52 protein-coding genes (2 of these 52 cut by a window edge) are annotated in these 57,671 nt (G+C 74.5%); 18 read left to right on the top strand and 34 right to left on the bottom strand.

The annotated features are described in order from the left end of the window. Both ACWIX3_RS00500 and ACWIX3_RS00505 read right to left on the bottom strand, forming a co-directional pair. Positions 1-1,094 carry the 5' portion of a glutamate--cysteine ligase gene (locus tag ACWIX3_RS00500; protein ID WP_448610149.1) on the bottom strand. It extends 112 nt beyond the left edge of the window, so 1,094 of the gene's 1,206 nt are visible here — the first part of the coding sequence; its start codon is at positions 1,092-1,094; its stop codon lies beyond the left edge, outside the window. 10 nt (positions 1,095-1,104) lie between these two features. After that, the gene (locus ACWIX3_RS00505; protein WP_448610150.1) at positions 1,105-2,625 is read right to left on the bottom strand and encodes a hypothetical protein; all 1,521 of its coding nucleotides are present in this window, start codon (positions 2,623-2,625) and stop codon (positions 1,105-1,107) included. Positions 2,626-2,736: 111 nt separating this feature from the next. Here ACWIX3_RS00505 and ACWIX3_RS00510 point away from each other — a divergent pair, with 111 nt between their 5' ends. The 6 genes from ACWIX3_RS00510 to ACWIX3_RS00535 all read left to right on the top strand — a co-directional run bounded on the left by ACWIX3_RS00510 (position 2,737) and on the right by ACWIX3_RS00535 (position 8,461). Further along, positions 2,737-3,546 carry a purine-nucleoside phosphorylase gene (locus tag ACWIX3_RS00510; protein ID WP_448610151.1) on the top strand — a complete coding sequence of 270 codons (810 nt, stop codon included), beginning with the start codon at positions 2,737-2,739 and terminating at the stop codon, positions 3,544-3,546. 106 nt (positions 3,547-3,652) lie between these two features. Then, positions 3,653-4,477, top strand: a complete 825-nt coding sequence (locus tag ACWIX3_RS00515) for an NAD-dependent epimerase/dehydratase family protein (protein WP_448610152.1) — start codon at positions 3,653-3,655, stop codon at positions 4,475-4,477. Then, positions 4,474-6,108 (top strand): phospho-sugar mutase, encoded by a 1,635-nt coding sequence (locus ACWIX3_RS00520; RefSeq protein ID WP_448610153.1) that lies wholly within the window; start codon positions 4,474-4,476, stop codon positions 6,106-6,108. The genes ACWIX3_RS00515 and ACWIX3_RS00520 overlap by 4 nt, the downstream gene beginning before the upstream one ends. Continuing rightward, positions 6,108-6,800, top strand: a complete 693-nt coding sequence (locus tag ACWIX3_RS00525; protein ID WP_448610154.1) for a haloacid dehalogenase type II — start codon at positions 6,108-6,110, stop codon at positions 6,798-6,800. The genes ACWIX3_RS00520 and ACWIX3_RS00525 overlap by 1 nt, the downstream gene beginning before the upstream one ends. A 156-nt stretch (positions 6,801-6,956) precedes the next feature. Further along, positions 6,957-7,547: a DUF6318 family protein gene (locus ACWIX3_RS00530; RefSeq protein ID WP_448610155.1), complete on the top strand. Its 591-nt coding sequence runs from the start codon at positions 6,957-6,959 to the stop codon at positions 7,545-7,547. Positions 7,548-7,870: 323 nt separating this feature from the next. Next, entirely contained in the window at positions 7,871-8,461 is a 591-nt protein-coding gene (locus tag ACWIX3_RS00535) for a hypothetical protein (protein WP_448610156.1), read from the top strand. Positions 8,462-8,617: 156 nt separating this feature from the next. Here the strand turns inward: ACWIX3_RS00535 and ACWIX3_RS00540 are convergent, their stop codons facing one another. From ACWIX3_RS00540 to upp, 3 genes are all read right to left on the bottom strand, one after another. Further along, the gene (locus tag ACWIX3_RS00540) at positions 8,618-9,022 is read right to left on the bottom strand and encodes a DUF805 domain-containing protein (RefSeq protein WP_448610157.1); all 405 of its coding nucleotides are present in this window, start codon (positions 9,020-9,022) and stop codon (positions 8,618-8,620) included. Positions 9,023-9,127: 105 nt separating this feature from the next. Then, complete coding sequence (locus ACWIX3_RS00545; RefSeq protein ID WP_448610158.1) at positions 9,128-10,018, bottom strand: Gfo/Idh/MocA family protein; 891 nt, start codon at positions 10,016-10,018, stop codon at positions 9,128-9,130. A 2-nt stretch (positions 10,019-10,020) separates the two neighbouring features. After that, positions 10,021-10,644, bottom strand: a complete 624-nt coding sequence (gene upp, locus ACWIX3_RS00550; RefSeq protein ID WP_448610159.1) for a uracil phosphoribosyltransferase — start codon at positions 10,642-10,644, stop codon at positions 10,021-10,023. Between the two features lie 169 nt (positions 10,645-10,813). On the opposite strand from upp, the gene ACWIX3_RS00555 reads away from it, so the two are divergent. The 5 genes from ACWIX3_RS00555 to ACWIX3_RS00575 all read left to right on the top strand — a co-directional run bounded on the left by ACWIX3_RS00555 (position 10,814) and on the right by ACWIX3_RS00575 (position 16,841). Further along, the gene (locus ACWIX3_RS00555) at positions 10,814-11,119 is read left to right on the top strand and encodes a hypothetical protein (RefSeq protein ID WP_448610160.1); all 306 of its coding nucleotides are present in this window, start codon (positions 10,814-10,816) and stop codon (positions 11,117-11,119) included. Continuing rightward, complete coding sequence (deoC, locus tag ACWIX3_RS00560; RefSeq protein ID WP_448610161.1) at positions 11,116-12,861, top strand: deoxyribose-phosphate aldolase; 1,746 nt, start codon at positions 11,116-11,118, stop codon at positions 12,859-12,861. The genes ACWIX3_RS00555 and deoC overlap by 4 nt, the downstream gene beginning before the upstream one ends. Before the next feature lie 67 nt (positions 12,862-12,928). After that, the gene (locus ACWIX3_RS00565; protein ID WP_448610162.1) at positions 12,929-14,377 is read left to right on the top strand and encodes an aldehyde dehydrogenase family protein; all 1,449 of its coding nucleotides are present in this window, start codon (positions 12,929-12,931) and stop codon (positions 14,375-14,377) included. Positions 14,378-14,453: 76 nt separating this feature from the next. Next, the gene (locus tag ACWIX3_RS00570; RefSeq protein WP_448610163.1) at positions 14,454-15,320 is read left to right on the top strand and encodes an aldehyde dehydrogenase family protein; all 867 of its coding nucleotides are present in this window, start codon (positions 14,454-14,456) and stop codon (positions 15,318-15,320) included. A gap of 69 nt (positions 15,321-15,389) precedes the next feature. Further along, positions 15,390-16,841, top strand: coding sequence for a hypothetical protein (locus tag ACWIX3_RS00575; RefSeq protein WP_448610164.1), 1,452 nt, complete (start codon positions 15,390-15,392; stop codon positions 16,839-16,841). Between the two features lie 363 nt (positions 16,842-17,204). Here ACWIX3_RS00575 and ACWIX3_RS00580 read toward each other — a convergent pair whose 3' ends face one another. The 10 genes from ACWIX3_RS00580 to ACWIX3_RS00625 all read right to left on the bottom strand — a co-directional run bounded on the left by ACWIX3_RS00580 (position 17,205) and on the right by ACWIX3_RS00625 (position 29,185). Further along, the gene (locus ACWIX3_RS00580) at positions 17,205-18,722 is read right to left on the bottom strand and encodes a DEAD/DEAH box helicase (RefSeq protein ID WP_448610165.1); all 1,518 of its coding nucleotides are present in this window, start codon (positions 18,720-18,722) and stop codon (positions 17,205-17,207) included. A gap of 212 nt (positions 18,723-18,934) precedes the next feature. Continuing rightward, positions 18,935-20,011 carry an adenosine deaminase gene (locus tag ACWIX3_RS00585; protein ID WP_448610166.1) on the bottom strand — a complete coding sequence of 359 codons (1,077 nt, stop codon included), beginning with the start codon at positions 20,009-20,011 and terminating at the stop codon, positions 18,935-18,937. Positions 20,012-20,055: 44 nt separating this feature from the next. Further along, a complete protein-coding gene (locus ACWIX3_RS00590) occupies positions 20,056-20,874 on the bottom strand; it encodes an ABC transporter permease (protein WP_448610167.1) in 819 nt (272 codons plus the stop codon). 59 nt (positions 20,875-20,933) lie between these two features. Beyond that, positions 20,934-21,785, bottom strand: coding sequence for an ABC transporter ATP-binding protein (locus ACWIX3_RS00595; RefSeq protein WP_448610168.1), 852 nt, complete (start codon positions 21,783-21,785; stop codon positions 20,934-20,936). 269 nt (positions 21,786-22,054) lie between these two features. Next, positions 22,055-23,335 carry a thymidine phosphorylase gene (locus tag ACWIX3_RS00600; RefSeq protein ID WP_448610169.1) on the bottom strand — a complete coding sequence of 427 codons (1,281 nt, stop codon included), beginning with the start codon at positions 23,333-23,335 and terminating at the stop codon, positions 22,055-22,057. After that, positions 23,332-23,754, bottom strand: coding sequence for a cytidine deaminase (locus ACWIX3_RS00605; protein ID WP_448610170.1), 423 nt, complete (start codon positions 23,752-23,754; stop codon positions 23,332-23,334). Before ACWIX3_RS00605 ends, ACWIX3_RS00600 begins: the two co-directional genes overlap by 4 nt. Beyond that, a complete protein-coding gene (locus tag ACWIX3_RS00610) occupies positions 23,754-25,031 on the bottom strand; it encodes an ABC transporter permease (RefSeq protein WP_448610171.1) in 1,278 nt (425 codons plus the stop codon). Before ACWIX3_RS00610 ends, ACWIX3_RS00605 begins: the two co-directional genes overlap by 1 nt. Positions 25,032-25,086: 55 nt before the next feature. Then, positions 25,087-26,298, bottom strand: coding sequence for an ABC transporter permease (locus tag ACWIX3_RS00615; RefSeq protein ID WP_448610172.1), 1,212 nt, complete (start codon positions 26,296-26,298; stop codon positions 25,087-25,089). After that, the gene (locus ACWIX3_RS00620) at positions 26,295-27,866 is read right to left on the bottom strand and encodes an ABC transporter ATP-binding protein (RefSeq protein WP_448610173.1); all 1,572 of its coding nucleotides are present in this window, start codon (positions 27,864-27,866) and stop codon (positions 26,295-26,297) included. Before ACWIX3_RS00620 ends, ACWIX3_RS00615 begins: the two co-directional genes overlap by 4 nt. 236 nt (positions 27,867-28,102) lie before the next feature. Then, a complete protein-coding gene (locus ACWIX3_RS00625; protein WP_448610174.1) occupies positions 28,103-29,185 on the bottom strand; it encodes a BMP family lipoprotein in 1,083 nt (360 codons plus the stop codon). Between the two features lie 240 nt (positions 29,186-29,425). Between ACWIX3_RS00625 and ACWIX3_RS00630 the strand changes: the two genes are divergently transcribed. Beyond that, positions 29,426-30,748 (top strand): D-alanyl-D-alanine carboxypeptidase family protein, encoded by a 1,323-nt coding sequence (locus ACWIX3_RS00630; protein WP_448610175.1) that lies wholly within the window; start codon positions 29,426-29,428, stop codon positions 30,746-30,748. Here the strand turns inward: ACWIX3_RS00630 and ACWIX3_RS00635 are convergent. The 4 genes from ACWIX3_RS00635 to hisC form a co-directional block, all read right to left on the bottom strand. Beyond that, positions 30,630-31,655, bottom strand: a complete 1,026-nt coding sequence (locus ACWIX3_RS00635; RefSeq protein WP_448610176.1) for a YihY/virulence factor BrkB family protein — start codon at positions 31,653-31,655, stop codon at positions 30,630-30,632. The genes ACWIX3_RS00630 and ACWIX3_RS00635 overlap by 119 nt on opposite strands. Positions 31,656-31,806: 151 nt before the next feature. Beyond that, positions 31,807-32,373 carry a 2'-5' RNA ligase family protein gene (locus tag ACWIX3_RS00640; RefSeq protein ID WP_448610177.1) on the bottom strand — a complete coding sequence of 189 codons (567 nt, stop codon included), beginning with the start codon at positions 32,371-32,373 and terminating at the stop codon, positions 31,807-31,809. Continuing rightward, positions 32,370-33,392 carry a tryptophan--tRNA ligase gene (gene trpS, locus ACWIX3_RS00645; RefSeq protein WP_448610178.1) on the bottom strand — a complete coding sequence of 341 codons (1,023 nt, stop codon included), beginning with the start codon at positions 33,390-33,392 and terminating at the stop codon, positions 32,370-32,372. Before trpS ends, ACWIX3_RS00640 begins: the two co-directional genes overlap by 4 nt. Positions 33,393-33,455: 63 nt before the next feature. Then, on the bottom strand, positions 33,456-34,568 hold the full coding sequence (hisC, locus tag ACWIX3_RS00650) for a histidinol-phosphate transaminase (protein ID WP_448610179.1): 1,113 nt from the start codon (positions 34,566-34,568) through the stop codon (positions 33,456-33,458). Between the two features lie 69 nt (positions 34,569-34,637). Between hisC and galE the strand changes: the two genes are divergently transcribed. Beyond that, entirely contained in the window at positions 34,638-35,594 is a 957-nt protein-coding gene (gene galE / locus ACWIX3_RS00655) for a UDP-glucose 4-epimerase GalE (RefSeq protein ID WP_448610180.1), read from the top strand. Positions 35,595-35,673: 79 nt separating this feature from the next. Here the strand turns inward: galE and ACWIX3_RS00660 are convergent, their stop codons facing one another. Next, the gene (locus ACWIX3_RS00660; protein ID WP_448610181.1) at positions 35,674-37,011 is read right to left on the bottom strand and encodes a hemolysin family protein; all 1,338 of its coding nucleotides are present in this window, start codon (positions 37,009-37,011) and stop codon (positions 35,674-35,676) included. 203 nt (positions 37,012-37,214) lie between these two features. Between ACWIX3_RS00660 and ACWIX3_RS00665 the strand changes: the two genes are divergently transcribed. Continuing rightward, positions 37,215-38,159, top strand: a complete 945-nt coding sequence (locus tag ACWIX3_RS00665; protein ID WP_448610182.1) for a CAP domain-containing protein — start codon at positions 37,215-37,217, stop codon at positions 38,157-38,159. 588 nt (positions 38,160-38,747) lie between these two features. On the opposite strand, the gene ACWIX3_RS00670 is transcribed toward ACWIX3_RS00665, so the two are convergent. The 4 genes from ACWIX3_RS00670 to ACWIX3_RS00685 form a co-directional block, all read right to left on the bottom strand. After that, positions 38,748-39,962, bottom strand: a complete 1,215-nt coding sequence (locus ACWIX3_RS00670; protein WP_448610183.1) for an NADP-dependent isocitrate dehydrogenase — start codon at positions 39,960-39,962, stop codon at positions 38,748-38,750. Positions 39,963-40,000: 38 nt separating this feature from the next. Further along, the gene (mdh, locus tag ACWIX3_RS00675) at positions 40,001-40,954 is read right to left on the bottom strand and encodes a malate dehydrogenase (RefSeq protein ID WP_448610184.1); all 954 of its coding nucleotides are present in this window, start codon (positions 40,952-40,954) and stop codon (positions 40,001-40,003) included. Between the two features lie 55 nt (positions 40,955-41,009). Continuing rightward, positions 41,010-41,309, bottom strand: a complete 300-nt coding sequence (locus tag ACWIX3_RS00680) for a DUF3017 domain-containing protein (protein ID WP_448610185.1) — start codon at positions 41,307-41,309, stop codon at positions 41,010-41,012. 73 nt (positions 41,310-41,382) lie between these two features. Continuing rightward, positions 41,383-42,255, bottom strand: a complete 873-nt coding sequence (locus ACWIX3_RS00685) for a bifunctional methylenetetrahydrofolate dehydrogenase/methenyltetrahydrofolate cyclohydrolase (RefSeq protein ID WP_448610186.1) — start codon at positions 42,253-42,255, stop codon at positions 41,383-41,385. Positions 42,256-42,353: 98 nt separating this feature from the next. On the opposite strand from ACWIX3_RS00685, the gene ACWIX3_RS00690 reads away from it, so the two are divergent. Next, on the top strand, positions 42,354-42,992 hold the full coding sequence (locus ACWIX3_RS00690) for a hypothetical protein (protein ID WP_448610187.1): 639 nt from the start codon (positions 42,354-42,356) through the stop codon (positions 42,990-42,992). A gap of 114 nt (positions 42,993-43,106) precedes the next feature. Here the strand turns inward: ACWIX3_RS00690 and ACWIX3_RS00695 are convergent, their stop codons facing one another. The 9 genes from ACWIX3_RS00695 to ACWIX3_RS00735 form a co-directional block, all read right to left on the bottom strand. Further along, positions 43,107-43,739: a pentapeptide repeat-containing protein gene (locus tag ACWIX3_RS00695; RefSeq protein WP_448610188.1), complete on the bottom strand. Its 633-nt coding sequence runs from the start codon at positions 43,737-43,739 to the stop codon at positions 43,107-43,109. 73 nt (positions 43,740-43,812) lie between these two features. Beyond that, positions 43,813-45,375 (bottom strand): bifunctional phosphoribosylaminoimidazolecarboxamide formyltransferase/IMP cyclohydrolase, encoded by a 1,563-nt coding sequence (gene purH, locus ACWIX3_RS00700; RefSeq protein WP_448610189.1) that lies wholly within the window; start codon positions 45,373-45,375, stop codon positions 43,813-43,815. Beyond that, the gene (purN, locus tag ACWIX3_RS00705; protein WP_448610190.1) at positions 45,372-45,989 is read right to left on the bottom strand and encodes a phosphoribosylglycinamide formyltransferase; all 618 of its coding nucleotides are present in this window, start codon (positions 45,987-45,989) and stop codon (positions 45,372-45,374) included. Before purN ends, purH begins: the two co-directional genes overlap by 4 nt. A gap of 128 nt (positions 45,990-46,117) precedes the next feature. Continuing rightward, a complete protein-coding gene (locus ACWIX3_RS00710) occupies positions 46,118-47,314 on the bottom strand; it encodes a cell division protein PerM (RefSeq protein ID WP_448610191.1) in 1,197 nt (398 codons plus the stop codon). A gap of 75 nt (positions 47,315-47,389) precedes the next feature. Continuing rightward, positions 47,390-48,568, bottom strand: coding sequence for a hypothetical protein (locus ACWIX3_RS00715; protein WP_448610192.1), 1,179 nt, complete (start codon positions 48,566-48,568; stop codon positions 47,390-47,392). Positions 48,569-48,779: 211 nt separating this feature from the next. Further along, on the bottom strand, positions 48,780-49,658 hold the full coding sequence (sucD, locus tag ACWIX3_RS00720) for a succinate--CoA ligase subunit alpha (protein WP_448610193.1): 879 nt from the start codon (positions 49,656-49,658) through the stop codon (positions 48,780-48,782). Positions 49,659-49,747: 89 nt separating this feature from the next. Beyond that, a complete protein-coding gene (gene sucC, locus ACWIX3_RS00725; protein WP_448610194.1) occupies positions 49,748-50,911 on the bottom strand; it encodes an ADP-forming succinate--CoA ligase subunit beta in 1,164 nt (387 codons plus the stop codon). A 188-nt stretch (positions 50,912-51,099) separates the two neighbouring features. Beyond that, the gene (locus tag ACWIX3_RS00730) at positions 51,100-51,486 is read right to left on the bottom strand and encodes a cobalamin-dependent protein (protein ID WP_448610195.1); all 387 of its coding nucleotides are present in this window, start codon (positions 51,484-51,486) and stop codon (positions 51,100-51,102) included. Next, positions 51,483-52,526, bottom strand: coding sequence for a hypothetical protein (locus ACWIX3_RS00735; protein ID WP_448610196.1), 1,044 nt, complete (start codon positions 52,524-52,526; stop codon positions 51,483-51,485). The genes ACWIX3_RS00730 and ACWIX3_RS00735 overlap by 4 nt, the downstream gene beginning before the upstream one ends. Before the next feature lie 236 nt (positions 52,527-52,762). On the opposite strand from ACWIX3_RS00735, the gene ACWIX3_RS00740 reads away from it, so the two are divergent. Both ACWIX3_RS00740 and ACWIX3_RS00745 read left to right on the top strand, forming a co-directional pair. Further along, the gene (locus ACWIX3_RS00740) at positions 52,763-53,581 is read left to right on the top strand and encodes an esterase/lipase family protein (protein ID WP_448610197.1); all 819 of its coding nucleotides are present in this window, start codon (positions 52,763-52,765) and stop codon (positions 53,579-53,581) included. Positions 53,582-53,912: 331 nt separating this feature from the next. Continuing rightward, positions 53,913-54,743, top strand: coding sequence for a M23 family metallopeptidase (locus ACWIX3_RS00745; RefSeq protein ID WP_448610198.1), 831 nt, complete (start codon positions 53,913-53,915; stop codon positions 54,741-54,743). Positions 54,744-54,902: 159 nt separating this feature from the next. On the opposite strand, the gene pcrA is transcribed toward ACWIX3_RS00745, so the two are convergent. Continuing rightward, positions 54,903-57,209, bottom strand: a complete 2,307-nt coding sequence (gene pcrA, locus ACWIX3_RS00750) for a DNA helicase PcrA (RefSeq protein WP_448610199.1) — start codon at positions 57,207-57,209, stop codon at positions 54,903-54,905. Between the two features lie 325 nt (positions 57,210-57,534). On the opposite strand from pcrA, the gene ACWIX3_RS00755 reads away from it, so the two are divergent. After that, on the top strand, positions 57,535-57,671 hold the 5' portion of the coding sequence (locus ACWIX3_RS00755; RefSeq protein ID WP_448610200.1) for a chorismate mutase. 136 nt of this gene lie beyond the right edge of the window; the window shows 137 of its 273 coding nt (coding positions 1-137); it begins with the start codon at positions 57,535-57,537; its stop codon lies beyond the right edge, outside the window.

Genomic DNA, 57,671 nt, shown 5'->3' on the forward strand with positions numbered 1-57,671 from the left:
ACGACGGCGGTGAGGTCGCCGTCGTGCGCCGCGGCGACCGCGCGCTGCCGCTGGTAGGAGGCGCCGACGGCCAGCACGCGCTCGACGTCGGCCAGCTCGGCCTCGCAGCCCAGCCGGCGCGCGGTGGGCTCGAGCTCCTCGACCAGGTCGGTGATCGCCTGGCGCACCGGCCGCACGGTGCCCTTGTCGTCGACGACGATGTCGGCGTCCAGGCCGTAGCGGGCCGCCCGCCACTTGTTCTCCCGCAGCACCCACGAGGCCGGCACCGGCAGGGTGTAGCCGCGGTCGAGCTGGGTGTCGAACTGCTCGACCAGGCACTGGGAGAGCGCGGCGACCGCGCCGATCTCGTCGAGGGTGGGCAGCCCGTCGCAGATGCGCAGCTCGACGGTGCCGAAGTCCGGGTGCGGGCGGATGTCCCACCACACCTCGCGGACGCTCTCGATGGCGTGCGTGGAGATCAGCGTCTCCATGTACTCCTCGAAGCGGTCCCAGCCCGACAGCTGGTAGGGCAGGCCGGCGGTCGGCATCCCCTCGAAGACCTTGGAACGAGCCGAGGCCAGCCCGGTGTCGCAGCCTACCCAGAACGGGGAGGACGCCGAGATCGCCAGGAAGTGCGGCACGTACTGGGTGAGCGCGTTGACGATCGGGATCGCCTTCTCCGGCGCCCGGACGCCGACGTGCACGTGGACGCCGAAGATCTGCAGCCGGCGGGCCAGCCACTGCATCTTCTCGACCAGCTGCAGGTAGCGCTCCTTGGGCGAGATCTGCTGCGTCTGCCAGTCGGTGATCGGGTGGGTGCCGGCGCACATCAGGCCCAGGCCGCGGCGCTCGGCGGCGGCCCGCACCTCGGCGAGGGTGCCGGCCAGGTCGGCCTTGGCCTCGGCGACGGTGCCGCAGATGCCGGTGATGATCTCCACGGTCGACTGCAGCAGCTCGTGCTTGGCCTTGGGGTGCTCCTGGGCGCCCTCGGGCCGGATCTCCTCGAGGATCTCGACGGCGCCCGCGGTCAGCTGCCGCGTCTGCAGGTCCACGAGCTGCAGCTCCCACTCGACGCCGAGGCTGGCTCGCTCGGAGGACCGGAACGGGATCTGCACGCTGGGGAGTCTAGGGACGAGCCGCCGTCCCGGCTGCCGGGGAAGCCGCTCCGACCAGGTCGTCCCCCGGGATGGCCGGACGCGGCAGCCACCGGGTGGCGGGGACCCGGGCCTGGACGGCCGCGACCGCCCGCCGTCCGAACCGGTCCTCGTCCACGACGGTGCTGCACAGGTTGCGCCCGACGACGAAGACCGCCCGGCCGTCCTGGGTGGGCAGCGCGGCCTCGACCAGCTCCCAGGGGATGCTGTGGACGTCGCCGTCGCTGTCGCGGTGGGCCAGCTCCCGCTCACCGACGACGAGGGCGACCCGGCTCTCCCGGGAGAACAGCCGGGCCAGCGCCGAGGGCCGGAAGGTCTCCCCCACCGGCAGCCGGTCCTGCAGGTTGCAGACGTAGCGACGCTCGACCGGCCCGCCCGGGCCCGCGTAGTCGACCTGCTCGGGCACGTACAGGATCGCCGTCGGCCGGGTGCCGCGCAGCGCCGTCGCGACCCGCTCGGCCGTCGTCGTCCGCCAGGCGTCGAGCACGTCCTGCACCGGGCGGAACGGCAGCCCGCTCACCGCGCAGTAGGCCGCGTCGGCGAGCTCGGACTCGACGACGGCGCGTTCGTCGGCGTCCAGCTCCTCCTCGAAGCCGGCCACCGCGTGCGCGAGCTCGGCGGCGGTCGGGCCGGAGTCGTGCAGCTCCGTGTAGGCCTGCCAGAGCAGGCCGGCCACCGCGGCCTCCTGCCCCGCCCGCGCGTCGACGACGACGGCGATCTCCCGCCGGTCGGCCGTGACGTCCAGGGTCCTGGAGTCGACCGAGTAGCTCAGGCCGCGGGCGAGGCGGGCGGTGTCGCGCAGGCGTTCCTTGAGCACCTCGACGCCGACGGTCAGCGCGGGGTCGCCCGCGCTGCCGGCGGACAGCAGCAGGCCGACGCCGGCGCCGTGCCCCTTGGTCCACACCGGCCCGGTCTGCGGCCGCGGGGCGGGGGCGGGCCGCTCGGGTCGGGGGCCGGCCGGCAGCGGCAGCCGCAGTCCGGTCGGCAGCGGCCCGGCGCACCACAGCGCGGCGTTGTCGCGGACGAACCAGCGGCGGGCGTGCGCCCGCACGGTCTCCTCCGTGAGGTACTCCGGACCCGGCCCGTCGGCGACGGCCAGGCCGGGACCGGTCAGGCCGAACCGGGCGGCCCAGAGCGCCGCGAGGGTGGAGTGGGCCGTGGAGCAGTTCTCCGCCTGGAGGACCCCGACCTCGACGTCCATCCGCTCGGTCGGCAGGTGCGCCAGCGCCCGGCAGATGCCCTCGAGGAACGCACCCACGGCCTCCGGCCGGCCGGTGGCGTGGAAGGTCGTCGTGTCGACGTCGGTCACCGCGTTGCACCGCAGGTGCGACTTGGGCAGCGCGCCCATCGCGAGGTGCTCCACGAGGTGGGTGACCTCGATGGTCGCGAACGTCTCGTCGCGGAGCCCGACCCCGAAGACGAGGGCGGCGGTGGTCCGTGCCGGGCCGTCGGCGGTGAAGACGGGGACGCCGTCGATGTCGATGCGCTGCACCCCGACACACTCGGCCTCCCGCTCCCCCGCCTCCAGCGGACACGCCCGCAGCGGGACAGCTGGGGCACGTGTGCCCCGTCACGCACGCGGGCGCTGGGTTAGCGTCCGAGCGTGAGTGCACCCCCCGCCACCGACCCCGCCGCCCTGGCCGCCCGCGCGGCCGACGACCTGACCAGCGCGCTCGGCAGCGGCCACGAGGTGGCCGTCGTCATGGGGTCGGGGTGGGCGCCGGCCGCCGACGCCTTCGGCGCCGCCGAGGGCAGCGTCGCCATCGGGGAGCTGCCCGGCTTCGCCGCCCCGACCGCGGTGGGCCACGGTGGTGAGGTCCGCTCGGTGCGGGTGGGCGACCGCAGGGTGCTGCTCTTCCTCGGCCGCACCCACCTGTACGAGGGCCGTGGTGTGGAGCCGGTCGTGCACGGCGTCCGGACGGCCGCCGCCGCGGGCGTGCGCACCGTCGTCCTCACCAACGCCGCCGGCGGGCTGGCCCCGGAGCAGCGGGTGGGCCAGGCGGTGCTGATCAGCGACCACCTCAACCTCACCGCCCGCTCGCCGCTGGTCGGCGCCACGTTCGTCGACCTCACCGACCTGTACTCCGCCCGGCTGCGGTCGCTGGCCCGCCAGCTGGACCCGTCGCTGACCGAGGGCGTCTACGCGGCGCTGCCGGGGCCGCACTACGAGACGCCGGCCGAGATCAGGATGCTGCGCACGCTCGGCGCGGACCTGGTGGGCATGTCGACGGCGCTCGAGGCGATCGCGGCCCGCGCCGCGGGGCTGGAGGTGCTGGGCCTGTCGATGGTCACCAACGCCGCGGCCGGCATCACCGGCGAGAAGCTCGACCACGAGGAGGTGCTCGCCGCGGGCAGGGCGGCGGCCGGCCGGCTGGGCGAGTTGCTGGTGCGGTTCATCGGCCGGCTGCCGTGAGCGGGCAGGGGCGGGAGCCCGTCAGCGAGGAGCGGAGCGCCCCGCGTGAGCGAACAGGTGCCGTCGTGACGGCGGTCTCCGCGGAGACGGCCGCGGGGAGGTCCCGGTGACCGGTCCTGTGCTGCTCACCGGCGCGGCCGGCCGGATCGGCACGGTGCTGCGAGGTGGGCTCCCCGAGCGCGGCTGGGCGCTGCGCTCGCTGGACGTCGTCCCGATCGCCGATCCCCGCCCGGGCGAGGAGCACGTGGTCGCCGACGTCACCGACCGGGCCGCGATGGCCGAGGCCGTGGAGGGTGCGAGCGCCGTCGTCCACCTGGGCGGCGTCTCCGGCGAGTCGACGTGGGCGGCGGTCTCGCACGCCAACATCGACGGCACCCAGTGCGTGCTGGAGGCGGCCCGGCGGGCCGGCGTCCCCCGGGTGGTGCTGGCGTCGAGCAACCACGCCACCGGCTTCACCCCGCGCCCGGCCGAGGGCCTGCTGCGCGAGACCGACGGCCTCCCGCGACCGGACACCTTCTACGGGGTGTCCAAGGTGGCGATGGAGGCGCTCGGCTCGCTCTACGCCGACCGGTACGGCCTGGACGTCGTGTGCCTGCGCATCGGCACCGCCGCCCCCGAGCCGACGACGACCCGTCACCTGTCGACGTGGCTCTCCCCCGCCGACCAGGTGTCGCTGGTCGACGCCGCGCTGCGGGCGCCCTCCCCCGGGTTCGCCGTGGTGTGGGGCGTCTCGGCCAACTCCCGCGGCTGGTGGGACCTCACGGCCGCCCGATCGCTGGGCTACGAGCCGGTCGACGACGCCGAGCCGTACGCGGCGGCACTCGTCGCAGTGCACGGCGAGCCCGATCTCGCGGACCCGGTGCACGGCCGCGTCGGCGGTGAGTTCACGACGGCGGACTTCGACGCCGAGCACTTCGAGGAGCGCGCATGAGCCTGCTCGAGGCCGCCCGCGCCTGGGCCGACGCCGATCCGCACGACGGCGACCGCCGGGAGATCGAGGCGCTCATCGAGGCTGCGCCCACCGATCCCGGGGCCCACACGGAGCTGGAGCGCCGCTTCGCCGGGCCGCTGACCTTCGGCACCGCCGGGCTGCGCGGCCCGCTGCGCGCCGGGCCGGCCGGGATGAACGCCGCCGTGGTCACCCGCGCGGCCGCCGGCCTGGGCCGCTGGCTGGCCGACGCCGGGCACGCGGGCGGAGGCGTGGTGATCGGGTTCGACGCCCGCCGGCGCTCCGACGAGTTCGCCCGGGCGTCCGCCGCGGTGCTGGCCGGCGCGGGGTTCGCCGTCCAGGTGCTGCCGCGGCCGCTGCCGACGCCGGTGCTCTCCTTCGCCGTCCGGCACCTCGGGTGCGTGGCCGGGGTGATGGTGACCGCCAGCCACAACCCGCCCGACGACAACGGCTACAAGGTCTACCTGGGCGACGGCGCGCAGCTGGTGCCGCCGGTCGACCGGGAGATCGAGGCGGTGATCGCCGCGGTCGGCGCGGCGCGCGAGGTGCCGACGTCCGACGACTGGCTGACCCTCGGCGACGACGTCCAGGCCGACTACGTGGCGGCGGTGGTGCGCGCGCTGGAGCCGTCGCGCGTCCCCGACCGCGACCGCCTCGTCGTCGCCTACACGGCGATGCACGGGGTCGGCGCGGAGACGACCCGGGTGGCGTTCGCCGCTGCCGGGTTCGCCCCGCCGGTGAGCGTGCCCGAGCAGGACGAGCCCGACCCGGCGTTCCCGACCGTGGCCTTCCCCAACCCGGAGGAGCCGGGCGCGGTCGACCTGCTGACCGCCCTGGCCGCCCGGGTGGACGCCGACGTGGCGATCGCCGAGGACCCCGACGCCGACCGCTGCTCGGTGGTCTGCGGCGGCCGGCAGCTGACCGGCGACGAGGTGGGCGGGTTGCTCGCCGACTGGCTGCTGCGCCGCGGGGTGCGCGGCACGTACGCGGCGTCGCTGGTGAGCGGCTCGCTGCTGCACGCGCTGGCCGCCGCGCACGGCGTCCGGTTCGCCGAGACGCCGACCGGCTTCAAGTGGATCGTCCGCGCCGGGTCGGCCGACGAGCCGCTGGTGTTCGGGTACGAGGAGGCGCTGGGCTACGCGGTGGCGCCGTCCGTCGTGAAGGACAAGGACGGCATCTCGGCCGCGCTGGCCGTCGCGCTGCTGGCGGCCGAACTGAAGGCGACCGGCCGCACGCTGACCGACCGGCTCGACGAGCTGGCCCTCGAGCACGGGCTGTTCGCGACCGGGCAGCTGTCGGTGCGGGTCGAGGACCTCTCGCGGATCGGCGCGATGATGGCGCGGCTGCGGTCGGCGCCGCCCCGGCAGTTGCTCGGGCGCGCGGTGACCGCCTCCGACCTGCTCGACGAGACGCCTGCGGTGGACGCCGTCCGGCTGCTGGGCGACGGTGTGCGGGTGATCGTGCGGCCCAGCGGCACCGAGCCCAAGCTCAAGGCGTACCTGGAGACGGTCGTCCCGGTGCACGAGGACGCCGGGATCATCGCCGCGCGCGGCCGGGGCGCCGACGAGCTCGACCGGTTGCGCGCCGAGATGTCGGCGGCCCTGGGGCTGTAGTGGACATCCGCGCGCTGGTCTTCGACGTCTTCGGCACCGTCGTGGACTGGCGCGGTGGCGTCGCCCGCGAGGCGTCCCGGCTGCTGGGCCCGGCGGTGCACGCCGTCGCGCTGGCCGACGACTGGCGTGAGCGGTACGTGCCGTCGATGGAGCGGGTGCGCTCCGGTGAGCTGCCGTGGACGCCGCTCGACGCGCTGCACCGGTCCTCGCTGGACGACGTCCTGGCCGACGCCGGGCTGGGGTCCGTGCCGGCCGAGGTCCGCGACGAGCTGGTGCTGGCCTGGCACCGGCTGGACCCGTGGCCGGACGTGCTCCCCGGTCTCCGCCGGCTGGCCCGCTCGTTCGTGCTGGCGCCGCTGTCCAACGGCAACGTGGCGCTGCAGGTGGACCTCGCGCGGCGGCCCGGCCTGCCGTGGGACTGCGTGCTGGGGGCCGAGATCGTGCGGCACTACAAGCCCGACCCGGAGGTCTACGACTCCGTGCCGGAGCTGCTCGCGGTGCCGCCGTCCTCGGTGGTCATGGTCGCGGCGCACCTCGACGACCTGGCCGCGGCGCGGGCGCGAGGGCTGCGGACGGCGTACGTGCACCGGCCCGACGAGTTCGGCGGGCGCGAGGTGCCACCAGCTTCGGACCCGGAGGCCGACTGGTCGCTGGCCTCGTTCGAGGAGCTGGCCGAGGCCCTGGGCGCCTGAGGGCGGCCATTGCCGGCGTTCCCCGCGGCTTGCCGGTGCGGCAGCGCCGGCAACCCGCGAGAACCCCGGCAATGCGTTCGGGTGGTTGTCCACAGCAGTGCATGCCTGGCACGGCGGCACTCCGTAGTCTCCCGGCGACCGGTGATCAACACGGGGGTGGACGACGTGACACGGCGCTGGACCCTGCGACTGGTGGCGGGCCTCGCGGCCAGCACGGTGGCGCTGAGCGGCTGCTCGGAGCGGCAGGCGGCCAACGACACCCTGCCCGAGGGGGATCCCTCGCCCGGCGCATCCGAGGCCGAGCTGCCACCCCTGGGCCCGCCCGACCTGCCCATGCCCGCCGAGGCCCGCACCCAGGACGCCGCAGGTGCCGAGGCCTTCGTCCGCTACTACATCGACCTCATCAACCGGACGTCGACCGTCATGGACGCCGCTCCCCTGCGCGAGTTCAGCGACGGTTGCGCTGAGTGCGATCGAATCGCAACCGACACCGAGAACGATGCCGCCGCGGGCTACCACTATGAGGGTGGCGAGATCACTGTTGATTGGATCGAAGCGCTAGAACCGCAAGCTGAAGCCAAGATAGCCTTCTTTGTCGACCAGGCCGCCCTCAGGGTTGTGGACGCATCGGGATCCATAGTCCAAGACTTGGCATTTCCCGCGCTTTCAGATATGTCTTCAGGCGCGCTGGCTCGTTGGAACACCGAGAGGGCCTCGTGGATCCTCACGAGCTTCACTCTCGGATGACTCGACGCCGAGTGCAGCGCGCTCTACTGGTGTTGGCGTGCGCAGCGACTTTAGTGACCCTGGGGTCTCAACCGAGCCTTGCCGACAACTGTCGGCGCGGCTGCGATCGTCCAGAGGTTGGCACTGGAGAAGGTGCCCTCACCGCCGCGTACGCCGAGCGAACCGAGGGCAACATCTGGGTCACAACAAATCAAGCAACCGCGAACGCACCGTATACGTACCGCCTTCTAACTCCCTGCCAGATTGATACTGCCGCTGGCAGCGTCTGTCGCCCTGACGATGACGCACTCTGCCCAGCTCCACCAGACAGGGTTGTGCAGCTAATGGTGCTTCAGCAAAGACAACTCGTCTTGCTCGACGGCACGACTGCTGGCGGCTTTACGCCACCACTCGGCAGTGCACCTGGAACGCCGGTCGGCGGCTGGGAGCCCCTGGCACGGGCCTGCGTCGACATCACGGCGCTGAACCCGCCACCGTCGCCGGCAGAGGTCTTCCGCTACTTCCAGACCCTGCCGCTGCCCGACCTGCCCACTCAGCAGCAGCCGCCGGGCAACGCGCTCGCTGGCCTGCCGGTCGTCTTCTACACCGACGGGCCGACCACCCAGACCTTCACCGTCGACATCCGCGGCTTCACCGTCGACATCGTCGCCACCGCCACCGGTTTCACCTGGGACACCGGCGACGGCACCGTCCTGCGGACCACCGACCCCGGCGCCCCCTACCCCGACCACACGATCAGCCACGACTACCGCAGCGGCACCTACACCGCCGCCCTCACCACCACCTGGAGCGGCACCTTCAGCGTCGACGGTGGCGCGACGGCCGACGTCCCCGGCACCACGACCACCGACGGCCCGCCGGCCACCCTCACCGTCCTGCAGGCCAGCCCCGTCCTGACGAACCCCTTCGACTAACCGCTGTGGCGCTGTCCATCCGCTCCCGCGTCGTTGCAGCAGCGCGGAGGCGTCGGGAACAGCGCGAGGGTGCGGCCGTTGCCGGGGATCCCGGTGCAGGGCCGGTGCGGCAGCGCCGGCAATGCGCGAGGAACGCCGGTGATGCGCCGCCCGAGCTCACCAGGGCTGCGGCATCGGCGGCTGGCCCGGCGGCAGCCCGTAGCGGTTGGGTACCGGCTGACCGGCCAGGAAGCCGTTCTGGATCAGCAGCACGAGCCACCCGACGAGGGGCAGGAGCGACCAGAGCAGCCACCACGCCGGGTGCCCGCGGTCGTGCAGCCGCGTCACCGTGGAGCTGATCGACGGCACGATCGTCAGCAGCGAGACCACCGTGGTCAACGGCCCACCGAGGACGCCCCAGGCGCTGCTGGTGTCGACCGTCGTGGAGAAGACCGGGTAGCCCAGCGACGCGTCCGCGACGTTGGCCAGAAGGCCGAGCCCGGCGATCGGCAGCGTGTAGTGCAGCCACCAGGTCGTCCGGTCGATCCGTCCCCGCCGCACGTACCACTCGCCCAGACCCACGTCCGTCCCCGTCTCCCCGCCCCACCGTGGGGCGCCGCGAGCAGGGTGCCGTCCCGGCGGCCGCCCACCCTGCACCCGCGGCCGCGCCCTCACCCGGACGAGGGGTCAGGACGGGACGTGCTCCCGGCAGCCGGACTCCAGCGCGCGGTCCGCGGTCGCCAGCACCGCGACGACGTCGCGCGCGAAGCCGACGTCGCACGGGTGCGTCCCGCCGGCCACCGCGGCCGCCGCCAGCTCGTCGACCGCCACGGAGAACGACTCGACCGGGCTCTCGGTGTCCGGGAGCAGCACCAGCCGGCCGGCGTCCCCGTGCACGAAGAACTCGATGCCCGTCGACATCGGCGCGACGGTGTGCGACAGCGTCACCGTCGAGGAGACGCCGGGGGTGGCGTGCTGCAGCACCAGGTGCACGGTGTCGCCGGCGCCGGCCCCAGCCTGCACGGAGACCACCGGGCCGAGCGTCGGCACCAGCAGCGAGAGCGCGTGCGGACCGATGTCCCACAGCGCGCCGTGCTCGCGCCGCCAGGCCGAGTCGAAGGGGCTGCCGGCCAGCGCGCTCAGCCACGAGCCGGCGCCTCCGGCCAGCCGGGTCCGGGCGGCCTGGGTCATCCAGGTCGACGTCCCGGCCTGGAAGCGGAAGGTGAAGAACACGACCGAGGCGACCCTCGCCGAGCGGACCGCGGTCACGACCCGGTCGGCCTCGGCGAGCGAGAGCCCGATGGGCTTCTCCAGCAGCAGGTGCTTCCCGACGGCCGCGGCCTGCTCGGCCAGCCCGGCCTGCACCGACGGAGGGACGGCGATCGCCACGGCGTCGACCTGGTCGAGCAGCGCGGCCAGGTCCGAGAACCCGGGGACGTCGAACTCCGCGCCGACCGCCTTCGCCTTGGACAGGTCGCGACCCCACACGCCGACCAGCTCGGCGGTCGGGTGCTCGGCAAGGGCGGCCGCGTGGACCGTCCGCGCCCAGTGGCCGGTGCCCAGCACCCCGAAGCGCACGGTCAGACCGCCCCGAACTGACGGTCGCCGGCGTCCCCGAGCCCCGGGACGATGTAGGCCTTGTCGTTGAGCCCCTCGTCGACCGAGGCGGTGAACACCCGCAGCGGCAGCCCGCTCTCCTCCAGCCGGCGGACCCCCTCCGGCGCGGCCAGGGCGCAGAGCACGGTGATCGAGGTGGCGCCGCGCTCGGTCAGGAGCCCGCAGCAGTGCACCAGCGACCCGCCCGTGGCCAGCATCGGGTCGAGGACGAACACCTCGCGGCCGACCAGGGACGCCGGCAGAGAGGCCATGTACGCCTCGGGCTGGAAGGTCACCTCGTTGCGGGCCAGGCCGACGAAGCCCATCTGCGACTCCGGCAGCATCCCGTGCGCGGTGTCGGCCATCCCGAGCCCGGCCCGCAGCACCGGCACGATGAGCGGCGGCGCGGCCAGCCGGTAGCCGGTGGTGCCGGTCACCGGCGTGGTGATCTGCTCCTCGGCGACGGGCAGGTCGCGGGTGGCCTCGTAGACCAGCATCTGGGTCAGCTCCGCCAGGGCCGCGCGGAACGCCGCGTTGTCGGTCCGCTCGTCGCGCATGCGGGTCAGACGGGCACGGGCGAGCGGGTGGTCGACGACGGTGAGCTGCACGCGCGACACCGTAGCGGCCCGGTGGACCCCGGCTCCCGGCGCTGGCACGATCCCCGCCGTGACGACGACGCAGGAGTGGCGCCGCCGGTAGGTGGCTGCCCTCATCGTCCGGCCCACCCGACCCCGGTGGGCCGCAGCTCCGGTCCACCCTCCCCCGAGGAGACCGCCCGTGCCCACCGTCGAGCTCGGACCCCTGCCGGCCGGCGCAGCCGGCGAGCTGCTCACCCTGCAGCGCGCCGCCTACGTGACCGAGGCGCAGCTGTACGACGACGTCCGGCTGCCGGCCCTGGTCCAGACCACCGCCGAGCTGGTCGACGAGCTCGCGGCCGGCACGTGCCTGGCGGCGGTCGCCGGCACCCGGCTGGTCGGCGCGGTGCGCACCCCCGAGCGGGACGGCGTCCTGCACGTCGGCCGCTCCCGCCAGCACGTGCGGCCCGGTCTGGAGCTCGTGCACCTCACCGAGGATCTGCGGTGAGCGAGCCGCGCGGCGCCACCGACATCGGGCGCTACCTCATCAGCTCCCGCTCCTCGGCCGAGTACCGCGCGATGTTCGCGCTGACCGACGACGACCTGCGCGGGCGGGTGCTCGACTGCCCCGGCGGCGGCGCGTCGTTCACCGCGGCAGCCCGCGCCCGCGGCACCGAGGCGTTCGCGGTCGACCCCGTGTACGCCACGGCTCCCCGGGAGCTGGTCGCACGGCTCGACGGCGAGCTGGCGCGGGGCAGCGCCTGGGCCACCGCCCACGCCGACCGCTACGTCTGGGACCACTACGGCGACCCCGCAAGCCACGCCCGGCTCCGGGCGGACTCGGCGGCGGTCTTCGCGCGTGACCTGACCGACCACCCCGGGCACCACGTGGCGGCCGCCCTGCCGCACCTGCCGTTCGCCGACGGCGCCTTCGACCTGGTCCTCTCCTCGCACCTGCTGTTCACCTACGCCGACCGGCTGGACGCGGGCTTCCACGTCGCCGCCCTGCGCGAGATGGCCCGGGTCGGCGCCGAGGTGCGCGTCTACCCGCTGGTCGACCAGGCCGGCCGGTTCCTCCCCGACCTGCTCGCCTCCGTGGTGGCGGAGCTCCGCGACGCCGGCGTGCGGGCAGAGGTCCAGGACGTCCCCTACGAGTTCCAGCGCGGCGCCCGCAGCATGCTGCGGCTCCGGTCGGTCCCCACCCGCACGGGGTGTGCGGGGCGCGGGAGCAACGGGGGCGGGAGGGAGAATGCCCACATGACCCACGTGCTCGACCCCCGCGCGCCGGCGGCGATCCCGCCGCGGCGCGAGCCCCCGGCGCCGTACCGCGACGTGACCCGTTCCGACGCCGCCTTCCGGGCCTTCCTGCACGGTCTCCCCGGGGTCGACCAGGTGGGGGCCGAGGCGCGCGTCGGCGTGCTCGGCACCCGGTCGATCAAGACCACCGCCAAGGCCTGGGCCATCGACACCGCGATCTCGATGGTCGACCTCACCACGCTCGAGGGCGCCGACACCCCGGGCAAGGTCCGCAGCCTGGCCGCCAAGGCCCGTCGTCCCGACCCCACCGACCCCTCCTGCCCGCCGGTGGCCGCGGTGTGCGTCTACGGCGACCTGGCCGGCGTCGCGGAGGAGGCCCTGGCGGGCACCGGCATCCACGTCGCCGCCGTCGCCACCGCCTTCCCCAGCGGCCGGGCCAGCCGGGCGGTCAAGCTCGCCGACGTGCGGGACGCCGTCGCGAACGGCGCCGACGAGATCGACATGGTCATCGACCGCGGCGCCTTCCTCGCCGGCCGCTACCTCGACGTCCACGACGAGATCGTCGCGGTCAAGGAGGCCTGCGGTGACGCGCACCTGAAGGTCATCCTGGAGACCGGCGAGCTGGTCACCCTCGACAACGTCCGCCGCGCCTCCTGGTTGGCGATGCTCGCCGGCGGCGACTTCATCAAGACCTCCACCGGCAAGATCTCCCCCGCGGCCACCCTGCCGGTCTGCCTGGTCATGCTCGAGGCGGTCCGCGACTTCCGCGCCGCCACCGGCCGCCAGGTCGGCGTCAAGCCCGCGGGCGGCATCCGGACGACGAAGGACGCGATCAAGCACCTGGTCCTCGTCAACGAGGTCGCCGGGCCCGAGTGGCTCTCTTCCGAGTGGTTCCGCCTCGGCGCCTCGAGCCTGCTCAACGACCTGCTCCTGCAGCGGCAGAAGCTGCGCACCGGCCACTACTCAGGGCCCGACCACGTGAGCGTCGACTGATGGCCGGACCCGCGGTTCCGGCCGTCCCCCAGCCCTCCGCCCCCGACCACGTGAGCGTCGACTGACCATGACCAACCCGTTCGAGTACGCCCCCGCTCCCGAGTCGCGCTCGATCGTCGACGTCGCGCCGTCCTACGGCCTGTTCGTCGACGGCGAGTTCGTCGACGGCTCCGGGACCCCCTTCAAGACGGTCAACCCGGCCACCGAGGAGGTCCTCTCCGAGGTCGCCACCGGCACCGATGCCGACGTCGACCGCGCCGTCCGCGCCGCCCGCCGCGCGTTCGCCCGCGTGTGGGGGCCGATGCGCCCCGCCGACCGCGGCAAGTACCTGTTCCGCATCGCCCGCCTGCTGCAGGAGCGGGCGCGGGAGTTCGCCGTCCTGGAGTCGCTGGACAACGGCAAGCCGATCCGGGAGTCCCGCGACGTCGACGTCCCCCTGGCCGCGGCGCACTTCTTCTACCACGCGGGCTGGGCCGACAAGCTGGACTGGGCCGGCCTGGGCCCCGGCCCCCGGCCGCTCGGCGTGGCCGGCCAGGTCATCCCGTGGAACTTCCCGCTCCTGATGCTGGCGTGGAAGGTCGCCCCGGCGCTGGCCACCGGCAACACCGTCGTCCTCAAGCCGGCCGAGACCACCCCGTTGACCGCGCTGCTGTTCGCCGAGGTCTGCCGCCAGGCCGACCTGCCGCCGGGCGTGGTCAACATCGTGACCGGCGCCGGCGACACCGGCCGGGCCGTCGTCGAGCACGAGGACGTCGACAAGGTGGCGTTCACCGGGTCGACCGAGGTGGGCCGCTCCATCGCCCGCGCCGTCGCCGGCACCCGGAAGAAGCTCACCCTCGAGCTCGGCGGCAAGGCGGCCAACATCGTCTTCGACGACGCCCCGATCGACCAGGCCGTCGAAGGCATCGTGCAGGGCATCTTCTTCAACCAGGGCCACGTGTGCTGCGCCGGCAGCCGGCTGCTGGTGCAGGAGTCGGTCCACGACGAGGTCATCGCCTCGCTGCAGCGGCGCATCGGCACGCTGCGCCTGGGCGACCCGCTGGACAAGAACACCGACATCGGCGCGATCAACTCCGCCGAGCAGCTGGCGCGCATCCGGGAGCTGTCCGAGATCGGCGAGGCCGAGGGGGCGCACCGGTGGCAGCCGGCCTGCGAGCTGCCCGACCGCGGCTGGTGGTTCCCGCCGACGGTCTTCACCGACGTCTCCCCCGCCCACCGCATCGCCCGCGACGAGGTCTTCGGGCCGGTGCTGTCGGTGCTGACCTTCCGCACGCCCGACGAGGCCGTCGCCAAGGCCAACAACACCACCTACGGCCTCTCGGCCGGCATCTGGACGGAGAAGGGCTCGCGGATCCTCGCGATCGCCGACCGGCTGCGCGCCGGCGTGGTGTGGGCCAACACCTTCAACGAGTTCGACCCGACGTCGCCGTTCGGCGGCTACAAGCAGTCCGGCTACGGCCGCGAGGGCGGCCGGCACGGGCTCGCCGCGTACCTGAAGGGAGCGAACGGCGAATGAGCATCGCAGCGGGCGCCGGCGAACGAGGAGCGGAGCGAGCGCGGAAGCGACCCACCGGTGAGGAGGCCTCGGCCCGATGAGCGACCGGCTCGCCGTCCGCAAGACCTACAAGCTGTACGTGAACGGCGCCTTCCCGCGCTCGGAGTCCGGCCGCACCTTCGAGGTGACCGACGCCAAGGGGGCGTTCCTCGCCAACGCCGCCTGGGCTTCCCGCAAGGACGCGCGGGACGCCGTCGTCGCCGCCCGGGCCGCGTTCACCAAGTGGTCGGGCGCCACCGCCTACAACCGCGGCCAGGTGCTGTACCGGGTGGCCGAGGTGATGGAGGGCCGGCACGCCCAGTTCTGCGAGGAGGTCGCGGCCGGCGAGGGCCTGTCCTCGTCGAGGGCGCGTGCCGCCGTGGATGCCGCCATCGACCGCTGGGTCTGGTACGCGGGGTGGACCGACAAGCTCGGCGCCGTCCTCGGCGGGGCCAACCCGGTCGCCGGGCCGTACTTCGACTTCTCGCTGCCCGAGCCCACCGGCGTCGTCGCCGTCCTCGCACCGCAGCGCTCCTCGCTGCTCGGCCTGGTCAGCGTGCTCGCGCCCGTGCTCGCCGGCGGGAACACCGCCGTCGTCGTCACGTCGCGGACCCGGCCGCTGCCCGCCGTCACGCTGGGCGAGGTGCTCGCGACCAGCGACGTCCCGGCCGGGGTGGTCAACCTGCTCACGGGGGACGCCGGCGAGCTCGGCCCGTGGCTGGCCGAGCACGACGACGTCGACGCCATCGACCTCACCGGGGCCCCCGCGGAGCGCGCGATGGAACTGGAGCGCCTCGCCGCGGGCAGCATCAAGCGGGTCGTGCGGCCGCCGGCCGACGAGCCGGACTGGTCGGCCGACCCGGGCCTGACCCGGCTGACGCCGTTCCTGGAGACCAAGACCGTCTGGCACCCCATGGGCCTCTGAACGGCCCCGTGCGGAGGCCCGCCGCGAGCTTGCGAGCGGTGCGGAGGACGGGGTCCACCATCGGGCAGGATGGGGCGCGTGGCCCGGCCCAGCATCGTCCCCATCGCCCTCACCGTCGACGACCGCACCGGCTTCACCCTGTGGGCTCCACCGTGGGAGGAGGACGGCGAGGAGTGGCAGGCCTTCCTCGGCACGTCCGAGGACGACCGGGCCCGGGTGCACCTCTTCCCGACGCCCGCCGCGCTGGCCGCGTTCTGCCGCACCCGCACCGACCACGACCTCGCCGACCACCCGGTCTGGCCGGTCGTCGTCGGGCTGGGCCCGGGGGACCTCACGCCGGATGACGACCACCGCTACGACCTCGACGGCGTCTACGACATCGCCGCCGAGAACCCGGACCGGTGGGCGGTGGAGGAGCTGGCCGCGACGATCGACATCGTCACCCGGCTGGCCGAGTGCCTCGACGTCGAGGACGACGACGAGGACGACGACGAGGACGGCGAGCTGAGCGACGCCGACGCCGGCGCGGACGTCGACGACGACATCGAGCTGGAGCGCCGGCCGGACGGCGCCGTCGCCCGGGGCGGGGAGTTCGGTGCACTCGCCGAGCTGGTCGCGCGCCCGGAGATCGGGTCGCTCGGCCTGGGCGTCGAGGCGTTCATCGGCCGCTCCGGCGAGGACGCCTGGGTCGGCGTCGGCGGCGCCCTGGACGACCTGTGGGAGGACGTCATCGAGGAGCTCGGCGCGCACCTGGACTGGACCGGGGGCGGCACCGTCTCCCTCGACGACTACCCCTCGGCGGCCGAGGCCGACGAGGACGGGTACGACGAGGACGACGACGTCGAGGACGACGCCGCGGGAGCTGCCCGCCCGGCCGGTGGCGCGACCGCGGCCTCGGCCGCGGCGGCCGGTGTGAGCACGATCGCCCGTCCCGGTCGGATCGCCGCACCGCCCGCGGAGGTCGCTCGGGCCGCGGAGTTCTGGGAGGCCGTCGGCATCCTGCCGGTGGAGGTCGTCGTGCCCGAGGGCGCCGGCCTCACGCTGCGCTGCTACGTCGAGGACCGGGCCCGCTTCCTGGGCCGCGACGGCGAGGTCTTCCTCTTCGACTCCCCCGAGGACCTCACCCGGTTCTGCCGCGGCGGCGAGGCCCACGACCTCGCCGAGATCGCCTCCTGGCCCGAGGTCACCGACACCGCCACCCCGCCGCTGCCCTCCGACCAGGACCGCTACGACCTCACCGAGCTCACCGACGTGCTGGCCGAGGTCGCCGGCGGTGCGGCCGGGCTGGTCGACCACCGGGTCCTCGCCCAGCAGGTGGAGGGCGTGCGCGACATCGCGGAGTACGCCGGGCTGACCCGCGTCGAGGAGCTGCTGCGCCCCGACGCGCCGCTCGGCCGCGCCGTCGCCCGGGGCGAGCGGGTACCGGACACCCCGCTGCGCGCCGAGGACGCCGCCGCGCTGCGCCCGGCCTGGGACGAGGTCGTCGCCGAGGTCGGCAGGGTGCTGGTCTTCCGCGACTGAACGAGGACCACCCTTCCCCCGCTCCTCGCAGGCTCGGCGCGGGACCCCGGAGGGTGGCCGCCCGTCTCTCCACCCTCCGCGAGCTCGGGACGCCGCACCGCTGCGTCGATCATGGGGTCGTTGCCGGAGGACACGCCGTCGTCCGCGCGTCCGGCTGCGACGCCCCCGTGATCGACTGCGGCTCCCGCGAGGGAGGGGGCCCGCGGAGGCACCTCCTCCGAACGGCAGCGGCCGGCCCCGGGGAACCGGGACCGGCCGCTGCCGTGTGCACCCCTCGGGACCGCCGCGCGAGCGGTCCCGGGACCGGCCCCCTGCAGGGTCCCGCCGCGAGCTCGCGGGTGGCGGGGGGCAGGGGGCCCTTCTTCAGTCCGCCGACCGCTCGGGCCGCCGGCCCTGACCGCGGTACGTGCTGGACCGCCGCTCCCCGCGCTCGCCGTAGGGGCGCTCGCCGTTCCCGCGGGAACGCTCGCCGTAGGGGCGATCGCCGTACGCCGGGCGGTCGCCGTCCCGGCGCGGACGCTCCCCGTGGGGACGACGCGGCCGGTCGCCGTCGCGGCGCGGACGGTCGCCGTCCCGGCGGGGACGCCGGCCCCCGGGCCCACCGGAGGGACGCCGGGACTCGCGCACCGGGCGCTCCACCGGCTCGACGTGCACGCCGCTGGCGACGAGCTCGGCGATCGGGGCGTCGCCCGGGCGGATCCGGGAGACGACCGGGTCCACCTTGGCCTGGCGGAACCGGCGCTTGGCCTGGCCCACCTGGTCGGGCAGCAGCAGCGAGACCACGACACCGCCGGCGCCGGCGCGGGCCGTACGGCCCGAACGGTGCAGGTAGGTCTTGTGGTCGGCCGGCGGGTCGTAGTGCAGCACCAGCGAGACGTCGTCGACGTGGATGCCGCGGGCGGCGACGTCGGTGGCGACCAGCACCGGGCTGCGGGCGTCGGTGAACGCCTCGAGCGCCCGGCGGCGAGCACCCTGCGGCAGCCCGCCGTGGATGGCCTCGGCCTTGATGCCGGCCGCCTGCAGGTTGCCGGCCAGCCGGTCGGCACCGAGCTGGGTGCGCACGAAGACGAGGGTGCGGCCCGGCCGCGCGGCCAGCTGCTCGGTCACCGCGACCTTGTCGCGGAAGGCCAGGCTGTAGGCGAGGTGCTCGGCCGGCGGGGCGTCGTCCCCGGGGCGCTTGACCTCGTGCCGCGCCGGGTCCTTCAGGTAGCGGCGGACCAGGGTGTCGACCTCGCCGTCCAGCGTGGCCGAGAACAGCAGCCGCTGGGCGTCGGGGCGGGTCTGGTCGAGCAGCTCCTGCACGACCGGCAGGAAGCCGAGGTCGGACATGAAGTCGGCCTCGTCGATGACGGTGACCTCGACCTCGTCGAGGGTCGCCTCGCCCTGGCCGATCAGGTCCTGCAGCCGGCCCGGGGTGGCGATGATGACGTCCACGCCGCGGCGCAGCTGCTGGATCTGCCGGTACATCGAGGCGCCGCCGTACACGGTGGTCAGCTGCACGCCGATCGACTGCCCGAGCGGCGCGAGGTTGTCGTGCACCTGCTGGGCCAGCTCGCGGGTCGGCACGAGGACCAGCCCGCGCGGGGCACGCCGGCCCCGCTGGACGTCGGCACCGAGGCGGGCGAGCAGCGGCAGCCCGAAGGCCAGCGTCTTGCCCGAGCCGGTGGCGGCCTTGCCCAGCACGTCGCGCCCGGCGAGGGCGTCGGGCAGGGCGGAGGCCTGGATGGCGAAGGGGTGCCGGATGCCGCGCCGCTCGAGCGCGGTCACCAGCTGCTGGGGCAGGCCCAGCTGGGCGAAGGTCGGGCCGGCCTGCTCGGCCGGGGCCTCGACCTCGGGGGTCTCAGGAGTGGTCTGGACGTCGACAGTGTCGAACGTGGTCATGCGGGTGTGGGACTCCGATGCTTCTCGGCGCGCGTCCCGTGGTGGTGCGCGGACACCGTCGACCGGCGTCCTCACTGGCGATCACTGCGTCAGGGGACGCTGCGGATCTGCACGGATGCGCTCATGCCCGGACGGACCGTCCGGGAGGATGACCGGCGAATGCCGGTGCACCCAATCTAGCAGCGCGGACCGCTCGGGCATTCCGGCCGTGATCAGGCTCGCAGCGCCGCGTACCCCGGGCGGACGACGTCGGCCAGCAGCCGGGCCCGCTCCTCCTCGGGCAGGAACGCGGCGGCCACGGCCCGCTCGGTCACCGTCTGGACGTCGTCCCAGCCCCAGCCGCAGGTGCGCGCCACGTCGGTGAGCTCGCTGGTGACCGAGACGCCGCTCATCAGCCGGTTGTCGGTGTTGACGGTCACCGCGAAGCCGAGCCGGTGCAGCCGGCCGACCGGGTGCGCGGCCAGGGACGGGTAGGCGCCGGTCTGCACGTTGGACGACGGCGCGACCTCCAGCGGCACCTGCGCGTCGAGGACCCGCTGCGCCACCGGGCCGAGGGTGCCGTCCTCGGCGACCTCGTCGGCGATGCGCACGCCGTGCCCGAGCCGCTCGGCGCGGGCGCCGTCCAGCGCGGCGACGATGCTGTCGATGCCGGCGGCCTCGCCGGCGTGCACGGTGCGGTGCGCCCCGGCGCGGTCCAGCAGCGCGATGGCCGAGGGGTGCCGGTCGGGTGGGAAGCCGATCTCCGGGCCGGCCAGGTCGAAGCCGACCACGCCGTCGTCCCGGTGGCGCACCACCAGGTCGGCCACCTCGTCCCACCGGTCGGCCTGCCGCATGGCGCACAGCAGCGTGCCGACCGTGATCGGCGTCCCTGTCCCGGCTGCTTCGGCGCTGCCCTTCGCGAAGCCGTCGAGGATCGCCTCGACCGCCTCCTCGATCGGGGTGCCCTGCGCCGTCAGCAGCTCGGGGGCCATGCGCACCTCGGCGTACACGATGCCGTCGGCGGCCAGGTCGAGCGCGCACTCGCGGGCCACCCGGCTGACCGCCTCGGGGCGCTGCATCACCGCGACGGTGTGCGAGAAGGTCTCCAGGTAGCGCACCAGCGAGCCGGAGTCGGCGGCTTGCCGGAACCAGCGGCCCAGCGCGTCCGCGTCGCCGGCGGGGAGGTCCCGGTAGCCGACCTCGTCGGCGAGCTCGAGCACCGTCTGCGGCCGCAGCCCGCCGTCCAGGTGGTCGTGGAGCAGGACCTTGGGAGCGCGGCGGATCGAGTCGGCGGTCAGCGGTGCGGGCACCCTCCCATTCTCGTCAGCGGGGTCCGCCCGCTTGAGCCGGGGAGTCAGCCCTCGCGGTCCTGCCAGCGGAAGGTGAGCGCGCAGAGCACCAGCCCGGCCACGCACCACAGGCCGAGCACCAGCGCGACGGTGCCGAGCTCCCAGGACCCGGCCGGCTCCCGGGCGGCCAGCGCGTCGGGGAGGAACACCGAGCGCAGGCCCTGGGCCAGCCACTTGACCGGGAAGACCGCGGCGACGTCCTGCAGCCAGCCGGGCACCTGGTCGAAGGGCAGGAAGACGCCGGAGACGAACTCGAGCACCAGCGCGACCGGGGTGACCGTCGCCGACGCCGACCGCCCGTTGCGGGCCAGCGTCGAGACGACGATGCCCAGCAGCGTGCAGGCCGCCGCACCCAGCACCGACACCCAGGCGAAGGTCAGCCAGTCGGCGCCCGAGGGCAGGTCGATGCCGTACACGAGGACGCCGGCCAGCAGCAGCAGCGCGATCGTCGCGACCGTCACCGCGAGCACCTGCACGACCTTGCCGACGAAGTAGGCGCTGGCCGGCATCGGCGTGCCCCGGAGGCTCTTCAGCGTGCCGTCCGACCGCTCCCCGGCGATGTGGATCGCCATGTTCTGCAGGCTGGCGCCGACGATGCCGGCGGTGATGACCCCGGCCATGAAGTACTGCGGGAAGTCGACCCCGGCGCCGAGGTCGTAGTCGAGCACCGCGCCCAGGCCCAGCAGCAGGATCACCGGGAAGACGAGGGTGAAGACGACCGACTCGCGCTGGCGGAAGAACTCCTTGAGCTCGACGCCGGCGCGGGTGAGGTGAGCCCGGCCTGTCGGGGGCAACAGGGTGCCTTCCGGGGCGGCCGCGGTCACGGCGACACCTCCTCGCTCCGCGAGGCCGCTCGCGCCGCTGCTCGCTCGCCGGCGCTCGCTCACTCGGGGTCCTGCCCGATCATCTTCAGGTAGACGTCCTCGAGCGTGGGCCGGGCGACCGTCAGGTCGGGCACCTCGCCGGGGAAGCGGGCCGCCAGCTCTCGCACGAACGCGGTCGGCGTGGCGGTCTCGGCGGTGCGCCGGACGCCGTCCTCGGTCCAGCGGACGACGGCGGGTGCGGTGCCGCGCCCGCCCAGCGCGGCTGGGACGGCGACCTCCGCGAGCTGGCCGCTGGCGAGGACGCCGACCCGGTCGGCCAGCGCCTCGGCCTCGTCGAGGTAGTGGGTGGTCAGCAGCATCGTGGTGCCGAGGTCGCGCAGCGAGCGGATCAGCGCCCAGAACTGACGCCGCGCCTCGGGGTCGAAGCCGGTGGTCGGCTCGTCGAGGAAGAGCAGGCGCGGACGGCCGACGATGCCCAGCGCCACGTCCAGCCGCCGGCGCTGGCCACCGGAGAGGGTGCGGCCGCGGGCCCCCGCCTTGTCGGTGAGGCCGACGAGTTCGAGGACCTCGTCCGGGTTCCGCGGCTCGCCGTAGTACGACGCCCGCGCCTTCAGCAGCTCGCGGACCGACAGCTGGCTGTCCCCCGCGCCGGACTGGAGCACGATGCCCAGCTGCGCCTTCCAGCGCCGTCCGCCCCGCGCCGGGTCGACGCCGAGGACGCGCACGTCGCCGCCGTCCCGCTTCCGGTAGCCCTCCAGCACCTCGACGGTGGTGGTCTTGCCGGCGCCGTTGGGGCCCAGCAGCGCGAAGATCTCACCGCGGCGGATGTCGAGGTCCAGGCCGTCGACTGCGGCGCGGTCGCCGTAGCGCTTCACCAGGCCGCGGACCGAGATGGCGGCGTCCGGGTCCACCGGCTCCCTCCCGGGTCGCGCTGCGCGCGTACGAGTGGTGGGGAGGAGGGAGTCCTTCTGCACGAGGACGCAGTCTCCCACCATGCTCGTCGCGCGCCTCCGGCGCGCACCGCCTCCGACTGCCGTCCCGACCCGCGGTGAGCCCATCCCGGCACTCGTCGGGGACCCCTCCGGGGCCCGACTGCTCGCGCCGCCTCGCGGGGCGGCGCACCTCAGCCGGCCCCTCCAGGACGTCCCCGCGCGTGCGAGGGGACCCAGGAGGGCCTTCCTCATGCCGTGACGCGGTCCAGGAGGAGGGGCAGCGGCTCGTCGGCGGTGTCGACGCCGACCGCGCCCTCCAGCGCCTCCAGCGCCCGCGGGAGACGCGCGGCGTCGTCTGTGTGCAGCTCCAGCAGCGGCTGGCCGGCCACCACCTCCTCCCCCACCCCGGCGGTCCAGGTGATGCCCGCGGCGGCCGACACCGGGTCCTCCTTGCGGGCCCGACCGGCGCCCAGCCGCCAGGCGGCCACGCCGAGGGCGTAGGCGTCGAGGCGGGTCAGCGTGCCGGTGGCCGGGGCGGTCACGACGTGCTTCTCGGCCGGCTGCGGCAGCGGCGCATCCGGGTCGCCGCCCTGCGCGGTGACCATCCGCCGCCAGACGTCCATGGCCCGCCCGTTCCGGAGGGCCTCGGCCGGGTCGACGTCGCCGCGCCCGACGCCGGCGAGCATCTCCCGGGCCAGCGCGAGGGTCAGCTCGACGACGTCGGCCGGACCGCCCCCGGCGAGCACCTCCACCGACTCGGCCACCTCGACGGCGTTGCCCGCGGCGCGACCCAGGGGGCGGTCCATCGCGGTGACCAGGGCCACGGTGTGCACCCCGGCCGCCTCGCCGAGGCCGACCATCGTGCGGGCCAGCTCGCGGGAGGCCCCCGGGTCCTTCATGAACGCGCCCGAGCCGGTCTTGACGTCGAGCACCAGCGCGTCGGCGCCCTCGGCGATCTTCTTGCTCATGATCGAGCTGGCGATCAGCGGGATCGACTCGACGGTGCCGGTGACGTCGCGCAGCGCGTAGAGCTTCTTGTCCGCCGGGGCGAGGTCGTGGCCGGCGGCGCAGATGACCGCGCCCACGTCGCGCAGCTGCGCCAGGTAGGCCTCCTCGTGCACGTCGGCCCGCCAGCCCGGGATCGACTCGAGCTTGTCCAGCGTGCCGCCGGTGTGCCCGAGGCCCCGGCCGGACAGTTGCGGCACCGCCACCCCGCAGGCGGCGACCAGCGGCGCCAGCGGCAGCGTGGTCTTGTCGCCGACCCCGCCGGTGGAGTGCTTGTCGGCCGTCGGCCGGCCCAGCGAGGACAGGTCCTTGCGCTCGCCCGAGTCGATCATCGCCTGCGTCCAGGCGGCGAGCTCCCCGGGCGCCATGCCGCGGAAGAACACCGCCATGAGCAGCGCACTGACCTGCTCGTCGGGCACCACCCCGCGGGTGTAGGCGTCGATCACCCAGCGGATCTGCTCGGGGCTGAGCTGCCCGCCGTCCCGCTTGGTGCGGATGACGTCGATCGCGTCGAAGGCGGTCACCGGCCGGCCGCCTTCGCCAGGTCGTCGGGCCCGAACGCGTCGGGCAGCACCTCGCGCATCGGCACGATCCGGGCCGTGGTGGGTGAGGACTTGGACACGGTCTCGATGAGCATCTCCGGCCCGCCGTGCTCCCACAGCAGCTGCCGGCACCGCCCGCAGGGCATCAGCGGCTGCCCGTCCCCGCCCACGCAGGCCACGGCCACCAGCCGGCCGCCGCCGGTGCGGGCGAGGTCGCTGACCATGCCGCACTCCGCGCACAGGCCCAGCCCGTAGGAGGCGTTCTCGACGTTGCAGCCGGTCACGACGCGGCCGTCGTCCACCAGCCCGGCCACGCCCACCGGGAAGCGGGAGTACGGGGCGTAGGCGTGCGTCATCGCCTCCCGGGCGGCGCCGCGCAGCGCCTCCCAATCGACGTCCACTAGTGCTCTCCTCGTCGGTAGACCAACCCGTCGGCCTTCGGCATCCGCAGGCGTTGGGAGGCCAGCGACAGCACGAGCAGCGTGGTCAGGTGCGGGGTGAAGAAGACGATGCCCTCGGGCAGCCGGTCGATGGTGAGGAAGCCGACCAGCGCGGCGACGGCGAAGACCCCGGCCAGCACCGCCTGCACGAGCTTGCGGCGCACGGCCTGGTACACCGCCACCCCGGCGAGCAGGACGGCGATGAGCAGCAGCAGGGCGACCACCGCGGTCTGGCTGCGCAGCTGCAGGGCGTCGGCGAACCCGAACAGGCCCGCGCCGGCCGCGAGCCCGCCGGGCCGCCAGTTGCCGAAGATCAGCGCCGCCAGGCCGATGAAGCCGCGGCCGCCGGTCTGCCCCTCGCGGTAGATGCCGGCGACGAACACCAGGAAGACGCCGCCGAGGCCGGCCAGCGCGCCGGAGATGACCACGGCGAGGTACTTCAGCCGGTAGACCGGGACGCCGAGGGAGTCCGCCGCGGCCGGGTTCTCACCGCAGGACCGCAGCCGCAGGCCGAACGCGGTGCGCCACAGCAGCAGGTAGGACACCGGGATCAGGAGCACGGCCAGCAGGGTGAGCAGGCCGACGCCGTTGGTCAGCCCGCGCAGCAGGCCGGCCAGGTCGCTGACCAGGAACCAGTGCTGGCGCTCGAGGTCGCCGAGCAGGTCCGGCCCGGAGGACAGCACCGGCAGCGAGAAGGACGGCGGGTCGCTGGCCAGGGACGGCGACTGCGTCGGGCCGCCGCCGGTGTCCTCGGTGAACAGCAGCTCGGACAGGAAGCGGACGACGCCCTCGGCGAGGATGTTGATCGCCACGCCGGAGACGACGTGGTCGACGCCGAAGGTGACCGTGGCGATCGCGTGCAGCAGGCCGCCGGCCGCGCCGAACGCCACGCCGCCGACGACCGCGCCGACCCAGCCCCACTGGTAGCCGGCCCAGCCGGCACCCCAGGTGCCGAGGATCATCATCCCCTCGAGGCCGATGTTGACCACGCCCGCGCGCTCGGACCACAGTCCGCCGAGGGCGGCCAGGCCGATGGGGACGGCGAGCAGCAGCGCCGCCGAGAGGGTCGACGACGAGGTGAGCTCCACCTCCCCGGAGACGACCCGGACCAGCGAGAACAGCACCCACAGGCCGACGAGCAGCCAGAGCACCCGCCGGGCGCGGCCGCCGCCGGTGAGCAGGTCGGTCAGGGGGCCCCGGCTGGGCCGGCCGGTGCGGGTCGCTGCCGTGGTGCTCATGCCGGGGTCCCCGCGGAGACGTGGAGCGCCAGCGGAGCGTCTTCGTGGGGTGCGTTCATGCCTGCACGTCCTCAGGGGTGCCGGGGACACCGGTGCGGACCCGCTGCCCGCCGTCCGGAGCGGTGGGCGGTGGGGCGGCGTCGTCCCCGTCGGCCTGCGGGCCGGGGCCGGCGGACGCGCCGGCCCGCTCGGCCGAGCGCAGCGCCAGCCGGCGGGCGATCTCGTTGGCGATGACGACGGCGAGCACGATCGTGCCCTGGATGATCGTCACGACCGAGGACGGGATGTCGGCGAACTGCAGCGGCAGCGCGGCCCGGTCGAGGAAGGCGAACAGCAGCGCGGCCAGCGCGATGCCGAGCGGGGTGCTGCGGCCCAGCAGCGCGACCGCGATGCCGAGGAAGCCGAGCCCGGCGGTGAACTCGGTGCCGTAGTCGTACTGCGAGCCGAGCAGGTCGGGCAGGCCGATCAGCCCGGCGATGCCGCCGGAGATGAGCATCGTCTTCACGACCATGCCACGGGCGTCGACGCCGCTGGCGGTGGCCGCCGAGGGCGACAGGCCGGTGGCGCGCAGGTCGAAGCCGAAGCGGGTGCGCTGGAGCACCACGGCCACGACGACGCCCACCACGAGGGCGACCAGCAGGAAGCCGTACAGGCCGCTGCGCGGTGCGGCCAGCCCCAGCGCGGTGAGCAGCCCGTTGAGGCTGGGCACCCGGCCGGACTCGGGGATCTCCGCGGTGGTGATGATCGAGGCGCCCGGCGGGCTGCCCCGCAACGGGCCGGTGAGCAGGAACGACGCCAGGCCCAGGGCGATGAAGTTCAGCATGATCGAGCTGATGACCTCGCTGACGCCGCGGGTCACCTTGAGCACGCCGACGATCCCGGCCCACAGCGCGCCGACGACCATCGCCGCGACCACGATGAGCAGCACGTGCAGCGGACCGGGCAGGGCGACGGCCGCGCCCACCGCGGCGGCCAGGATGGTGGCCAGCCGGTACTGGCCCTCGACGCCGATGTTGAACAACCCCATCCGGAACGCGACCGCCACCGCCAGGCCGGCGAGGAACAGCGGCACCGCGCGGTTGAGGATCACCACGATCGACTGCACCTGCTGCGAGGGGCTGTCGCCGAGGTCGACCATCACCCCGAAGGCCTCGAGCGGGTCCTGCCCGATGAGGGCGATGACCAGCGCGGAGATCACCAGCGCGACGAGGACGGCGAGCACCGGGCCGAGCAGGGAGAGCCCCACCCGGCGGACGAGGCCGCTCATGCCGCACCCGCCGTCGTCCGCGCGCCGGTCATGTGCCCGCCGAGCTCCTCGGGGGTCACCTGCCGCGGGTCGAGGGTGGCCACCAGCCGGCCGCGCAGCATCACGTGCAGCGTGTCCGACAGGCCGATCAGCTCGTCGAGGTCGGCCGAGATCAGCACGATCCCCAGCCCCTCGGCGCGGGCGTCCTTGAGCAGTTCCCAGATCACCGACTGGGCACCCACGTCGACGCCGCGGGTCGGGTGGGCGGCGACGAGCAGCCGCGGCCGTGCGCTCATCTCGCGCCCGACGATCAGCTTCTGCTGGTTGCCACCGGAGAGGGCGACGGCGAGGGTGTCCGGGCCGGGGGCGCGGACGTCGTACTCGCGCATGATGCGGGCGGTGTCGGCCCGGGCACCGCGGCGGTCGATGAACGGCCCCTTGACGGCCGGCGGGCGGGTCTGGTGCCCGAGGATGCGGTTCTCCCACAGCGGCGCGTCGAGCAGCATGCCCTGGCGGTGCCGGTCCTCGGGGATGAACCCCACCCCGCTCTCCCGCCGGGCACGGGTGCTCCAGGCGGTGACGTCCTCCCCGCCGAGCAGCACGGAGCCGGCGGTCAGCGGGCGCAGCCCCATGATCGCGTCGACCAGCTCGGCCTGGCCGTTGCCCTCGACGCCGGCGATGCCGACGACCTCGCCCTCGCGGACGGTGAGCGTCACGTCGTCCACCACGGGGCGCTGGCCGCCGTCGGTGACCGTGACGCCGACCAGCTGCAGCACCGGGGTCTCGCGGACGGTGGACTCGCGGGTCTCCGGGGTGGGCAGCTCGGCGCCGACCATCAGCTCGGCCAGCTGCTTGGCCGTCGTCGTCCGCGGGTCGGCGGTGCCGACGGTGGTGCCGCGCCGGATGACCGTGATCGAGTCGGCGACGCGGCGCACCTCGTCGAGCTTGTGCGAGATGAAGATGACCGTCAGGCCCTCGCGTTTGAGCTCGGCGAGGTTGCCGAACAGCTCGTCGACCTCCTGCGGCACGAGGACGGCGGTCGGCTCGTCGAGGATCAGGATTCGGGCGTCCCGGTAGAGCACCTTGGCGATCTCCACGCGCTGCCGGTCACCGACGCCGAGGTCCTCGACGAGCGCATCGGGCCGCAGGCCCAGGTTGTAGCGCTCGGAGATCTCCTCGATCCGGCGGCGAGCCCCCGCGCGGTCCAGCCGGCCGCGCTTCGTCGGTTCGCTGCCCAGGATGACGTTCTCCAGGACGGTGAAGTTGTCGGCCAGCATGAAGTGCTGGTGCACCATGCCGATGCCGGCGGCGATGGCGTCCGAGGGGCTGCGGAACTGGACCGGCCGGCCGTCGACGAGGATCTCGCCCTCGTCGGGGCGGTGCTCGCCGTAGAGGGTCTTCATCAGCGTCGACTTGCCGGCGCCGTTCTCCCCTACGATGGCGTGCACCTCGCCACGGCGGACCCGCAGCTCGATGTCCCTGTTCGCCACCACGCCCGGGAAGCGCTTGGTGATCCCGCGCAGTTCGACGGCGAGGGGGACGTCGCCCGCCGCCGCCGAGCTCTCCGCTGGCGAGTCCGCTGGGGTCATGCCGGCATCTCCTCGCTGTGGACCCGCCGGTGGGCGGGAGGTCACTACGGACGGCACCGGCGTGCGGGATCAGCCGCTCCACCGGCGCTCGGGGCCCGAGGGCCGTGGGTATGGTGCCCCACCTGCCGGGCCCCGGCCGAGCCCGGGGCGGCCCTGGAGCACCGCGGGCCCGGGCGTCTCCCGCCCGGGCCCGCGTCGCAGGGTGGTCCATCAGTGCGGGAACACCCGCACGGGTGTCACTCGACCGTCGTCGGGACCGTGATGGTGCCGTCGATGATCTGCTGCGAGTACTGCTCGATGTCGTCCTGGATGTCGTCGATGAAGCCGCCCGACGTGGCCAGGGCGATGCCCTCGGTGGACAGGTCGTTCAGGACGTCGCTCGCGCCCTGGACGTTGCCCTCGGAGTAGTCGTTGATGAACTGCTCCACCGCGTTGTCGACCCGCTTGAGCATCGAGGTCATGATCACGGCCTGCAGCGCGGGGTCGGTGACCGTCTGGTACTGGTCGGAGTCGACGCCGATCGCCCGGTTGCCGGAGGCAGCGGCGGCCTGGAAGACGCCGATGCCCGAGCCGCCCGCGGCGTGGTAGACGATGTCGGCCCCGGCGTCGTACATGCCCTGCGCCACGATCTGGCCGCGCGCGGGGTCGTTGAACCCGGAGAAGTCACCGGCCGGCGAGATGTACTGCCGGTCGACGCGGATCTGCGGGTTGACCGTCTGCGCACCGGCCACGTAGCCGGCCTCGAACTTCTGGATCAGCGGGCTCTGCACGCCGCCGACGAAGCCGATGTGGGCGGCCTCGCTCTTGAGCGCGGCGGCGACGCCGGCCAGGAAGGAACCCTGCTCCTCGGCGAAGATCAGGCCGGTGACGTTGTCGCCCTTGGCGCCGTCCTCGTTGGAGCCGTCGACCTGCGCGAAGGTGGTCTCCGGGAACTGCGGGGCGACCTCGGCGATGACGTCGTCGTAGTTGAAGCCGACGGCGATGACCGGGTTGAAGCCCTGCTCGGCCAGCTGGGTCAGCAGCTCGGCGCGGTTGGACGCGTCGTCATTGGGGCTGAGCTCCTGCAGCTCGCCGTCGAGGGCCTCGACGGCCGTCGAGGCACCGGCGTAGGCGGAGTCGTTGAACGACCGGTCACCACGGCCGCCGGTGTCGTAGGCCAGGCCGACGCGCAGCTCCTCGGCGGCGGTGCCGCCACCGCCCTCACCACCACCACCGCCGCCGGTGGGCTCGTCGCTGGCACAGGCTGCCAGGGCCATGCTGCCGGCCAGCAGCACAGCCATGGCCTGGGCGCTGGCCTTCATCCTCCGCGCTCGGCGCAAGACGGTCTCCTCTCTGGAGGAACGGGCCGCACGGACGCGGCGGCCGCTCCCGGTGGGTCGGGGTCGTGCGCGACTGCCGGCGGACGCCGGTCCGCACAGCGCGCGACGACGGCACGCTAACCGCGCCCGGCGGCTGCGCCGAACCCCGCGTGGGAGACCGAGACGGGATCGTTGCCTACACCCCGACCGCAGTGGCCTGCGCCACCCACCGACCCCGGGTCGGGGGCTAGCGTGCCCGCCATGCGACGACCGGTGGCACGGCTGGCCGCCGCGGTGCTGGCGACGGGGCTGCTGTTGGGCGGCGCGGGGCCCGCGGTGGCGGAGGACGCCCGGCCCACCGCCGACCCGTCCGCGCCCACGCCCACCGCACCTCCGCCCGGCGGACCACCCCAGGGCAGCGGGCCCGGCGGGGTGACCGTCGGCGGTGAGGAGCTCGACACCCGCGGCACCGTGGCGGTCGACCGAGCTCCCCCGCTGCCGGACGAGGTGGTCGCACCCGGATGGCTGGTGGCCGACGCCGGCAGCGGCGCGGTGCTGGCCGCCCGCGACCCGCACGGCCGCTACTACCCCGCCAGCACGCTCAAGGTCCTGACCCTGCTGACCCTCCTGCCGAGGCTGGACCCCGCCGAGGTCGTCGAGGGCACGGTCGAGGACGAGGCGGTCGAGGGCAGCCGGGTCGGGCTGGTCGCCGGTGGGCGATACCCGGTGTCCCTGCTGTTCCAGGCGCTCGTGATGCAGTCGGGCAACGACGCGGCCGGCGCCCTGGCCCGCGCCGCCGGCGGCACCGAGGCCACCGTGCGCGCCATGAACGAGGTGGCCGAGTCGATCGGTGCCTACGACACCGTCGCAGGGACGCCGTCCGGGCTGGACGTGGCCGGCCAGTCCTCCTCGCCCTACGACCTCGCGCTGGTCTTCCGGCGGCTGGTCGAGGACCCGGACACGGTGGCGCTGCTGCGGACGACGCTCGCGGAGATGCCCGCGGTCGAGGGCCGCTCCCCCGGCTACCAGATCCAGAACCAGAACCCGCTGGCCGGCACACCCGGCAACCTGGGCGGCAAGACCGGGTTCACCGACGCCGCCCGGCACACCTTCGTCACCGCCGCCGAGCGCGACGGCCGGCGGCTGGTCGTCAGCGTGATGGGCACCGAGAGCGTGCCGCTGCGCGCTGCCGACCAGGCCGCGCTGCTGCTGGACTGGGGCTTCGCCGTCCCGTCCGGCACCACGGGCGTGGGCCGCCTGGTCGACTCCGCCGCCGACGTCGTCCCCCCGGGGCTCCCCGCCCCGTTCCCCGGACCGGCCGCGGTGGCCGCCGCGGCGGCGCCTGCGGCCGCGGACGACGGCCGGTCCCTGCTGGTGCCGGTGGCGCTGGCCGTGACCGCCACGGGCATCGTCGTCGCCACGGTGGTCGGTGTCCGCCGGGCGGTGTACGTGGTGCCCGCGCCGGTCAGCCGGGCGCCGGAGCGCCCCGGCCGCCCGCGGCCGGGGCCACCGGCTGGCGGCCCTCGGCCACCACGCGCGCGTCCCCCTGCACCTGGGGCAGGGTCGCCGTCCACGCGGCGGTGAAGAACGCGAACCGGCAGACGACGTTGATCCAGATCAGGATGCCGACGGCGCCGCCGAACGCCGACGCGGTCACGCTGCCCGAGATCATGGACAGGTAGAGGCTGCCGACGAGCTTGAGCACCTCGAGGCCCGCCGCGCCGAACAGCGCGCCGGGCAGCAGTCGGCGCAGCGGGTAGGAGGTGGAGGGCACCACCCGCAGCAGCCACAGGAAGACGACGACGTCGGTGACGACGGCCAGGCCCAGTCCGAGCACCGCGGTGAGCAGGAACAGGCCCGGCGCCCGTTCCAGGCCCAGCGCCTCCAGCGTCCACGACGTGGCGCGGGTGACCCCGCCGGTGAGGCCGAGGCTGAGCAGCCCGGCGAGACCGAGGGCGGCCAGCGCCAGCAGGTCCTGCAGGTTGTCGCGGAGGAACTCCGGGTCGTCGACGCGCCCCTTCCAGATGCGCTCCATGCCCAGCCGCAGCTTGTCCATGGCGCGCAGCCCGGCGTAGAGGAAGCCGACGAGGCCGATGAGTCCGGTGAGCCCCGCGGAGCCGACGGCGCCGTTCAGCTCGTCGGTGATCATCCCGCCGGTCGGGCCGGGGAAGCTCTCCCGGATGGTGGCGTAGAGCTCCTGCTGCAGCAGCTCGTTGCCCGCGAGGACCAGCCCGATGACCGACGCGACGAGCAGCAGCACCGGCACCAGGCCGAGGAAGACGAAGTAGGTGACGCCCGCGGCCATGAGGTCGCCCTGGGTGCGCTGGTAGCGCCCGCCGGCGCGCGCGAGGTGGTCGAACCACGGGAGGCGGCGGCGCAGGCGGGTGACCCGCCCCTGCCAGCGGCCGGGCAGCTGGGTGACCCGCGACCAGCGGCCGTTGCCCGGCTGGTCCCCCGTGCGCACGGGTTGCTCGGTCCGGGTGGCACTCACCCGCCCCAGTCTGCGGGCAGTCCGCGCCGGGCGCGCCCCGGCCCCCTGACCGACGGCCAGGATCCCGCCTCGAGCCCGGTGACGTACCGGAACGGCCCCCTGCCGGGTCCCGCCGCGAGCCTGCGAGCGGTGGGGAGCAGGGGGTCCTTTCTCAGTGCGGCGGGCCGGTGAGGGGGTACTCGCGGGCGATCACCCAGGCGCCGTCGGGCGCCTGCTCGAACTCGGTGAAGTGCTCGACCCGGAACTCGGCCGAGAGGTCGGCCAGTCCGCAGTAGGCCAGGTCGAGCATGTCACCGGGGACGTCGTGGGCCACGGTCACGTGCGGGTGGTACGGGTAGGACAGCGACCGGGCCAGCGGCCCGCGACGGACGTCGTTGGCGATCAGCTCGCAGTTCCCGATGCCGCGGGCCACGGCCACGAACACGACCGCCGAGACCGGCGCGAACGTGCCGGTGCCCGACAGGTGCATGTCGAACGGCGGGTGCTCGGCGGCCACCTCGGCCAGGTGTGCGGTGATGGCCGGCCGGTGGGCCACCGGCACCTCGGTGGGCGGCAGCAGCGTGACGTGCGGCGGCACCGAGTTGGCCTGCGGGTCGCCGACCTTGGCCCGCCAGTCCACGAACAGCTGCGACCACGGCTCCGGGATGGGGACGACGACGCCCAGGACCGCGGTCTGCTCGGCGCGGCGGCTGCGCGGGACGAAGGTGTCGTCGTTCACGAGGGCGCTCCCGCGGGTGGCAGGAAGCCGACCTTGTCGTACACGTCGGCGACCGTGCGGGCGGCGACCTCCCGGGCCCGGGCCGCGCCCTGCGCCAGGATCCGCTGCAGCTCGGCGGGGTCGTCGAGCAGCTCCTGGGTCCGCTGCCGGACCGGCGTCACGAAGTCGACGACGACCTCCGCCAGCTCCTTCTTCAGGTCGCCGTACCCGCGGCCGGCGAACCGCTCCTCCAGCTCGGGGACCGACGTGCCCGACAGCGCGCTGTGGATGGTCAGCAGGTTGGTGATCCCCGGCTTCTCCACCGGGTCGGCCACGACCTCACGGCCGGTGTCGGTGACCGCCGAGCGGATCTTCTTGGCGGTCACCTTGGGGTCGTCGAGCAGGAACACGCAGCCGGCCGGCGGGAGGCTCTTGCTCATCTTCTTGTCCGGGGACTGCAGGTCCATGACCCGCGCCGCCCCCTCCGGGATGATCCCCTCCGGCAGGGGGAAGGTGTCGCCGAAGCGGCCGTTGAACCGGGTCGCGAGGTCGCGGGTGAGCTCCAGGTGCTGGCGCTGGTCGTCACCGACCGGCACCTGGTCGGCCTGGTAGACGAGGATGTCGGCGGCCATCAGCACCGGGTAGGTGAACAGCCCGACCGTGGTGCCCGATGTGCCCTCCCGCTGGCTCTTGTCCTTGAACTGCGTCATCCGGCCGGCCTCGCCGAACCCGGTCAGGCACTCCAGCACCCAGGACAGCTGCAGGTGCTCGGGCACGTGGCTCTGCGCGAACAGCGTGCTGCGCTCGGGGTCGACGCCGAGGGCCAGCAGCTGGGCCGCCGAGACGAGGGTGTTGCGCCGCAGCTCCGCCGGGTCCTGGGCGACGGTGATCGCGTGCAGGTCGACGACGCAGTAGAAGGCCTCGGTGGTCTCCTGCAGCCGCACCCACTGCCGCAGCGCGCCCAGGTGGTTGCCGAGGTGGAAGGAGCCCGCCGTCGGCTGGATGCCGGAGAGCACACGGGGAAGAGGCACGACGGCCATCAAACCAGCCGTTCCCGCACCGTGGGACCGCACGCCCTGAACGCCCTCGTCACCGGCGGCGGGTCAGGCCACCGGCGCCGTCGAGCGGACCTGGTCCAGCGCGGCGAGGAGGACGTCGTCCTCCTCGGGCGTGCCGACGGTCACCCGGATCCCCTCCCCGGCGAACGGCCGGGTGATGACCGCCCGGGACTCCAGCGCGGCAGCGAGCCCCGCGGCCTCCTCCCCCACCGGCAGCCACACGAAGTTGGCCTGGCTGTCGGACACGTCGAGGCCGCGGTCGCGCAACGCCGCCGTGAGCCGCTCCCGCTCGGCGGTGACCGCGGCACAGCGCCGGCGGACCTCGTCCTCGCTGGCGAGCGCCGCCACCGCGGCGGCCTGGGCGAGCGTGGAGACGCTGAACGGCACGTGCGTCCGGCGCACGGCCTCGGCGACCGCCGGGTCCTCGGCCACGAGGTAGCCGACCCGGAGCCCGGCCAGCCCCCAGGCCTTGGAGAAGGTGCGCAGCACGGCGACGTTGGGCCGCCCGCGCATCAGCTCCAGCCCGTCGGGGACGTCGGGGTCGGTGACGAACTCGCGGTAGGCCTCGTCGAGGACGACGAGGGTGTCGGCGGGGACGGCGTCGAGGAAGCGCTCGAGCTCCGGCCGGCGCACCGCCGTCCCGGTGGGGTTGTTCGGGTTGCAGACGAAGACGACGCGGGTGGAGTCGTCGACCGCGGCGGCCAGCGCCTCGAGGTCGTGCGTGTCGGCCGGGCCGCCCGGGCGGCCGGGCACCAGCGGCACCCGGATCGAGCGGGCGCCGGCCACCTGGGCCAGCAGCGGGTACATCTCGAACGACCGCCAGGCGAAGGCGATGCTCGTGCCGGGGTCGTTGAACGACTGCGCCAGCTGCTGGCAGAGCATCACCGCCCCGCAGCCGGTGACCACCTGGGCGGGGTCGACGCCGTAGCGCCGGGCCAGGGCGGAGGTGAGGACGACGGCGCCGTTGTCGGGGTAGCGGTTGCTCTCCGCCGCCGCGGTGGCCAACGCCTCCACGACGGCCGGCAGCGGCGGGAACGCCACCTCGTTGCTGGCCAGCTTCACCGCCCGCTCGACACCGATCTCCCGCGCGAGGTCGGCGGGGTTGCGCCCCGGCCGGTAGGCGGGCAGCTGCTGCACCGCCGGTCGTGCGCTGACCACGTCCGGACCTCCTGACCGCGCCTCCGCACCGCGGCGGTGGCTGGCCGGGCGCGGATCTAGGGTGGGCGCATGCGCGTTCTCGTCGCCGGTGGGGCCGGCTACATCGGCAGCGTAGTCACGGCAGCCCTCCTCGAGGGCGGGCACGAGGTGACCGTCCTCGACGACCTCTCGACCGGGCACGCCGACGCCGTCCCGTCGGGTGCCACGTTCGTGCAGGCCTCGCTGCACGACTCCGCGCCGGTCCTGGCCGAGGTCCGCCCCGAGGCGGTGCTGCACTTCGCGGCGAAGAGCCTGGTCGGCGAGTCGCAGGTCAAGCCGGAGATCTACTGGGACACCAACGTGTCCGGGTCGCTGGCGCTCCTGGAGGCGATGCGCGCGGCCGACTGCCGCCGGATCGTCTTCTCCTCCACCGCGGCCACCTACGGCGAGCCCGAGCAGGTGCCCATCCGTGAGGACGCCCCCACCCGGCCCACCAACACCTACGGCGCCACGAAGCTCGCCGTCGACGCGATGCTGACCTCCTACGCGGCCGCGTACGACTTCGCGGCGGTGAGCCTGCGCTACTTCAACGTGGCCGGTGCCGCGTACGGCCTCGGCGAGCGGCACACGACCGAGACCCACCTCATCCCGATCGCGCTGCAGGTGGTGGCCGGCCAGCGGGAGCACCTGACGATCTACGGCGAGGACTACCCCACCCCCGACGGCACCTGCATCCGCGACTACATCCACGTCGAGGACCTCAGCGACGCCCACCTGCTCGCGCTGGGCGCGCCGTCCCCCGGCGAGCACCGCATCTACAACCTGGGCAACGGCACCGGTTTCTCGGTGCAGCAGGTGATCGACGCCGTCCGTGAGGTCACCGGGCACCCGGTGCCCGTCGAGGTCGGTCAGCGGCGGGCCGGGGACCCCGCGCAGCTGGTCGCCTCCAGCGACAGGATCCGCGGCGACCTGGGCTGGACGCCGAAGCACACCGACCTGACCGGCATCGTGCGCGACGCCTGGGAGACCGCGCAGAAGCGCGCCTGAGCCGGCACCGTCCCGGGTCCCGCCGGCCTCGTCCCGGGTCCCGCCCCGAGCCCGCGGAGGGCGGCGGGGACGGGGTCCTTCACGGGCCGACCGTGCTGGTCGACACCTGCGCCGGGTCGACCTCCGGCTGCGGCGCGCGGCTGACCGAGATCCGTGCGATCCGCCGTCCGTCGAGCTCGAGGACCGTCAGCGTGCGCCCCTCGACCTCGACGCTGTCGCCGACGACGGGCAGCCGGCCGAGCTCGGCGAGCACGTAGCCGGCGACGGTCTCGTAGGGCCCCTCGGGCAGCTGCAGCCGGGTCGCCTCGCGGAAGTCGTCGAGGTTGAGCAGCCCGTCGACCTCCTGGGGGCCGTCCGGCCGCTCGTCGCCGCCGTCGACGACGACGTCCTCGTCGTACTCGTCGTAGATCTCCCCGATGACCTCCTCGATGAGGTCCTCGAGGGTGACGATGCCGTCGGTGCCGCCGTACTCGTCGACGACGATCGCCAGGTGCTGGTTCTCCCGGCGCATCTCCGACAGGGCGGTGAGGACGCCGGCGGTGCCCGGCAGCCGCTTGACCTCGCGGACCAGGTCGCCGACGGTGGCCGCGCGGCCGGCCGGGTGGTTGGGCAGGAACAGGTCGCGCACGTGCACGAAGCCCAGGACGTCGTCCTCGTCGCGGCCGACGACGGGGTACCGGGAGTGGCTGGAGTCGGAGACCTGCTTGGCCGCGCGACTGGTGGTCATCGACGCCTCGAGGAAGTCGACCTCGGTGCGCGGCGTCATGACCTCGCGCACCTCGCGGTCGCCGGCCCGGAACACCTCGCCGATGAGGCGGCGCTCGTCGGAGCTCAGCGACTCGTGCGCGGTGACCAGGTCGCGCAGCTCCTCCTGGCTGATCGACTCGCCGCTGGCCCCCGGGTCGCCACCCAGCAGCCGGACCAGCAGGTTGGTCGACTTCGACAGCAGCCAGATGACCGGACGGGACAGCTTGGCGATCGCGTTGAGGGGTGCGGCGACCAGCAGGGAGAAGCCCTCGGCCCGCTGCAGCGCCAGGCGCTTGGGGGTCAGCTCGCCGACCACCAGGGACAGGTAGCTGATCGCGATGGTGACCAGCACGAAGGCCAGCGTGCCGGCGAGGCCCTCCCGCATGCCGAGGTCGACCAGCCAGTCGGCGAACGGCCGGGAGAGGGTGCTGGCACCGAACGCGGCGGAGAAGAAGCCGGCCAGGGTGACGCCGACCTGGACGGCGGCGAGGAAGCGGTTGGGGTCGCTGAGCAGGCGCTGCACGGCCTTGCCGCGCCGTCCGCCGTTCTCGGCCATCGCCCGCACCTGGGACTCGCGGAGCGAGACGAGAGCGATCTCCGCCCCGGAGAAGGCGCCGCCGATCAGGACGAAGGCGACGACCATCACGATGTTGAGCCAGACGTCGCTCACCGGCGGCGTGCTCCTGTCGAACGGGGCAGTGGGACGACGTCCATGCTGCCCGCTCGGCCTCGCCGGAGCACCATCCGGGCCGGGTGGACCCGCCCACGGAGACCTCGGCCACAACCCCCTGCCGATCACGCTCCGCGTACGTCTACTCTTGCCAGAGTAACGATTCGTGATCTAGCACCTGGTGAGGCACCCTCGTGCACCACATGCCGGCGGGTCCGCCGCTCTCGTACCGCATCGCCGCAGCGCTCTCCCGGTGGGCTCGTCTGCTCCGGCTCGCGCGCCTGCTGCCCCTGCTGTTCGTGGTCGGCGCCGTCGCCACCGTGACGGTCGGGGCGCCGATGGTGTCCGGCGCCGTCACCAGCTTCACCGACCCGGTGGCGCTCGAGTCGACCGCGACCCCGGCGGCCAGCGGTCCGGAGGCGGCGGGTCCGGGTGGGTCGTCGTCCTCCGGCGGATCGGCCGACGCGCCGGCCGTGCCGACCGGGGACGTGCCGGCGCCGGAGACCGCCGACGCGTTCCCCGCTCCGTCGGCGGCGGAGGTGCTGTCGCCGGTGGTCCCGACGGCGCCCGCCGGCTCGGCTGACGGGTCCGCGGACGAGCCGGCCGGGACCGCTCCCGTCGAGGAGCCGGCCGCCGCTGCCACGTCCGGGCCCGCGTCCGAGGCCGAGTCCAAGGCCGAGGCCGAGGCCGCTGACGAGTCCGGGGCCGAGGCGCCCGCCACCACGGCGGAGGCCGCACCGGTGCCGGTGGCGCGGGCCGCCGCCCCGGCCGACCCCGGCGCGGAGACCGCGGTGCTCGCACTGGTCAACGAGGCGCGCCGCGGTGCCGGCTGCGGTGCCGTGACCGCCGACCCGGCGCTGGCCGCGGTGGCGCGGGCGCACAGCGCGGACATGCGCGACCGCGACTACTTCTCGCACACGAGCCCGGAGGGTCTCTCCCCCTTCGACCGGGCCGAGCAGGCCGGCATCGACTACTCCCGGGCGGAGAACATCGCCTTCGGCCAGGCCGACGCGGACGCGGTCATGGAGGCCTGGCTGGAGAGCCCGGGCCACCGCGCCAACATCCTCGACTGCGGGCTGACGAAGCTCGGCGTGGGCGTCGCCGAGGGCACCGGCGGCCCCTGGTGGACCCAGCTCTTCGGCGCCTGACCCGTCGCCCGGGCGACTCCGGGGAAGCAGCCACTAGGGGTCGGCTGCGCGGCGGCCGCCGTACGCAGCCGCGCGTGGTCGACCACTCGCCCGGCGAGCAGCACGTCCAGTGCCACGACGCCCTCCAGCAGCGGCTCGGTGCGCGCGATGTCGAGCGGCGTCCGGACGGGCGTGGTGCACGAGTGACCACGCACCTCGGTGACGTCGGAGACGGGAAGGCCCACCCGACGGACGCGGAGACCGGCAACGGGGCCGGAGCGGACGTCTGCGGGCACCGACACCTCCACCGGCGCTTCGGAGCTCGACTGGGGTGAGCAGGCCCGGCGCGACGACGTCCCCCTGCGGAAGACGCGGCCGCGGAGGGCGGCAGGACGGCGGGCCGGAGGCACTCGGGGAGCCTGCCGTGCTCGGCGAACCCGCGCTGCCGCCGTCCACAGGCCGTGCAACTCCGGGGAACGTGCTGCCGCGACGCCATCCCAGGGCGCTCCTGCGATCAGTCGCCCGCCCGGGTCGCCCACCGGGGTCGCCCGCGAACGCACGGCGGCCCCCTCACCGCGAGGTGAGGGGGCCGCCGTCAGAGCCGAGGGGTCAGCCCATGGCCTTCTGCAGGTTGCTGTCGATGGCCGCCAGGAAGTCCTGGGTGGTCAGCCACGGCTGGTCCTTGGAGATCAGCAGCGCGAGGTCCTTGGTCATCTGGCCGCTCTCGACGGTGTCGATGCAGACCTTCTCCAGGGTCTCGGCGAACCGGGTCACCTCGGGGGTGCCGTCGAGCTTGCCGCGGTGGGCCAGGCCCCGGGTCCAGGCGAAGATCGACGCGATCGGGTTGGTCGACGTCTCCTTGCCCTGCTGGTGCTGCCGGAAGTGACGGGTGACCGTGCCGTGCGCGGCCTCGGCCTCGACGGTGCGGCCGTCGGGGCTCATCAGCACCGAGGTCATGAGCCCCAGCGAGCCGAAGCCCTGCGCCACGGTGTCGGACTGGACGTCACCGTCGTAGTTTTTGCAGGCCCAGACGTAGCCGCCCTCCCACTTGAGGGACGCCGCCACCATGTCGTCGATGAGCCGGTGCTCGTAGGTGATCCCGGCCTGCTCGAACTGGTCCTTGAACTCGGACTCGAAGACCTCGGCGAACAGGTCCTTGAAGCGGCCGTCGTAAGCCTTGAGGATCGTGTTCTTGGTCGAGAGGTAGACCGGGTAGCCGCGCTGGAGGCCGTAGTTCATCGAGGCCCGCGCGAAGTCGCGGATCGACTCGTCGAGGTTGTACATCGCCATCGCGACACCGCCGCCGGGCGACTGGAACACCTCGTGCTGGATCGGCTCGCCGCCGTCCTTGGGCTGGAAGGTGATCGTCAGCGTCCCCTCGCCCGGGAACCTGAAGTCGGTGGCCCGGTACTGGTCACCGAAGGCGTGACGGCCGACGACGATCGGCTTGGTCCAGCCCGGCACCAGCCGCGGCACGTTCTGCATGATGATCGGCTCGCGGAAGATGACGCCGCCGAGGATGTTGCGGATCGTCCCGTTCGGGGACCGCCACATCTTCTTGAGCCCGAATTCCTCGACGCGGGCCTCGTCGGGGGTGATCGTCGCGCACTTGACGCCGACGCCGTGCTTCTTGATCGCGTTGGCGGCGTCGACGGTGATCTGGTCGTCGGTCTCGTCGCGCTTCTCGATGCCCAGGTCGTAGTACTCGAGGTTGACGTCGAGGTACGGGAGGATCAGCTGGTCCTTGATGAACTGCCAGATGATCCGGGTCATCTCGTCGCCGTCGAGCTCGACGACGGTGCCCTCGACCTTGATCTTCGCCACGTGCGGGTCCCTCTCTACATGCTCCGAGCCGGTTCGGCTCAGAGGTCGGCTACGTCGGCCTGCTTGGCGCGCACGGCCTCGGCCGCCTCGCGCAGCCCGGCCAGTTCGTTCTCGGTCAGGTCGCCCTCGACCACCCGGCGCACGCCCTCGCGCCCGAGCTCGGCCTCCACGCCGAGATAGACGTCGGAGATGCCGTACTGGCCCTCGACCCAGGCGCAGACGGGCATGACGGCGCCGGAGTCCTCGATGACCGCGCGGGCCATGCGGGCGGCAGCCGCGGACGGCGCGTAGTACGCCGAGCCGGTCTTGAGCAGCGCCACGACCTCGGCTCCGCCGTTGCGGGTCCGGTCCACCAGCTGCTCGATCCGGTCGGCGGGCAGGACGTCGGCCAGCGGCTTGCCGTCCACGGTGCACCGCGAGGGCACCGGCACCATGGTGTCGCCGTGCGAGCCGAGGGTCAGGGTGCGCACCGAGGCGACCGGCACGCCGAGCTCCTCGGCGACGAAGTGGCTGAACCGGGCGGTGTCGAGCATGCCGGCCTGGCCCATCACCCGGTTCTTGGGGAAAGCGGTGGCCAGCTGGGCGAGCGCGGTCATCTCGTCCAGGGGGTTGGAGACCACGATGACGACGGCGTCCGGCGAGGTCCGCGCGATGTTCTCGGCGACCTGGCGGACGATCTTCGCGTTGGTCTCGATCAGGTCCATCCGGCTCATGCCGGGTTTGCGCGGCAGGCCCGCGGTGATCACGACGACGTCGGAGCCCTCGGTGCCCTCGTAGGACCCGCCGCCGACACCGACGACCTTGGTCTCGAATCCCTCGATGGGCCGGGACTGGTTCATGTCGAGGGCCAGGCCCTCGGGCTTGCCCTCGACGATGTCGGTGAGCACGACGGTCTCGAACACGTCGTACTCCGCGAGACGGAGGGCGGTGGTCGAGCCGTAGAACCCGGCACCGACGACGGTCACCTTGCCGTTCCTGGGCTGCTCTGCCATGGCGGCCAACCTATCGCTGGGCGGGTCCCCGCGCCTGATCGGGTGATCCGCCATCTCAGCCGCCCGGGATCGCCAGCGCGAACGCGGTCAGCGTGACCCCCACCCCCACCAGCAGGACGACGTCCACCGGGCGGCTGCGGACGGCCAGGAAGCCCAGCCGGCGCAGCGGGAGCAGCAACCGCAGCAGCCCGGCGCCGACGAGGGCGAGCCCGACGACGACCAGCCCCCGCCGCCAGTGCTCGAAGGTGACCATGAGCAGGCCGACGCCCACCGCGAGCAGCACGACCAGCAGCGGCAGCTGCCGCAGCAGCCCGGCCAGGAAGGGCCGGCGGGTGTGGAGCGGCGGGCGTGTCACACGGGCTCCTCGCCGGCGCTCGTCGTCCGCGTGCCGGGCGTCGCCCCGTCCCTGCCTGACCTCGCGAGCTCGGTCACGATGCCGACAGGACGTCCGCGGCGGCGGCCTGCTCGGCGGCCAGGACGACGTTCTGCAGCAGCATGGCCCGGGTCATCGGCCCCACCCCGCCGGGGTTCGGGGCGACGAAGCCGGCGACCTCGACGACGTCGGGGGCGACGTCCCCGGCGATCTTCCCGTCGACCCGGCTGACGCCCACGTCGAGGACGGCGGCACCGGGCTTGACGAGGTCGCGGGTGACCAGGCCCGGGACGCCGGCGGCGGCGACCACGATGTCGGCGCGGCGCAGGTGCGCGGCCAGGTCGCGGGTGCCGGTGTGGCACAGGGTCACGGTGGCGTTCTCGGAGCGACGGGTGAGCAGCAGGCCCAGCGGCCGGCCGACGGTGATGCCCCGGCCGACGACGACGACCTCGGCGCCGGCGATCGCGACGTCGTGGCGGCGCAGCAGCTCGACGATGCCGACGGGCGTGCACGGCAGCGGGCCGGGGACGTTGAGCACCAGCCGGCCGAGGTTGACCGGGTGCAGGCCGTCGGCGTCCTTGGCCGGGTCCATCCGCTCGAGGACGGCGCTCTCCTCGATGCCCCGCGGCAGCGGCAGCTGGACGATGTAGCCGGTGCAGTCCGGGTCGGCGTTGAGCTCGTCGACGACGGCGAGCACGTCGGCCTGGGTCGCGGTCGCGGGCAGCTCGCGCTGGATGCTCGCGATGCCGACCTGGGCGCAGTCCTTGTGCTTGGCGTTGACGTACCAGCGGCTGCCGGGGTCGTCGCCGACCAGCACGGTGCCCAGGCCGGGGCGGTGGCCGGCTGCGGTGAGGGCGGTGACCCGCTCGGTCAGCTCCGCGCGGATGGCTGCTGCGGTGGCCTTGCCGTCGAGAGTCGTCGCCTGCACGGCCGACAGTCTGCCGGAGAGGGGTCCGTCGCGAGCCACCCCGCCCTAGGCTCGGGGGTGCGGGCGCCTCCCCGCCCGCGAGTGCGCGAGGAGTGCAGATGAGCGAGCGCGAGCAGTTCCCGGCCGCCGGGACGCGGGGCACCGACGCCTGGCGGGAACAGACGATCCCCGGCATGCAGCCCGTGGCCACCCCGGTGGCGAACGGCGGCCCCGGCTACGCCCCCGGCCCTCCGCCGCTCCCGCCCGGGTACGCCCCGCGGCCGGCTCCCGAGTACTCGACGACACCGGTGCGGGTGCGGCGCGCCGACGGCCTGGCCAGCCTGCTGCTGCTCCTCGCCGGCATCGCCGCGGGCGTCAGCCTGCTGCTGCGCTGGCTGCCGGGGAGCGAGCTGACCGGCTGGGACCTTGTCCGCCGCGGGTTCGACGACCTCGTCGGCGGCGGCGCCCGGGCGCTGTTCGACAGCGGGTTCTGGCAGCCGATGGCCGTCGTCCTGGGCGGCGCGGTGCTCTTCGTGCTGGGCCTGCTCGCCGTTCTCCCGGCCCGCGCGCACCGCTTCATCGGGCTGCTGGCGCTGCTGGTCAGCCTGGTGGCCGGGGCGGGTGTCCTGGTGCCGCTGGCCGCGGTCGGCTGGGACCCCGACACGATCGGCACCGGCTTCTGGTTCGCCGTCGCCGTCCCTGCGCTCGGCCTTCTCGGCGCGCTGAAGGCCCTGTTCACCTCCCCGCGCTGGAGGTGACGGGGACGCTGTGGCACTGCGGTCCCCGCGGACCGCACCGCGACCAGGTGCTGTCCCCGGCCGCCGCTGAGCCGCTGCGCGTGTCCGGTCGGTGGAAGGACTCCGCCAGGACCCTCAATCCACCACGAGGGCGCCGTGCGCGCGGGCGACCTGGACCGACTGCCCCAGGTCGAGCCGGAGGCCGGTCAGCTCGAACGCCCGCCAGTCGACCGCGTCGGTCGAGGCGCCGCGCAGGTCGGCCCCGCGCAGCTTCGCGCCCTGCAGCCGCGCCCGGTCCAGGTCGGCACCGGTGAGGTCGCACTCGCGCAGGTCGGCGCCGGTCAGGTCGGCCTCCCGGAACCGCTGACCGGCGAGCACCAGCCCGGAGAGGTCGGCGCCGCGCAGGGACGTCCAGCTCCAGTCGCTGTCGGTCGTGGTCATCGGCCGCAGCTGCGCGCCCGGGAACTGGGAGCCGGTGAGCTTGCAGCCGTCCCAGGTGACGTCGAACAGCCGCGCCCGGTCGAAGCGGCAGGAGAGGAACGCCGTCCCCAGGTGCTTGGCCCCGCCCATCCGCACCCCGGTGAGGACGCAGGAGTCGAAGACGCACCGCCGGGTGACCAGCTCCTCCAGCCCGGCGTCCTCGAACCGGCAGCGGGTGAAGGTGACGCCGTCGAGCTCGGAGCCCCACCAGTCGACCCGCGCGAGGTCCTGGTCCTCGACGACGGCGCCGGCCTCCGGCGGCCGCACGTGCCCACGGGTGTTGCGCATCGGTGCAGGGTATTGGCCCCGCTGCCAGGCCCTGCTGCGAGCGTGCGAGAGGTGGGGGCAGCGGGGTCCTCCTTCAGTGGGCGAAGTGGCGGGTCCCGGTCAGGTAGACCGGGATGCCGGCGGCGGCGGCAGCCCCGACGACCTCCCCGTCGCGCACCGATCCACCCGGCTGCACGACCGCCCGCACCCCCGCGTCGAGCAGCACCTGCAGGCCGTCGGCGAAGGGGAAGAACGCGTCGGAGGCGGCGACGGACCCGGCGGCCCGCTCCCCCGCCCGCGTGACGGCGAGCCGCGCGGAGTCCACCCGGTTCACCTGGCCCATGCCGACGCCGACGGTGGCCTTGTCGTGGGCCAGCAGGATGGCGTTGCTCTTCACCGCGCGGACCGAGCGCCAGGCGAAGACCAGGTCGTCGAGGCCCGCGGCGTCCAGCGGCTCGCCCGTGGCCAGGGTCCAGGTGGTGGGGTCGTCGCCGGGGGCGTCGATGCGGTCGACGCTCTGGACCAGCACCCCGCCGCTGACCGGGCGCAGCTCGGTCGCTCCCCGGGTCGCCTCCCCCAGCCGCAGCAGCCGGATGTTCTTCTTCGACGTGAGCACCTGCAGTGCGTCCGCGGTGAAGGACGGCGCGACGACGACCTCGGTGAACACCTCGGCCACCTGCTCGGCCATGGTCAGGTCGACCTCGCGGTTGGCCGCGATGACGCCGCCGAACGCCGAGACCGGGTCGCAGGCGTGCGCCTTGCGGTGGGCCGCGGCGATGTCGGTGCCGACGGCGATGCCGCAGGGGTTCGCGTGCTTGATGATCGCCACGCAGGGGTCGGTGTGGTCGTGCGCGGCCCGCCAGGCGGCGTCGGTGTCGACGTAGTTGTTGTAGGACATCTGCTTGCCGTGCAGCTGCTCGGCGTGCGCCAGCCCCTGGCGGCCGCTGCGGTAGAGCGCCGCCTGCTGGTGCGGGTTCTCGCCGTAGCGCAGCACGTCGGCACGCTCCCAGCTCGCCGCCACCCACGCGGGGAAGACGGTGTCCTGCTCCGGCGCCAGGACGCTGCCCATCCACGAGGCCACGGCGATGTCGTACGTGGCCGTGTGCCGGAAAGCGGCGACGGCGAGCCGCTGCCGCTCGGCGAGCGTGAAGCCCCCGGCGGAGACCGCGGCCAGGACGTCGCCGTAGCGGGCCGGGTCCACCACGACGGCCACCGAGGGGTGGTTCTTGGCGGAGGCGCGCACCATGGCCGGGCCGCCGATGTCGATCTGCTCGACGCACTCGTCCGGCGTCGCGCCCGAGGCCACCGTCTCGGTGAACGGGTAGAGGTTGACGACGACGAGGTCGAACGGCGCGACGCCGAGGTCCTCGAGCTGCTGCACGTGTTCGGGCTTGCGGCGGTCGGCCAGGATGCCGGCGTGCACCGCGGGGTGCAGCGTCTTCACCCGCCCGTCGAGGCACTCGGGGAAGCCGGTGACCTGCTCGACCGGGGTCACCGGCACCCCGGCCTCGGCGATGCGGCGGGCGGTCGCGCCGGTGCTCACCAGCTCGACGCCGGCGTCGGCCAGGCCGCGGGCCAGCTCCTCGATGCCGGTCTTGTCGTAGACGCCGAGCAGGGCCCTGCGAACAGGGATGCGGATCGGGCTGCGGTCGCTCATCGGGGGTCCTCCGTGGTCTCGGTGCCGAGGCCGGTGACCACGCGCGCCACCGTCTCCACCAGGAGCTCGCGCTCCACGTCCTTGATCCGTTCGTGCAGCCGCGCCTCGTCGTCCCCGGGGAGGACGGGCACCTCCCGCTGGGCGATCACCGGCCCGGTGTCCACGCCGGCGTCCACCCAGTGCACCGTGCTGCCGGTGACGTCGACCCCGGCGGCGAGCGCGTCGCGGACGGCGTGCGCGCCGGGGAAGGTCGGCAGCAGCGCGGGGTGGGTGTTGAGCAGCCGGCCGCCGAAGCGGTCCAGTACGGCCGGGCCGACGAGCTTCATGAACCCCGCCGAGACCACCAGGTCGGGCCGGTGCGCGCCGATGGCGGCGGCCAGCGCGCGATCCCAGGCGGCGCGGTCGGGGTGGTCGCGCAGCGCGCAGGTGAAGGTGGGGATGCCGCGGCGCCGGGCGTGCTCGAGCCCCGGGGCGTCCCGGTCGCTGCCGACGGCGATCACGGTGGCCGGGTAGCCCGGGTCCTCCGCGGCGGTCAGCAGCGCCTGGCACAGCGACCCGGTCCCCGACAGCAGGACGACGACCCGCGCCCGCGTGGAGTTCTCGGGAGCGGGCACGGCAGCGACCCTAAAGGACCCCCTTGCCCCCCACCGGAGAAGGACCCCGTCCTCCCCACCCCTCGCAGGCTCGGGGCGAGCCTCGGGACGGGACCGCGGCGGGACCGTGCAAGGCGCAGGGGACTCCCTCAGCCCAGCGAGCGCCAGCGGGTGACCGCGGCTGCGGCCGCGGCGGCCACCCCCGCCTGCAGGGCCACCGCCAGCCCGGTCGCCACCGGCGGCGCCCCGACGTCGGCCAGCGCGCTGTCGCCGAGCGAGCCGCCGGCGACCCAGGCGAGCAGGCCGCACGCCAGGCCGAGCAGGACACCCGACAGCACGCCCCACAACCCGGCCACGACCGAGCCGCCGTCCTCGTCGCCCAGCCGCCGGCCGAGCGTCGCGCCTGCGACCAGGCCGGCGAGCGCAGGGACCACCTGCGAGGCGAAGGCCAGCAGCGGAACCGCCTGGGTGTCGGGCAGCGCGGCCAGCAGGGGCAGCGCCGGCACGGCCCCGAGCGTCACGCCGTGCACGGAGACGAGGGTGCCGCTGCCGACGGCGAAGCCCGGGCCGGCGGCCACGCCGATCGCGGCTGCGGCGGCGTTGGGCAGCAGCAGGACGCCGAGCGCCAGGAGCCCGATCGCGCCGGCGCCGGCCCCGCCGAGGGACCGCGACAGCGCCGCATAGCCCCCGGTGTCCGCGGCCAGCGCCACCGCGACCACCAGCAGGGCGAGGGCGACGGCGGTCAGCAGGCCGGCCGCTGCCGCGCGCAGCAGTGGCCGCACCGGTCCGGGCGCGGAGTCGACGAGGTCGTCGAGCAGGCCGGAGTCACGGGCGGTCCCCCAGCCGACGGCGAGGAGGGCGAGCACCGCGCTGCCGATCGCGGACCGGAGCAGGTCCACCTGCGCGCCCGGGGTGGTGACGACCAGCCCGACGAGCACGGCGAGCAGCGCGTGCGTCGCGACCGCCGCAGCCACGACGCCGGCCAGCGAGCGCCCGCCGGGGAGGTCGCAGGCGCGGACGACGCCGCGGCCGGCGCTGGAGAGGCCCCAGGCGACGGCCAGGGTGAGCAGCAGCGGCGCCAGCACCAGCGGGCCGGACCCGACTTCCAGGCCGCCGCCCTGGGCGAGCAGCCACAGCCGGCCGGCCAGGCGCGCCGATCCGGCGACCGGCATCCCACCGGCCGGGTCGAGCGTCTGCACCACGACCGACGCGAGGCCCAGGCCGAGCAGGCCGAGCACCGTGACCGCGGCGGTCGCCACGGCGGCGAGGACGAGGGCGTGCCCCGACAGGTGGGCGCCCGGGTCCCGCTGCCCGGGCAGGCTCAGTCGGGCGAGCAGGGAGACCACGCCCCCCACTGTCCCAAGGCCGCGCCAGGATCGCGGGACCACGCGCCCGGCGGAGCCGAGGAACGCCGCGGGTGGCTACGCGGACGGGTCGGACCCGGCGCCCGAGGCCGTCGAGCCGCCCAGCCGGCCGGGGGCCCGATCGCCCTCGGACGGCGGCGCCGAGCCGGCCGGCCGGGACTGCTCCGGCGCGGACGGCGGCTGCCCGGCGGCGTACGGCGGCTGCCCGGACGCGGGCTGCTGCCCGGTCGGCTGCCACGGCTGCCCGGGCTGCTGCCACGGCTGCCCGGGCTGCTGCTCGGGCCGGCCCGCGCCGACGGGGGCGGCACCGGCCCTGCTGCGTGGCTGGCGCAGCAGGGGGAGGACGGCGGCGACGACGGCCGCGGCCACCGTGAGGACGGTCAGCAGCGCGAAGAGGCTGAAGCCGCCCTCGAAGGTGCTCAGCCACTCGGCGAGGGTCAGCAGGAGGGCCAGCGAGGTCAGGCCCACGGTGACGAAGCCGCGCGGGAACGGCAGGCCGAGGTCCACGACCACCGGCAGCAGCGACCACACCGCGGCGAGGACGAGCAGCACGGCCGCGGTGGTGACCAGCGCGAAGTCGAAGCCGTTGATGGACTCGGCGAAGCCGAAACCGAAGTCGAAGGTGAACCACGGCAGCGCAGCGAAGAGGAGGAACGCCGCGGCGCACAGGGCCACGACCCAGTCGCCTCGGTCCAGGCGCTTGCGGTCCAGGCCGACCTGCGGGCGGCTGCCGGCCGGCGGCGCCCACGGAGCCGGCTGCTGCCCGTACGGCTGCCCCCAGGGCGGTTGCTGGCCGTACGACGCCGGGCCCGGCTGGCCCCACGGGGTCTGCCCGTACGGCGGCTGGCCGTGGGGCTGCGGGTACTGCGGGCCGTAGCCGGGCTGCCCGTAGGGCACGCCGTAGCCGGACTGACCGTAGGGCGCGCCGTAGCCGGGCTGCTGTCCGTAGGGCGACTGTCCGTACCACGGTTGACCGGGGGCCTGCTGCTCGTAGCCCGGCCGGCCGTGGGCCGCGCCGTAGCCGGGCTGCCCGTGGTCCGACTGTCCGTACGGCGGCTGCCCGTATGCCGGCTGTCCGTACGGCGGCTGTTCCTGCGCATACCCTTGGGACGGCGGCTGCTGCGCGTACCCGGGTGGTGCCTGCTCCGGCGTGCTGCGCCCGCCGTCCGGACGGCTCTCGCCCTCACCCGGCTGACGCCCGTGCCCGCCCGGCGGCTGCGGCGGCTGACTGGTCATCGCGGGCGCTCCTCGGTCGTGGCCTGGTGACTGCGCGGATCGTGGACACCGCCCGCACCACGTGCAACCGCGGCGCGCCCATCATCCCCCGTCCGGATGCCGGCGCGACGCACGGACGCCGCTGCCCGGCGACCCCCACGGGCCACCGGGCAGCCGGTCCGTCCCGGGCCCCGCCCCGAGCGTGCGAAGGGCGGGAGGACGGGGTCCTCTCTCAGGTGCCGACGATCTCGCGCATCAGGCGGGCGGTCTCCGACGGGGTCTTGCCCACGCGCACGCCGGCGGCCTCGAGGGCCTCCTTCTTGGCCTGCGCGGTGCCGGCCGAGCCCGAGACGATCGCGCCGGCGTGGCCCATCGTCTTGCCCTCGGGCGCGGTGAAGCCGGCGACGTACCCGACGACGGGCTTGGTGACGTTGGCCTTGACGAAGTCCGCGGCCCGCTCCTCGGCGTCGCCACCGATCTCGCCGATCATCACGATGGCCTCGGTCTCCGGGTCGTCCTGGAAGGCCTGCAGGCAGTCGATGTGCGTGGTGCCGATGACCGGGTCGCCGCCGATGCCGACGCAGGTGGAGAAACCGATGTCGCGGAGCTCGTACATCATCTGGTAGGTCAGCGTGCCGGACTTGCTGACCAGCCCGATCTTGCCCTGCTTGGTGATGTTGGCCGGGATGATGCCGGCGTTGGAGCGCTCCGGGCTGATCAGACCCGGGCAGTTCGGGCCGATGATGCGGGTGGAGCCGCCCTGGGCGTGGGCCCAGAAGTAGGTCGAGTCGTGCACCGGGATGCCCTCGGTGATGACGACGGCGAGCCCGATCTGGGCGTCGACGGCCTCGATGACGGCGTTCTTCGCGCCGGCCGGCGGGACGAAGATGACGGTGACGTCGGCGCCGGTCTCCTTCATCGCCTCGGAGACGCCGCCGAAGACCGGGACGCTGGCGCCGTCGAAGTCGACGCTCTGGCCGGCCTTCTTCGGGTTCACGCTCCCGACGATCGCCGTCCCCGAGGCCAGCATGCGCTGGGTGTGCTTGCGCCCCTCGGAGCCGGTCATGCCCTGGACGATGACCTTGCTGTTCTCGTTGAGGAAGATCGACATCTCTCTGGTCCTGTTCGGAGGAGGACGGAGCGGCCCCCTTCCAGGGGCCCGCCGCGAGCCTGCGAGTGGTGGGGAGGAAGGGGGTCCTTCTAGGCGGCGGCGAGCTCGGCGGCCCGGCGGGCGGCGCCGTCCATCGTGTCCACCAGGGTCACCAGCGGGTGGTTGGCCTCGGCGAGGATCCGCCGGCCCTCCTCGACGTTGTTGCCGTCGAGCCGGACGACCAGCGGCTTGGTCGCCTCGTCGCCGAGCAGCTGCAGCGCGTGCACGATGCCGTTGGCGACCGCGTCGCAGGCGGTGATCCCGCCGAAGACGTTGACGAAGACGCTCTTCACGGCGGGGTCGGACAGGATGATGTGCAGGCCGTTGGCCATGACCTCGGCCGAGGCGCCACCACCGATGTCGAGGAAGTTGGCCGGCTTCACGCCGCCGAACTCCTCACCGGCGTAGGCGACGACGTCCAGCGTGCTCATGACCAGCCCGGCGCCGTTGCCGATGATGCCGACCTGGCCCTCGAGCTTGACGTAGTTGAGGTCCTTCTCCTTGGCCGCCGCCTCCAGCGGGTCGGCCGAGGCGGAGTCCTCGAGCTCCTCGTGCTGCGGGTGCCGGAAGCGGGCGTTCTCGTCGAGGGTCACCTTCGCGTCGAGCGCGAGCACGGTGCCGTCGGGCGCCTTGGCCAGCGGGTTGACCTCGACCAGGGAGGCGTCCTCCTGGGCGAAGACCTCCCACAGCTGGACGGCGATGGCGATCACCTGGTCGCGCACCTCGGCGGGGAAGCCGGCGGCGTCGACGATCTCGGTGGCCTTGGCGGTGTCGACGCCGGTCGTCGCGTCGACGGGGATGCGGGCCAGTGCCTCCGGGCGCTCGACGGCGAGCTGCTCGATCTCCATGCCGCCCTCGACGCTGGCCATGGCCAGGAAGGTGCGGTTGGCGCGGTCGAGCAGGTAGGAGAAGTAGTACTCCTCGGCGATGTCACTGGCCTGGGCGACCATCACGCGGTGGGTGATGTGGCCCTTGATGTCCAGGCCGAGGATGTCCTGGGCGCGCGCCCGGGCCTCCTCCGCGTCGTCGGCGAGCTTGACGCCGCCGGCCTTGCCGCGGCCGCCGGTCTTCACCTGCGCCTTGACGACGACGGGAGCGGCAATCTCCCGTGCGATCGCCTCCGCCTGCTCGGGGGTCTCGGCTACGCCGCCGGGGAGCACGGGGACACCGTGCGAGGCCAACAGGTCACGGGCCTGGTACTCGAAGAGATCCACGAACAGGCACCGTATCCCCCGCGGAAGCGGAGCCGCGCACCGGCGTTGGGAGGGCGGGGGCATCACAGGACGCCGGCCACCGGGCTCCCTCGACGACGAGGAGCCGCGACCGTGCGCCGATCGGCCGCCCCTCCCGACGACCGCCCTGCTCACGGCGGGGGTGACGACGGCGGCCGCTCCCGGGGCGGTCACCCCCTGAGCTGTCTCCGCAGCCAGCCGGCGATCTCCCCCGGCGGGCTGCCGGGCGGGAAGAGCCGGGCGAGGCCGGGCACGTCGGCGTCCGCGCCGCAGCCGAAGACCACGACGTCGTCGGCGCCGCGGCCGGCGAGCAGCGCGGTCAGCCGGGCGAGCAGAGCCGGCGCGTCGGCGGTGAGCGCCGGCAGACCGACGGCGTCGGCGTCCTCCTGGACGACGGTGTCGGCGAGCTGCTCGGCGGTCTGGCGGCGCCCCGCGTACACCACCTCCATCCCGGCGTCGCGCAGGCCGCGGGCGACGGCCACGGTGGCGCGGTCCCCGCCGTCGTCGCCCGGGGTGGCCACCACGACGCGGATGCGCTCCTCGCCGGGCGCGGTCACCGGACCGGCGTCCGGCGCAGCCGCCAGGCCAGCACCGTGAGGACGACGTAGCCGACGCCGGCCAGCAGCAGCCCGACGCCGGGCAGCGTCCACTCCAGCTCGTCGGAGACCACGGCGTCGCGCAGCCCGCCCAGACCGGCGGCGAGGACGACGGCGGCGATGGCGAGCAGTCCGCCGACCGCGGCCAGCCGCGGCCGCAGCGAGGGGGCCAGCACCGAGCACAGCACGACGGCGCCGGCGAGCAGCAGGCCCCCGAGCAGGGCCAGGCCCGGGCGCTCGAGCAGCCCCTGCGGCCCCTCCTGCTCGACGACGACCTGCAGCCCGGTGGTCGGGTCGGTGACGATGCGGTCGGGGACGTCGGCGGCCGGCAGCACCAGGCACAGCACGGCACCCACCCCGAGCAGCACCGCGGCGCCCGCCAGCGCCGGGCGGGCGGGGTCCAGGGCGCCGGCGTCGTCCATGACGGTGCGGCCCCAGGCCGCCACCCCCAGCACGCCGGCCAGGACGGTCAGCCCGAGGGCGAGGACGCCGAGCACCCAGCCGGGCCCGACGGCGACCGAGCTGGTGAGCACCCGCTGACCGGCGATCACCTCGACGCCCGGCCGGATGGTGGAGGTGCTGGCCCGGTACAGCTCGATCAGCAGCAGACCCACCGCCAGCGCACCGCCGATCCCGGCGAAGGCGAGGCCGAAGCGCGGCACCCGGCCGGCCACGAGACCGCCGCCGACCGCCGCGCCGGTCAGCGGCAGCAGCAGGCCCGCGAGCAGGCTGAGCGCCCCGGCGGACTGGGACACCTCGGTGCCGCCGACGACGAGGTAGGTCGGGAACAGGCCGGCCGCCCCGGTCAGGCCGGCGAGGACGAGCAACGCCCCGGTCAGGCGGGCCGACGGCGGCGGGTCGCCGACGACCAGCCCGTCGGCCGGCACGGGAGAGGCCGGCTCGGGTGGGCGGCGCGGTCCGGCGCGGCGGGCGGACGGGCGCGCCGTCGTCCCCTCGGGCCGGCTCGAGCGGTCGCGGGTGGAGCCATCGCGGGCGACCACGGTTCCCCCTTCATCTCGGTCACGAACAGGCCTCGGTGCGTGGCGTCGATGTGACGACCGCCACACGGTCGCTTTACCGTCAGGTGAACTGGGCATCACGGGGAGGTCGTCGTCCCCGCGGGACGAGCCCGGTGTGCGGTCCCGGACGGGGAGGAACGATGCGCCCACTCAGCGAACCGGAGTCCGATCCAGCGTCGCACACCGACGCGGCCGGGCCGGGAGCGCCACGGCACCCGGTGCGGTCGCTGCTGAGCCTCGCCACGCTGACCGGCGGACTCACCGAGCTGGCCCTCGTCGGGGCACACGCGGTCATCTACCCGCTCGGCACGCGCAGCGAGCGGCTGCGCCCCGACCCACGGTGCCGCCCCGGTGATCAGCCGCCCGCGGTGCGCGCCCTGTTCGCGGCCGACCCCCTCGCCGCCCGCGTCCCCGTCGTCCTCGTGCACGGCCTCATCGACAACCACTCGGTCTTCGCCGTGATGCGACGCAGCCTGCGGCGCCGCGGGTTCACGTCCGTCTGCTCCTGGAACTACAGCCCGCTGCTCGCCGACGTGGCCCGCGGTGCCGCCGACCTCGGCGAGCACCTGCAGCGGGTCTGCGAGAAGACCGGGCACGAGCGGGTGCACGTCGTGGGGCACAGCCTGGGTGGCCTGCTCGCCCGCTACCACGTGCAGCGCCAGGGCGGCGACCGGCACGTCGAGTCGCTGGTGACGCTCGGGACGCCGCACCAGGGGTCGGTGCTGGCACACCTGCTGCCCACCCCGCTCGTGCGTCAGCTCCGGCCGGGTTCGGCGGTGCTGCAGGAGCTCACCGAGCCCGCACCGGGCATCCGCACGCCCGTGACCGCGATCTACAGCGACCTCGACCAGGTCGTCCTGCCCACCAGAGCCGGACGGTGCGACCACCCGGACCTGCTGGCCCGCAACGTGCTGGTCCGGGGGGTGGGCCACATGTCGCTGCCCTTCCACCGCGGAGTCCTCGACGAGGTCGCCGTCACCCTCGCCGGTCGGCGCCGGCCGCACACCGAGACCGTCGCACCGGCCGCCGTCGCCTGAAGAAGGGCCCTCCTGCCCCCCGCCACCGGCGAGCTCGCGGCGGGACCCTGCAGTAGGGCCGCCCCACGCCCCCCGCCCGCCACACCGGTCGCGTGCGGCGGGCGGCCGTGTGCCGCGATCCCGCCACTCCCGTCACACCTGCCCCACCAGGCGCGGACGTGTCGACACTCCGGGCCTCGGTGACCTACCGCAGCGCTCACTGATCGTTACGGTCCGATCACGGCGCCGGTACCCACCGGCAGGCGTCCCCGGACGTCCCCGCTGCCGTCGCTCCCCCGACGGGTCGCCCTCGTGGCACCCGCCGGGACAGCGCTCCCGAAGAAGGTGCCCCGTGACCCGCTCGACCGGCCCCGCGCTGCTGGAGCGTCCGCGCACCGACGTCGAGGCCGCCCCCGGCGCGATGCCCGCCGTCCCCGCTCTCCCCGACGCCGTCGTCGAGACCGCCGGGACGCCGGCCGCCGGGACCCCCGACACCGACGCCCCCGAGGAGCCCGCTGCCGGACCCCGTCGCCTGCCCCGCCCACCGGGCCGGCGCGGCCCCGTGTGGCTGGCCGCGCTCGTCGCGGGGGCCGTCGTCGCCGCCCTGCCGAGCACCCTCGGCAGCGACACGGCCGGGCTGTCGGGCAGCGCCGCCGACTACGGCCTGGGCGTCGCCTCCGACGTCGGCTTCAGCGGCGACCTGGAGGACGCCGGCGTGCGCCGCGGCATCACCGAGGCCGAGGCGCAGGCCCGGCTCGGCGAGCTGGCCGCCTCCCGCGCCGCCCGGGAGCCGAAGACCGTGCTGCCCACCCAGGGCCGGCTCACCACCTGCTTCTGCATGCGCTGGGGCACCATGCACTACGGGCTGGACCTCGCCGGACCGCTCGGCACGCCGATCCACTCGGCCACCGACGGCGTCGTCATCCGCGCCGGCCGCGCCTCCGGGTACGGCAACGCGGTCTACATCCAGGACCCCGACGGCAACGTCCACGTCTACGGCCACATGCGCTACTACGACGTCGAGGCCGGCGACATCGTGCACGCGGGTGACCAGATCGCCACGATCGGCAACGAGGGCCAGTCCACCGGCCCGCACCTGCACTACCAGATCCACGGCGGCGGCATGAGCGGCCGCCCGATCGACCCGCAGGAGTGGCTCGCCGAGCACGGCGTCGTCGTGTGATCTGTCGGGCTCCGCCCGATCACCGCGGCCAGGTGCCGTGCCCCTGCTGCGTGGAGCGCGTCCTGCGCCTCGGGCGGCTCGCGCCGGGATCCGCGGCGACCGGCGTGCTCCGGGTCCGTGCCGCGGCCCCAGCGCCCCCTCCGGGCCCCCTCGCCGGCGTCAGAGCTTGACGAGCGGTGCGTAGCGCAGGACGAGGCGCTTGGTCCCGCCGGAGCCGAAGTCGACCGTCGCCTGGGCCTTGTCCCCCACGCCGTTGACCTCGACGACCGTGCCCAGCCCGAAGGCGTCGTGGCTGACCCGGTCCCCGACGTCGACCGAGATGACCGGCCGGTTGCCCGCCCCGCCGCGCAGCCCGCCGGTGGACAGCCCGGTGGCGGCCACCCGCTGCTGCGCCGAGCGGTAGCCGGTGCTCGGCGCCGGGGTCGGCTCCTTGCCCGCCCACTGCACGGTGTCCGGCGGCAGCTCGTCGAGGAAACGGGACGGCGGGTTGTAGGCCGGCTGCCCCCAGCTGGTGCGCACCGTGGCGCGGGAGATGAACAGCCGCTGCTGGGCCCGCGTGATGCCGACGTAGGCCAGCCGGCGCTCCTCCTCCAGCTCGCGCGGGTCCCCGAGGGCGCGCAGGTGCGGGAAGACGCCGTCCTCCATGCCGGTCAGGAAGACGACCGGGAACTCCAGGCCCTTGGCCGTGTGCAGGGTCATCAGCGTGACGACGCCGGCCTCGTCACCGGCGACGGGAATCTGGTCGGCATCGGCGACCAGCGACACCTGCTCGAGGAAGTCGGTGACCGAGCCGCCCGGGGTGGCCGCCTCGAACTCCGCGGCCACCGAGATGAGTTCGTTGAGGTTGTCGACGCGGCCCTCGTCCTGCGGGTCGGTGCTGGCCTCCAGCTCGGCGAGGTAGCCGGTGCGGTCGAGGATGCTCTCCAGCAGCGCGGCCGGGCCGGAGCCGGTCTCGGCCAGCTGCTCGAACTCCTCCAGCAGCGCGACGAACTCCTGGATCGCCTTGAGCGACCGCGGCGCCAGCGTAGTGACCTCCGAGCACCGGCGCAGCGCCGACCCGAAGGCGATCCGCTCGCGGTCGGCGAAGGACTCGACGCAGGACTCGGCCTTCTCGCCGATCCCCCGCTTGGGCACGTTGATGACCCGGCGCAGGCTCACGACGTCGGCCGGGTTGGCCACCAGCTTGAGGTAGGCCAGCGCGTCGCGGACCTCCTTGCGCTCGTAGAAGCGCACCCCGCCGACGACCTTGTAGGGCATGCCGACGCGGATGAACACCTCCTCGAAGACGCGGGAGGCGTTGTTGGTCCGGTAGAAGACCGCGATGTCCCTGGGCCTCGCCTTGCCCTCGTCGACCAGCGCGTCGATCTGCTCGGCGACCCAGGCGGCCTCGTCGTGCTCGTTCTCGGCGACGTAGCCCTCGATCAGCTCGCCGTCGCCGGCGTCGGTCCACAGGTTCTTGGGACGGCGGCCGGTGTTCTTCGCGATGACCTGGTTGGCCGCCCTGAGGATGCGCTGCGTGGACCGGTAGTTCTGCTCCAGCAGGATCGTCGTCGCGTCGGGGTAGTCGCGCTCGAACTCGTCGATGTTGCGGATGGTGGCGCCGCGGAAGGCGTAGATCGACTGGTCGGCGTCCCCCACCACGCACAGCTCGGCCGGCGGCACCGGGCCCGCTCCGTCGTCACCCCGCCCACCCACGAGCTCGCGCACCAGCACGTACTGGGCGTGGTTGGTGTCCTGGTACTCGTCGACCAGGACGTGCCGGAAGCGGCGGCGGTAGTGCTCGGCGACGTCGGGGAACGCCTGCAGCAGGTGCACCGTCGTCATGATCAGGTCGTCGAAGTCCAGCGCGTGCGCCTGGCGCAGCCGCTGCTGGTAGAGCGTGTAGGCCTCGGCGAGCACCTTCTCCGGCGCCGTCCCCGGGACGTAGCTCTCCTCATCGATGAGCTCGTTCTTCAGGTTCGACACCTGGGCGGCCAGGCTGCGGCCGGGATAGCGCTTGGCGTCGAGGTCCAGGTCGCGGGCGACCATCGTCATCAGCCGGACGGAGTCACCCTGGTCGTAGATCGTGAACGACGACTTCAGGCCCAGCTTGGCGGCCTCGGCGCGCAGGATGCGCACGCACATCGAGTGGAACGTCGACACCCACATCGCCCGGGCGCGGGGGCCGACGAGCGCGGCGACGCGCTCCTTCATCTCCCCGGCGGCCTTGTTGGTGAAGGTGATCGCCAGGACCTCGCCGGGCTGCACGCCGCGGGCGCCGAGCAGGTAGGCGATCCGGTGGGTGAGCACCCGCGTCTTGCCCGAGCCGGCGCCGGCGACGATGAGCAGCGGACCGCCCTCGTGGACGACGGCCTGCCGCTGGGGGCCGTTGAGGCCGGCGAGCATGCGGTCCAGCTCCCGTCCCACCGAGCCGGACGCGGAACGCTGGAGGGACGCGGTGCCGGGGAGGGCCTGCTGGACGCTCATCCCGGGGCCCCCACGGAGACGTGGAGCGCCAGCGGAGCGTTTGCGTGGGGTGGGTTCATGACCACACCACTGTAGTTCGATCGGGTGACTCGGCCCGCCGCCGCGGATCGTCGTCCCCAGGGGTCGCGCTGGCCACCGCTGTCGGCCCTGTGGCACACTCGGCGACGTGCTGCTCGCCACCGTCAGCTTTTACTACGGCCACCGGGATCCGGTGTCCGTCACCGCTGGCTGAGCAACCGCCGCAACAGACGCCCCGGGCCCGAGGAGCCCGGGGCGTTTCTCGTTCTCGGGGTCCGACGGCCACCGCCCCGCCCCGGAGGACCCGATGACCGCCACGCTCCCCACCAACACGACCGCCGATGAGCGCATCGCCGAGCTGCGCGGCCGGATCGACGACTGCGACGCCGAGATCATCGCGCTGGTGCAGCGCCGGCTGGCCGTGTCCCAGGAGATCGGTGAGCT

It is taken from the genome of Geodermatophilus sp. URMC 60 (assembly GCF_053502585.1).

Coding starts and splice junctions, on each gene's coding strand:
- ACWIX3_RS00665 (WP_448610182.1), top strand. CDS start 37,215: ATGCCGGCGGGTCCGCCGCTCTCGTACCGCATCGCCGCAGCGCTCTCC.
- galE (WP_448610180.1), top strand. CDS start 34,638: ATGCGCGTTCTCGTCGCCGGTGGGGCCGGCTACATCGGCAGCGTAGTC.
- ACWIX3_RS00715 (WP_448610192.1), bottom strand. CDS start 48,568: ATGACCAGTCAGCCGCCGCAGCCGCCGGGCGGGCACGGGCGTCAGCCG.
- ACWIX3_RS00690 (WP_448610187.1), top strand. CDS start 42,354: ATGAGCGAGCGCGAGCAGTTCCCGGCCGCCGGGACGCGGGGCACCGAC.
- ACWIX3_RS00695 (WP_448610188.1), bottom strand. CDS start 43,739: ATGCGCAACACCCGTGGGCACGTGCGGCCGCCGGAGGCCGGCGCCGTC.
- pcrA (WP_448610199.1), bottom strand. CDS start 57,209: ATGAGCGTCCAGCAGGCCCTCCCCGGCACCGCGTCCCTCCAGCGTTCC.
- ACWIX3_RS00535 (WP_448610156.1), top strand. CDS start 7,871: ATGGTGCTTCAGCAAAGACAACTCGTCTTGCTCGACGGCACGACTGCT.
- sucD (WP_448610193.1), bottom strand. CDS start 49,658: ATGTCGATCTTCCTCAACGAGAACAGCAAGGTCATCGTCCAGGGCATG.
- ACWIX3_RS00520 (WP_448610153.1), top strand. CDS start 4,474: ATGAGCCTGCTCGAGGCCGCCCGCGCCTGGGCCGACGCCGATCCGCAC.
- ACWIX3_RS00630 (WP_448610175.1), top strand. CDS start 29,426: ATGCGACGACCGGTGGCACGGCTGGCCGCCGCGGTGCTGGCGACGGGG.
- ACWIX3_RS00570 (WP_448610163.1), top strand. CDS start 14,454: ATGAGCGACCGGCTCGCCGTCCGCAAGACCTACAAGCTGTACGTGAAC.
- ACWIX3_RS00580 (WP_448610165.1), bottom strand. CDS start 18,722: ATGACCACGTTCGACACTGTCGACGTCCAGACCACTCCTGAGACCCCC.
- ACWIX3_RS00565 (WP_448610162.1), top strand. CDS start 12,929: ATGACCAACCCGTTCGAGTACGCCCCCGCTCCCGAGTCGCGCTCGATC.
- ACWIX3_RS00620 (WP_448610173.1), bottom strand. CDS start 27,866: ATGACCCCAGCGGACTCGCCAGCGGAGAGCTCGGCGGCGGCGGGCGAC.
- ACWIX3_RS00610 (WP_448610171.1), bottom strand. CDS start 25,031: ATGAGCACCACGGCAGCGACCCGCACCGGCCGGCCCAGCCGGGGCCCC.
- ACWIX3_RS00615 (WP_448610172.1), bottom strand. CDS start 26,298: ATGAGCGGCCTCGTCCGCCGGGTGGGGCTCTCCCTGCTCGGCCCGGTG.
- trpS (WP_448610178.1), bottom strand. CDS start 33,392: ATGGCCGTCGTGCCTCTTCCCCGTGTGCTCTCCGGCATCCAGCCGACG.
- mdh (WP_448610184.1), bottom strand. CDS start 40,954: ATGGCAGAGCAGCCCAGGAACGGCAAGGTGACCGTCGTCGGTGCCGGG.
- purH (WP_448610189.1), bottom strand. CDS start 45,375: ATGAGCGACCGCAGCCCGATCCGCATCCCTGTTCGCAGGGCCCTGCTC.
- ACWIX3_RS00575 (WP_448610164.1), top strand. CDS start 15,390: ATGGGGCGCGTGGCCCGGCCCAGCATCGTCCCCATCGCCCTCACCGTC.